The sequence below is a fragment of the Streptomyces roseolilacinus genome, from assembly GCF_014649335.1.
GTDB lineage: Bacteria > Actinomycetota > Actinomycetes > Streptomycetales > Streptomycetaceae > Streptomyces > Streptomyces roseolilacinus.
Genome location: NZ_BMSV01000001.1, coordinates 854,593 through 910,839, shown reverse-complemented (window position 1 = coordinate 910,839; position 56,247 = coordinate 854,593). Strand labels below are relative to the sequence as shown.

The 56,247-nt window shown below is 72.6% G+C and carries 54 protein-coding genes and 2 pseudogenes (1 of these 56 only partly in view); 33 read left to right on the top strand and 23 right to left on the bottom strand.

Translation table 11 applies throughout. From position 1 onward, the window contains the following. Positions 1–97: 97 nt before the first annotated feature. From IE106_RS04185 to IE106_RS04170, 4 genes are all read right to left on the bottom strand, one after another. A complete protein-coding gene (locus IE106_RS04185) occupies positions 98–814 on the bottom strand; it encodes a hypothetical protein (protein ID WP_189529836.1) in 717 nt (238 codons plus the stop codon). Then, complete coding sequence (locus tag IE106_RS04180) at positions 811–1,347, bottom strand: SigE family RNA polymerase sigma factor (protein WP_189529835.1); 537 nt, start codon at positions 1,345–1,347, stop codon at positions 811–813. Before IE106_RS04180 ends, IE106_RS04185 begins: the two co-directional genes overlap by 4 nt. Positions 1,348–1,472: 125 nt before the next feature. Beyond that, a complete protein-coding gene (locus IE106_RS04175; protein ID WP_189529834.1) occupies positions 1,473–2,063 on the bottom strand; it encodes a hypothetical protein in 591 nt (196 codons plus the stop codon). Between the two features lie 117 nt (positions 2,064–2,180). Further along, positions 2,181–2,717 (bottom strand): SRPBCC family protein, encoded by a 537-nt coding sequence (locus tag IE106_RS04170; protein WP_189529833.1) that lies wholly within the window; start codon positions 2,715–2,717, stop codon positions 2,181–2,183. Positions 2,718–2,916: 199 nt separating this feature from the next. Between IE106_RS04170 and IE106_RS04165 the strand changes: the two genes are divergently transcribed. After that, positions 2,917–3,186, top strand: coding sequence for a DUF1876 domain-containing protein (locus IE106_RS04165; protein WP_189529832.1), 270 nt, complete (start codon positions 2,917–2,919; stop codon positions 3,184–3,186). 148 nt (positions 3,187–3,334) lie between these two features. Here IE106_RS04165 and IE106_RS04160 read toward each other — a convergent pair whose 3' ends face one another. Beyond that, positions 3,335–4,075, bottom strand: a complete 741-nt coding sequence (locus IE106_RS04160) for a DUF4232 domain-containing protein (RefSeq protein ID WP_189529831.1) — start codon at positions 4,073–4,075, stop codon at positions 3,335–3,337. A 309-nt stretch (positions 4,076–4,384) separates the two neighbouring features. Between IE106_RS04160 and IE106_RS04155 the strand changes: the two genes are divergently transcribed. Next, positions 4,385–6,016: a transcriptional regulator gene (locus IE106_RS04155; RefSeq protein WP_189529830.1), complete on the top strand. Its 1,632-nt coding sequence runs from the start codon at positions 4,385–4,387 to the stop codon at positions 6,014–6,016. Positions 6,017–6,094: 78 nt separating this feature from the next. Here IE106_RS04155 and argS read toward each other — a convergent pair whose 3' ends face one another. Then, complete coding sequence (gene argS / locus IE106_RS04150; protein ID WP_189529829.1) at positions 6,095–7,882, bottom strand: arginine--tRNA ligase; 1,788 nt, start codon at positions 7,880–7,882, stop codon at positions 6,095–6,097. A gap of 249 nt (positions 7,883–8,131) precedes the next feature. Between argS and lysS the strand changes: the two genes are divergently transcribed. Further along, positions 8,132–9,886 carry a lysine--tRNA ligase gene (gene lysS / locus IE106_RS04145; RefSeq protein ID WP_189529828.1) on the top strand — a complete coding sequence of 585 codons (1,755 nt, stop codon included), beginning with the start codon at positions 8,132–8,134 and terminating at the stop codon, positions 9,884–9,886. Between the two features lie 266 nt (positions 9,887–10,152). Here the strand turns inward: lysS and IE106_RS04140 are convergent, their stop codons facing one another. The 3 genes from IE106_RS04140 to IE106_RS04130 all read right to left on the bottom strand — a co-directional run bounded on the left by IE106_RS04140 (position 10,153) and on the right by IE106_RS04130 (position 13,629). Further along, a complete protein-coding gene (locus IE106_RS04140; protein ID WP_189529827.1) occupies positions 10,153–11,691 on the bottom strand; it encodes a DUF2637 domain-containing protein in 1,539 nt (512 codons plus the stop codon). A 113-nt stretch (positions 11,692–11,804) separates the two neighbouring features. Further along, positions 11,805–12,542: a DUF3558 family protein gene (locus IE106_RS04135; protein WP_189529826.1), complete on the bottom strand. Its 738-nt coding sequence runs from the start codon at positions 12,540–12,542 to the stop codon at positions 11,805–11,807. A 169-nt stretch (positions 12,543–12,711) separates the two neighbouring features. After that, positions 12,712–13,629 carry a DUF3558 domain-containing protein gene (locus tag IE106_RS04130; RefSeq protein ID WP_189529825.1) on the bottom strand — a complete coding sequence of 306 codons (918 nt, stop codon included), beginning with the start codon at positions 13,627–13,629 and terminating at the stop codon, positions 12,712–12,714. A 171-nt stretch (positions 13,630–13,800) separates the two neighbouring features. Between IE106_RS04130 and IE106_RS04125 the strand changes: the two genes are divergently transcribed. Continuing rightward, complete coding sequence (locus IE106_RS04125) at positions 13,801–14,994, top strand: RtcB family protein (RefSeq protein ID WP_189529824.1); 1,194 nt, start codon at positions 13,801–13,803, stop codon at positions 14,992–14,994. A 27-nt stretch (positions 14,995–15,021) separates the two neighbouring features. Here IE106_RS04125 and IE106_RS04120 read toward each other — a convergent pair whose 3' ends face one another. Then, positions 15,022–15,786 (bottom strand): SDR family NAD(P)-dependent oxidoreductase, encoded by a 765-nt coding sequence (locus IE106_RS04120; RefSeq protein ID WP_189529823.1) that lies wholly within the window; start codon positions 15,784–15,786, stop codon positions 15,022–15,024. A gap of 370 nt (positions 15,787–16,156) precedes the next feature. Between IE106_RS04120 and IE106_RS04115 the strand changes: the two genes are divergently transcribed. Then, positions 16,157–16,888: an AAA family ATPase gene (locus tag IE106_RS04115; RefSeq protein ID WP_189529822.1), complete on the top strand. Its 732-nt coding sequence runs from the start codon at positions 16,157–16,159 to the stop codon at positions 16,886–16,888. Between the two features lie 46 nt (positions 16,889–16,934). On the opposite strand, the gene IE106_RS04110 is transcribed toward IE106_RS04115, so the two are convergent. Then, the gene (locus IE106_RS04110; RefSeq protein ID WP_189529821.1) at positions 16,935–18,395 is read right to left on the bottom strand and encodes an FAD-dependent oxidoreductase; all 1,461 of its coding nucleotides are present in this window, start codon (positions 18,393–18,395) and stop codon (positions 16,935–16,937) included. 128 nt (positions 18,396–18,523) lie between these two features. Here IE106_RS04110 and IE106_RS04105 point away from each other — a divergent pair, with 128 nt between their 5' ends. Continuing rightward, the gene (locus IE106_RS04105; RefSeq protein WP_189529820.1) at positions 18,524–19,123 is read left to right on the top strand and encodes a TetR/AcrR family transcriptional regulator; all 600 of its coding nucleotides are present in this window, start codon (positions 18,524–18,526) and stop codon (positions 19,121–19,123) included. Positions 19,124–19,147: 24 nt separating this feature from the next. Here IE106_RS04105 and IE106_RS04100 read toward each other — a convergent pair whose 3' ends face one another. The 3 genes from IE106_RS04100 to IE106_RS04090 form a co-directional block, all read right to left on the bottom strand. Then, positions 19,148–19,882: a Mut7-C RNAse domain-containing protein gene (locus IE106_RS04100; RefSeq protein ID WP_189529819.1), complete on the bottom strand. Its 735-nt coding sequence runs from the start codon at positions 19,880–19,882 to the stop codon at positions 19,148–19,150. A gap of 265 nt (positions 19,883–20,147) precedes the next feature. Next, on the bottom strand, positions 20,148–20,897 hold the full coding sequence (locus IE106_RS04095) for a phosphodiesterase (protein ID WP_189529818.1): 750 nt from the start codon (positions 20,895–20,897) through the stop codon (positions 20,148–20,150). Between the two features lie 529 nt (positions 20,898–21,426). Beyond that, complete coding sequence (locus IE106_RS04090; protein WP_189529817.1) at positions 21,427–22,059, bottom strand: hypothetical protein; 633 nt, start codon at positions 22,057–22,059, stop codon at positions 21,427–21,429. Between the two features lie 435 nt (positions 22,060–22,494). Here IE106_RS04090 and hemL point away from each other — a divergent pair, with 435 nt between their 5' ends. From hemL to IE106_RS04050, 8 genes are all read left to right on the top strand, one after another. Further along, positions 22,495–23,811 carry a glutamate-1-semialdehyde 2,1-aminomutase gene (gene hemL, locus IE106_RS04085; RefSeq protein ID WP_189529816.1) on the top strand — a complete coding sequence of 439 codons (1,317 nt, stop codon included), beginning with the start codon at positions 22,495–22,497 and terminating at the stop codon, positions 23,809–23,811. Beyond that, positions 23,808–24,497, top strand: a complete 690-nt coding sequence (locus IE106_RS04080) for a histidine phosphatase family protein (RefSeq protein ID WP_189529815.1) — start codon at positions 23,808–23,810, stop codon at positions 24,495–24,497. Before hemL ends, IE106_RS04080 begins: the two co-directional genes overlap by 4 nt. 155 nt (positions 24,498–24,652) lie before the next feature. Next, positions 24,653–25,912 carry a polysaccharide deacetylase family protein gene (locus tag IE106_RS04075; RefSeq protein WP_189529814.1) on the top strand — a complete coding sequence of 420 codons (1,260 nt, stop codon included), beginning with the start codon at positions 24,653–24,655 and terminating at the stop codon, positions 25,910–25,912. A 77-nt stretch (positions 25,913–25,989) separates the two neighbouring features. Then, the gene (locus IE106_RS04070; protein ID WP_189529813.1) at positions 25,990–26,604 is read left to right on the top strand and encodes a TlpA family protein disulfide reductase; all 615 of its coding nucleotides are present in this window, start codon (positions 25,990–25,992) and stop codon (positions 26,602–26,604) included. Between the two features lie 3 nt (positions 26,605–26,607). Continuing rightward, the gene (locus IE106_RS04065; protein ID WP_189529812.1) at positions 26,608–27,345 is read left to right on the top strand and encodes a cytochrome c biogenesis CcdA family protein; all 738 of its coding nucleotides are present in this window, start codon (positions 26,608–26,610) and stop codon (positions 27,343–27,345) included. 7 nt (positions 27,346–27,352) lie between these two features. Beyond that, positions 27,353–29,164, top strand: a complete 1,812-nt coding sequence (gene resB / locus IE106_RS04060; RefSeq protein WP_189529811.1) for a cytochrome c biogenesis protein ResB — start codon at positions 27,353–27,355, stop codon at positions 29,162–29,164. Next, on the top strand, positions 29,161–30,249 hold the full coding sequence (gene ccsB / locus IE106_RS04055) for a c-type cytochrome biogenesis protein CcsB (protein ID WP_189529810.1): 1,089 nt from the start codon (positions 29,161–29,163) through the stop codon (positions 30,247–30,249). The genes resB and ccsB overlap by 4 nt, the downstream gene beginning before the upstream one ends. Before the next feature lie 105 nt (positions 30,250–30,354). Beyond that, complete coding sequence (locus IE106_RS04050; RefSeq protein WP_189529809.1) at positions 30,355–30,789, top strand: SRPBCC family protein; 435 nt, start codon at positions 30,355–30,357, stop codon at positions 30,787–30,789. A gap of 99 nt (positions 30,790–30,888) precedes the next feature. On the opposite strand, the gene IE106_RS04045 is transcribed toward IE106_RS04050, so the two are convergent. From IE106_RS04045 to IE106_RS04035, 3 genes are all read right to left on the bottom strand, one after another. Next, complete coding sequence (locus IE106_RS04045) at positions 30,889–32,439, bottom strand: type 1 periplasmic-binding domain-containing protein (protein WP_189529808.1); 1,551 nt, start codon at positions 32,437–32,439, stop codon at positions 30,889–30,891. A 5-nt stretch (positions 32,440–32,444) separates the two neighbouring features. Beyond that, complete coding sequence (locus IE106_RS04040) at positions 32,445–34,577, bottom strand: hypothetical protein (RefSeq protein WP_189529807.1); 2,133 nt, start codon at positions 34,575–34,577, stop codon at positions 32,445–32,447. Positions 34,578–34,721: 144 nt separating this feature from the next. After that, the gene (locus IE106_RS04035) at positions 34,722–35,135 is read right to left on the bottom strand and encodes a PLD nuclease N-terminal domain-containing protein (RefSeq protein WP_189529806.1); all 414 of its coding nucleotides are present in this window, start codon (positions 35,133–35,135) and stop codon (positions 34,722–34,724) included. Positions 35,136–35,349: 214 nt separating this feature from the next. On the opposite strand from IE106_RS04035, the gene IE106_RS04030 reads away from it, so the two are divergent. From IE106_RS04030 to IE106_RS04010, 5 genes are all read left to right on the top strand, one after another. Then, entirely contained in the window at positions 35,350–36,801 is a 1,452-nt protein-coding gene (locus IE106_RS04030) for a menaquinone biosynthesis decarboxylase (protein ID WP_189529805.1), read from the top strand. Beyond that, complete coding sequence (locus IE106_RS04025) at positions 36,798–37,292, top strand: hypothetical protein (RefSeq protein WP_189529804.1); 495 nt, start codon at positions 36,798–36,800, stop codon at positions 37,290–37,292. Before IE106_RS04030 ends, IE106_RS04025 begins: the two co-directional genes overlap by 4 nt. Continuing rightward, positions 37,289–38,209 (top strand): menaquinone biosynthesis prenyltransferase MqnP, encoded by a 921-nt coding sequence (gene mqnP / locus IE106_RS04020; RefSeq protein ID WP_189529803.1) that lies wholly within the window; start codon positions 37,289–37,291, stop codon positions 38,207–38,209. The genes IE106_RS04025 and mqnP overlap by 4 nt, the downstream gene beginning before the upstream one ends. Positions 38,210–38,252: 43 nt before the next feature. After that, positions 38,253–38,813: a Uma2 family endonuclease gene (locus IE106_RS04015; protein WP_189529802.1), complete on the top strand. Its 561-nt coding sequence runs from the start codon at positions 38,253–38,255 to the stop codon at positions 38,811–38,813. A 142-nt stretch (positions 38,814–38,955) separates the two neighbouring features. Then, positions 38,956–39,636, top strand: a complete 681-nt coding sequence (locus IE106_RS04010) for a UbiX family flavin prenyltransferase (RefSeq protein WP_189529801.1) — start codon at positions 38,956–38,958, stop codon at positions 39,634–39,636. A 19-nt stretch (positions 39,637–39,655) separates the two neighbouring features. Here the strand turns inward: IE106_RS04010 and IE106_RS04005 are convergent, their stop codons facing one another. Beyond that, positions 39,656–39,814, bottom strand: a complete 159-nt coding sequence (locus tag IE106_RS04005) for a hypothetical protein (protein ID WP_189529800.1) — start codon at positions 39,812–39,814, stop codon at positions 39,656–39,658. Positions 39,815–39,928: 114 nt separating this feature from the next. Here IE106_RS04005 and IE106_RS04000 point away from each other — a divergent pair, with 114 nt between their 5' ends. The 7 genes from IE106_RS04000 to IE106_RS03970 all read left to right on the top strand — a co-directional run bounded on the left by IE106_RS04000 (position 39,929) and on the right by IE106_RS03970 (position 47,445). Further along, on the top strand, positions 39,929–40,384 hold the full coding sequence (locus IE106_RS04000) for an Lrp/AsnC family transcriptional regulator (RefSeq protein WP_189529799.1): 456 nt from the start codon (positions 39,929–39,931) through the stop codon (positions 40,382–40,384). A 108-nt stretch (positions 40,385–40,492) separates the two neighbouring features. After that, on the top strand, positions 40,493–41,656 hold the full coding sequence (gene mqnE / locus IE106_RS03995) for an aminofutalosine synthase MqnE (RefSeq protein WP_189529798.1): 1,164 nt from the start codon (positions 40,493–40,495) through the stop codon (positions 41,654–41,656). A gap of 156 nt (positions 41,657–41,812) precedes the next feature. Beyond that, positions 41,813–42,337: a GNAT family N-acetyltransferase gene (locus IE106_RS03990; protein WP_189529797.1), complete on the top strand. Its 525-nt coding sequence runs from the start codon at positions 41,813–41,815 to the stop codon at positions 42,335–42,337. A gap of 71 nt (positions 42,338–42,408) precedes the next feature. After that, the gene (locus IE106_RS03985) at positions 42,409–42,702 is read left to right on the top strand and encodes a DUF4229 domain-containing protein (RefSeq protein WP_268255277.1); all 294 of its coding nucleotides are present in this window, start codon (positions 42,409–42,411) and stop codon (positions 42,700–42,702) included. Between the two features lie 378 nt (positions 42,703–43,080). Next, positions 43,081–44,403: a dicarboxylate/amino acid:cation symporter gene (locus tag IE106_RS03980; protein ID WP_189529796.1), complete on the top strand. Its 1,323-nt coding sequence runs from the start codon at positions 43,081–43,083 to the stop codon at positions 44,401–44,403. A 418-nt stretch (positions 44,404–44,821) separates the two neighbouring features. Then, positions 44,822–45,421, top strand: coding sequence for a TetR/AcrR family transcriptional regulator (locus IE106_RS03975; protein WP_189530001.1), 600 nt, complete (start codon positions 44,822–44,824; stop codon positions 45,419–45,421). Between the two features lie 146 nt (positions 45,422–45,567). Further along, positions 45,568–47,445: an AMP-dependent synthetase/ligase gene (locus IE106_RS03970; protein WP_189529795.1), complete on the top strand. Its 1,878-nt coding sequence runs from the start codon at positions 45,568–45,570 to the stop codon at positions 47,443–47,445. Positions 47,446–47,561: 116 nt separating this feature from the next. On the opposite strand, the gene IE106_RS03965 is transcribed toward IE106_RS03970, so the two are convergent. Continuing rightward, positions 47,562–48,284, bottom strand: coding sequence for a GntR family transcriptional regulator (locus IE106_RS03965; RefSeq protein ID WP_189529794.1), 723 nt, complete (start codon positions 48,282–48,284; stop codon positions 47,562–47,564). 156 nt (positions 48,285–48,440) lie between these two features. Between IE106_RS03965 and IE106_RS03960 the strand changes: the two genes are divergently transcribed. The 4 genes from IE106_RS03960 (at position 48,441) to IE106_RS30125 (ending at position 51,108) form a co-directional block, all read left to right on the top strand. After that, complete coding sequence (locus IE106_RS03960; protein ID WP_189529793.1) at positions 48,441–48,638, top strand: hypothetical protein; 198 nt, start codon at positions 48,441–48,443, stop codon at positions 48,636–48,638. Continuing rightward, complete coding sequence (locus IE106_RS31085; protein WP_444545526.1) at positions 48,635–48,865, top strand: DUF7848 domain-containing protein; 231 nt, start codon at positions 48,635–48,637, stop codon at positions 48,863–48,865. The genes IE106_RS03960 and IE106_RS31085 overlap by 4 nt, the downstream gene beginning before the upstream one ends. A gap of 268 nt (positions 48,866–49,133) precedes the next feature. Further along, positions 49,134–50,810: a polymorphic toxin-type HINT domain-containing protein gene (locus tag IE106_RS03955; RefSeq protein ID WP_189529792.1), complete on the top strand. Its 1,677-nt coding sequence runs from the start codon at positions 49,134–49,136 to the stop codon at positions 50,808–50,810. Beyond that, positions 50,758–51,108, top strand: coding sequence for a DUF7674 family protein (locus IE106_RS30125; protein ID WP_229839973.1), 351 nt, complete (start codon positions 50,758–50,760; stop codon positions 51,106–51,108). The genes IE106_RS03955 and IE106_RS30125 overlap by 53 nt, the downstream gene beginning before the upstream one ends. A 148-nt stretch (positions 51,109–51,256) precedes the next feature. Here IE106_RS30125 and IE106_RS30120 read toward each other — a convergent pair. After that, positions 51,257–51,941 (bottom strand): annotated as a pseudogene (locus IE106_RS30120) (site-specific integrase); the annotation flags it as partial. Positions 51,942–52,454: 513 nt separating this feature from the next. On the opposite strand from IE106_RS30120, the gene IE106_RS03945 reads away from it, so the two are divergent. Next, the gene (locus IE106_RS03945) at positions 52,455–53,576 is read left to right on the top strand and encodes a helix-turn-helix domain-containing protein (RefSeq protein WP_229839971.1); all 1,122 of its coding nucleotides are present in this window, start codon (positions 52,455–52,457) and stop codon (positions 53,574–53,576) included. A gap of 116 nt (positions 53,577–53,692) precedes the next feature. Continuing rightward, positions 53,693–53,779: pseudogene (locus IE106_RS30905) on the top strand (Uma2 family endonuclease); the annotation flags it as partial. A 6-nt stretch (positions 53,780–53,785) separates the two neighbouring features. Here the strand turns inward: IE106_RS30905 and IE106_RS03935 are convergent. Next, positions 53,786–54,193 carry a DnaJ family domain-containing protein gene (locus tag IE106_RS03935; RefSeq protein ID WP_189529790.1) on the bottom strand — a complete coding sequence of 136 codons (408 nt, stop codon included), beginning with the start codon at positions 54,191–54,193 and terminating at the stop codon, positions 53,786–53,788. A gap of 131 nt (positions 54,194–54,324) precedes the next feature. Continuing rightward, on the bottom strand, positions 54,325–54,528 hold the full coding sequence (locus IE106_RS03930; protein ID WP_003967102.1) for a cold-shock protein: 204 nt from the start codon (positions 54,526–54,528) through the stop codon (positions 54,325–54,327). Between the two features lie 282 nt (positions 54,529–54,810). On the opposite strand from IE106_RS03930, the gene IE106_RS03925 reads away from it, so the two are divergent. Continuing rightward, positions 54,811–55,671 (top strand): menaquinone biosynthetic enzyme MqnA/MqnD family protein, encoded by an 861-nt coding sequence (locus tag IE106_RS03925; RefSeq protein WP_189529789.1) that lies wholly within the window; start codon positions 54,811–54,813, stop codon positions 55,669–55,671. Between the two features lies 1 nt (position 55,672). Here IE106_RS03925 and IE106_RS03920 read toward each other — a convergent pair whose 3' ends face one another. Then, positions 55,673–56,247: the 3' portion of an alpha/beta hydrolase gene (locus IE106_RS03920; protein ID WP_189529788.1), read on the bottom strand. 490 nt of this gene lie beyond the right edge of the window; only the last 575 of its 1,065 coding nucleotides appear in the window; its start codon lies beyond the right edge, outside the window — the gene reads right to left on this strand; its stop codon occupies positions 55,673–55,675.

The following is a 56,247-nucleotide window of genomic DNA, read 5'->3' as shown; positions in this document are numbered from 1 at the left end:
GCCGACGGTCCGGGCGGCGGCGGTCCGCCCTGCCGGTCGGTCCACCGGAGGGTCGGCCCCTGAGGGACGGCGCGTTCCTCCGGGCGGCCTAGACGGCCTAGAGCGGCGGGTGCTCGGCGAGGAGGCGGCCCGCCGCGTCGTAGAGGGCCAGTCTCTCGCCGCCGCCGCCGCCGTCGGACCGGCCGGGCGGGGTGGTGGCGTACCAGACGCCCCAGTCGGGCTCGCCGGGGAGCTCCAGGAGCGTCGCGGTGGTCTTCCGGCCGGTGGCGTCGGTGAGTTCGATGCGGGCGGCGTCCTCGGTGCCGTAGTAGAGGCCGGAGTGGAAGACGGCGTTCCGGTCGCCTTCCGACTGGTGGCTGACGCCGGGCCGGGACCGGTCGACGTTGCCGTCGACGACGCTGCGGAAGTTCTCGAACCCCTCGGAGTCCGCCCAGCGCTTGCCGTCCTCGGTGAGCCAGACCTTCCGGCCGCCCCCGACGTCCACGCGCTCGCCCGGCGCGACGATCCTCGGCGGCTTCGCGGACGGGGACGCGGACGGCGACGGGGTCGGCGGCCGGACCGGGCTCGGCGGCGTCGCCACGGACGGGGGACCGGCGGGTGCCAGGGCGTGGACCAGGGCGAGCGTCATCGCCGTCACCGTGAGCGCGCAGCACGTCGCCAGGGCCGTCGTGCGGCGGCGGCGCCGGGTGCGGCCCGCCCGCTCGATGGCCGCCAGGGGGACCGGGGCGGGTGTGACGTCGTGGGCCGCGTCGGCGAACGCCGTGCGGAGCTCTCGAGCGGTCGCCTCGGCTTCCGTCGGGGATTCGGGGGTCATCGCTGGGCTCCGGGGGAGGCGTGGAGGCGGGGGGCGAGTACGGGATGGGTGCGCAGCGCCTCCAGTCCGCGCCGGGCGTGGGTCTTGACCGTGCCGAGCGAGCAGTTCAGCACCTCCGCGATGTCCTGCTCGTTCAGGTCCTCCCAGTACCGCAGCACCATCACGGCGCGCTGGCGGGGGGACAGGTCGGCGAGCGCCGCCATGAGGGCGGTGCGCTGGTCGATCGTGTCCGCGTGGCCCGCGTGGGCGTGGCGGGCGGAGTCCGGCAGTAACGGCGTCAGCAGGTGCACGACGCGTTTCCTGCGGAGGCGGCTGAGGTTGTTGTTGACCAGGGCCCGGCGCACGTACACGTCGACCTCGTCGCGGGGGACCTTCGGCCAGCGCGCGTACACCTTCACCAAGGTGGTCTGGACCAGGTCCTCCGCCTCGTGGTAGTCGCCGGTGAGGAGCCGGGCGGTGCGCACCAGACGGGGCCAGGCCGCCGTGGCGAAGGCGGCGAAGTCGGTGGCCTCGGAGTCGGACTCGTGCGGCACGGTGCGGAACCTCGCGTTCGTACGGCGGTGGGGCGGGGGTGGTGGCGGTGGGTGCCGCGGGGTGCTGTGGGGGTGCTGCGGCAGGGCCCGCCCCGTGCCGGGCCCTGCCACAGGTCGGGGACGGGTCAGAAGTCCCAGGCGGGCAGCTCGGCGAGGAGCCGGCCCGCGCGGTCGTACAGGGCCACGCCCGGGCCGCCCGGGTGCGTCGAGGGGGGCGTGTGCACGTACCAGGCGCCCCAGCCGGGCCTGCCGGGCAGCTCGACGAGGGACGCGGGGGTCCGCGTGCCGTCGGCGGCGACCAGCTCGACGCGGGCGGCCTTCTTGGTGCCGTAGTACACGCCGGAGTGGAACACGCCGGCCGGGCCGCCCTCCGACTGGTGGCTGACGCCGGGCCGGGACCGGTCGATGTTGCCGTCGACGACGCTGCGGAAGTTCTCGAACCCGTCGGGGTCCGACCAGTGCTTGCCGTCGGGGGTCAGCCACAGCGCGTAGCCGCGGCCGGCGTCGACGCGCTCACCGGCCTCGACGACGCGTATGCCCGACGCCTGCGACTGCTTCTGCGGGGCGGTGGCGGGGGCCGTGGTGGCGGTGACGGCCGTCGTGGTGGCGCCCGCCGCGGTGGTGCTCCGCTCGGTGGCGGCGTACGCCCCCGTCGGCACGCTCACCAGCACGGCGGCCGCGGCGGCGACCGCCGCGTACTTCTTCGTCCGGGTCATGGATGCGGATCTCCTCGGGAACTGCGGGTGGACTCGACGGAGGGGCGCCTCTCCACCCGTACAAACCCCGCGCGCGGTGGACCCGGATGACACCGCGGCGGAAAAAGGTCCCCGGGATCAGGCGGCCGGCTGCTGGGCCAGGGACCTGATGCCGTGGAGCGTGGCGTTCATGTTCGCGCGCAGCTCGTCGAGGCGGGCCGCCACGACGGCCTCCTCGTGGTCGGGGGCGCGGTCGATGGCGAGGCTGACGCCGGAGCGGGCCGGGCCGAGGCGGACGGTGTGGCGCAGGAGGGTCGCGCCGCCGGGGGCGGGGGACAGGTCGAAACGCCAGGTCGCCAGGGGGTGGCCGGGGTCGGGGGCGCCGCCGCCGAAGCGGTCGTCCGGGTCGGTGACGGCCCAGGCGAAGACGCGCGGCTCGACGAGCTCGACGACGTGGGAGTGGGTGCGCCAGGTACCGAGGAGGGGGTGGGTGTTGCGGCCCTCGAAACGGGCGCCGGGGACCGGCGCGGTGGCGCCGTCGAGCCAGGTGGCGCGCTGGAGTTCGGGGCTCAGGCGGGCGGGGAGGCCGATGTCCGTCACCAGCTCCCAGACACGGGCCGGGGGTGCGGCGATGTGCGTCTCGGTGGTCGCGGTCGGGCCGTCTGCGTAGCGCATGGGGGGATCGTAGGACGGCCCGGCGAGCGGGATACCGCCTTCACGACCGGGGTGGCCGAGGTCACCCGGGGGTGGTCGTGGGGGTGTGGGGACGGGCGTGGTGGGCGGGGCGGGGCGTGCTGCGGGGCGGGGGCGGTCCGGAGGGGCGAGGTGCGGTCGGGCGGAGCACCCTGGAAGGGAGGTACTGGAGGTGTTCCGTATGCACACGCTAGTCGGATGGCACGTCGACATGGAGTTCCAGGAGGACGGCAACCGGACCAAGGCCGCCGCGCTCGTGCGGCTCGGGGACGGGACCGAGGTGCGGGGGCACGGGCAGGCCCAGCGCCACCCGACCGACTCCGGGCAGCTGCGGGTCGGTGAGGAGATCGCGGGTGCGCGCGCGCTGATGGACATCGGCACGCAGCTGCTCCAGAAGGCCCACGTCGAGATCGACGAGGCGAAGGGGAAGCCGTCGCGTCCGTTGATCTGAACCCCGGTCCCGGCCCCGGTCCTGACTCCGGGGCCGGGTGCCCGCGCCGGGGCCGGGTGCCCGGGCGCGGGTGTGAGGGGGCGGCGTCGTGGGACGCCGCCCCCTCGGACGGTGCTGACCGTGCGGTGTGCCGCGTCCGCGGGTCCGCTCAGTAGGTGAGGGCGTCCTCCCTCGTGCTCTGCCAGTACGACACGGCCGCGTCGTCCGTCTTGTACGTGTCGGCCGGGAGCTTCACCACGGCGGGCGAGCCGACCGAGCCGGAGGCGTCGCGCGAGGCGAACAGGACGGCGAGCCGCTGGGTGACGCGGCCGTTGGCCTCCTCCGGCGCGCGCTCGCCGCTCAGCACGACCGAGGCGTAGGCGGACTCGCCGGGGGCCAGGGTGACCACGGCCTGCGGCTTGCTGCCCTCGATGATCTGCGCGGCCGCCTGCTCGTCGTCGAAGCGGAGCAGCGGGGCGGCGTACGCCAGGCACGTGCGGGAGCCGGTGTTGGTGGCGGTGATCAGCAGGTGGTTGATCGGGCGGGGCGGCTGGACGGCGGTCACCCGGGTGTTGTCGCCGGTGCAGGGGGCGAAGGAAGCGGGGTCCGCGGAGCCGCCCTTGCCGGCGGGGGCGGCGGGCTTGGCCTGGTCGCCGGTGCCGCTTCCGTCCTTGCCGGTGCCGGTGCCGGTGCCGGTGCTCGTGCCGTTGCCGCCCTTCGCGCCTGCGGGGGAGGCGGAGTTCGCGGGGGCGGGGGCGTCGGCGGCCGGGCTGCTCGGCGCGGCGGACGGCAGGGCGGAGGGGGCGGCGCCGAGGTCGGAGCCGTCGCCGTTCTGGCAGGCGGTGAGCGAGAGCGCGGCCAGGAGGGCGGTCGCGGCGGCGGCGGTGGTGCGGGTGCGGAAGGTTCGCATGACGGTTCGTACTCCCCGTTGGTGGTTGCTCAGTGACGGTTGATCAGTGCGATGAGGATCGCGGTGCAGACGATCAGGACGCCGACGGCGCAGGCGTCGACGAGATCGAGGCGGTGGTGGGACCGCATCGGTGCTCCTGTCTCCGTGGTGCTGGACACACCGTGCCCGGCGGCGTGATTCGCAGGCAATCGGCACGGGACAATGAGGAACGCTGGAACGCTGGAACGGCTCTGACCTGCAGCGTCGTTGGGTGCCTGGAACGCGTGCCTGGAACGGTGCGGTGAAGGGGGAGGCTGGGTGGAGGCCGGGATGGAAGACTTCGCGGAGGCGTTGCGGGGGCTCAAGGAGCGCTCCGGACTCAGTTACGGCGCGCTCGCCAAGCGGGCGCACATGAGTACGTCGACGCTGCACCGCTACTGCAACGGTGACGCCGTGCCGACGGAGTTCGCCCCCGTGGAGCGGCTCGCGCGGCTGTGCGGGGCGTCCCGCGACGAGATGGTGGCGCTGCACCGGCGCTGGATCGTCGCCGACGAGGCCCGGCGCCGTGCCCGGACGGCCCCGCCGGAGGCGGCGGCACCCGGCCGGCCGGAGGACGCCGTCGGTTCGGGACGTCCGCCGGCGGGGGAGCGGTCGTCGGCGGGGGAGCGGCTGACGGTGATGGGGTCCGCGGGGGGCGGCTCCTCTGCCGAACCGGCCGGGCAGGGTGAGTCGGTCGGGTCGGCCGGGCAGGGTGAGTCCGTCGGGTCGGCCGGGCAGGGTGAGTCGGTCGGGTCGGCCGGGCAAGGCGATGACGTCGGGTCGGCCGGGCAAGGTGAGGCGGACGGGGCGGTCCACCCGGCCGCGTCGGCCGCGCCTGCCGGCTCCGCCGGTCCCGTCGGTCCCATCGGTCGGCCGGATGGGGTGGCGCCGGCCGGACCGGAGCCCGCGCCCGGCGCGGACACGGCCGCCGCCTCCGACCCCGTGGCCGTCATCGCGTCCCCGCCCGTGCGGCCGTCCGGCGCCCGGATCCGGCGGCGGCGCGTCCGCCTCGCCGCCGCCGCGGCGGCCGTCGTCGCCCTGACCGCCTCCGCCGCGCTCGCCCTGACGATGGACTCCCGCGCACCCAAGAGCTCCGTCGACGCGAGCGGCGAGTGGCACACCACGCCGGCCCGGCCCCTCGTCCCCGCCGGCCCCAGCAGCACGACCGCCTCCGCGACGCCGACGCCCTCCGCCCCGACCGGCACCCCCAGCCCCTCCGCCACCGCGTCCCCGACCACCACCGCCGCGCCGTCCGGGACCGAGAGCCCGCGCAGCGCGGCGCCGGAGCGGCGCCGGAGCGGCGTACCGCTGACCGTCGACGTGCGCCCGTACGTCTGGCGCGACCCGTGCAGCCAGGTGTACATGGTGGACAGGCCGCCCACCCGGGTCCCCCCGCCGCCCTCGGAGCAGGGCGCGCGCGGCTGGGCCGCCCCCCTGGGCGGGGTGCCCGGCGGGGACGTGTTGATGGAGCTGTCCGTGCAGGCCACGGGCGACGAGACGGTGGTGCTGCACGCGCTGCACGTACGGATGGTGGAGAAGGACGCGCCGCTGCCCTGGAACGCGTACACGATGGGTGTGGGCTGCGGCGGTGAGATGAGGCCCATGGGCCTCGACGTCAACCTGGACGCGGCGCAGCCGCGCGCCGTGCCCGTCGCGGGGCTGCAGGGCGACAGGGAGATCCCGGCGAGCGACTTCCCGTACAAGGTGTCCGCGGACGACCCCCAGATGCTGCGGGTCACGGCGCACACCACCGGGCACTCCGTGCGCTGGTACCTGGAGCTGGAGTGGAGCAGCGAGGGGCGGCGGGGGACGCTGCGCCTCGACGATCGCGGCCGGCCCTTCGCGACGAGCGCGACCACGGGGCGGCCCACCTTCGACTACCCGCTGGGCAGCGGCGGGTGGATCCCGCACGTCAGCGGGTGAGGGCCGGCGAACGGCCCGCCCGGTCGCCGCGCCACGTGGGCGCGGCGACCGGGGGCGAGCGTCAGAGGCGCTCGGGCGTCAGAGGCGCTCGGGCGTCCGGATGCCCAGCAGCGCCATGCCCTGGCGCAGCGTGCGCGCGGTCAGGTCGCACAGGAACAGGCGGTTCTCCACCTGCTCCGGCGTGGGCGCCTTGAGGACCGGGCACTCCGCGTAGAACGTCGTGTACAGCGACGCCAGCTGGTACAGGTACGCGGCCAGCCGGTGCGGCTCGTACGACGCGGCCACCTCGGTGAGCGTCTCCCCGAAGCGGTCCAGGTGCAGGCCCAGCGCGCGCTCCGCCGGGGCCAGCTCCAGCTCCGGGTGCGCGACCGGCTCGGCGTCGCCGGACTTGCGGACGATCGACCGGATACGCGCGTACGCGTACTGGAGGTACACCGACGTGTCGCCGTTCAGCGACACCATCTGGTCCAGGTCGAACTTGTAGTCGCGGGACGCGGACGTCGACAGGTCCGCGTACTTGATCGCGCCGATGCCGACCTGGGTGCCGCGCTCGGCGATCTCCTCCTCGGTGAGGCGCTCGGCCTCGGGCAGGCCCTCGGACTTCTCCCGGACGACCGCGGAGGCGCGCTCGATCGCCTCGTCCAGCAGGTCCACGAGCCGGACCGTCTCGCCCTCACGGGTCTTGAACGGCTTGCCGTCCTTGCCGAGGACCGTGCCGAACGCCAGCTGGACGGCCTTGACACCGTCGCCCAGCCAGCCCGCCCGGCGCGCCGTCTCGAAGACCATCTTGAAGTGCAGCGACTGCCGCGCGTCCACCACGTACAGCAGGGTGTCCGCGCCCAGCTTCTGCACGCGGTCGCGGATCGCGGACAGGTCCGTCGCCGCGTACCCGTAACCGCCGTTCGACTTGCGGACGATCAGCGGGACCGGCTTGCCGTCCGGGCCCTTCACGTCGTCGAAGAACACGCACAGCGCGCCCTCCGAGCGGACCGCGACGCCCGACTCCTCCAGGAGGCGGCACGTCTCGTCCAGCATGTCGTTGTAACCCGACTCGCCGACCACGTCCGGGTCGCGGACCTCCATGTCCAGCTTGTCGAAGACCGAGTAGAAGTAGATCTTCGACTCGTCGACGAAGCGCTGCCACAGCCGGATCGTCTCCGGGTCGCCGGACTGGAGCAGGACGACCCGGTCGCGGGCCCGCGCCTTGAACTCCTCGTCGGAGTCGAACAGCGCGCGCGACGCCTTGTACAGCCGGTTCAGGTTCGACATGGCCTCCTCGCCGGAGGCCTGCGTGTCGCCCGTGTCCGCCTTGTGGTCCAGCTCGTGCGGGTGCTCGATGAGGTACTGGATGAGCATGCCGAACTGGGTGCCCCAGTCGCCGATGTGGTGGCGGCGGACCACCTTCTCGCCCGCGAACTCCAGGATCTGCACCATCGCGTCGCCGATGACGGCGGACCGCAGGTGGCCGACGTGCATCTCCTTCGCCACGTTCGGCTGGGCGTAGTCGACGACCGTCGTGCCCGGCTCCTGCGCGTACGGCACGCCGAGGCGGTCGTCGGCGGCGCGGGCCGCCAGCGTGTCGACGATCGCCCGGTCGCTGACCGTGATGTTGAGGAAGCCGGGGCCGGAGACCTCGACCTCCTTCAGCACGTCGTCCGCCGGGAGCGCCTCGACGACCTTCGTCGCCAGCTCGCGCGGGTTGCCCTTGAGCTTCTTCGCGAGCGCCAGGATGCCGTTGGCCTGGAAGTCGGCCCGGTCGCTTCGTCGCAGCAGCGGGTCGGCGGAGCCGGCCTCCGGCAGGGCTGCCGAGAGGGCGTCCGCGAGGCGCTGCTGCACGGTCGAAGCGAGAGAAGGGACCGAGGCCATGAGCTTCCGTTCCTGTTTCGGGGGCTTGGGGTTCTGTGCCGTGTCGGTGTCGTGCTATTCCGGTTGTCAAGTGTCCCACGGCCGAGCAACCTCTTTCCCACGGCTTGCCCCCCCTGTGGACGACGGCGGACCGAGGACGACCCGCGCCTGTGGACAACCTCCGGTCCGGTTGTCCCGTCTGGGAGAATGGCCGAGGGGCGACGCCGCCCCGAGACCGACCCTCCGAAACCCGCAGAGAAAACCAAGGACGTGCCGATCGTGGCTCAGAGCAGCACCGAGACCGACTGGGTCTCCCGTTTCGCGGACGAGGTCATCGCCGAGTCGGAGCGACGTGCGCCTGGCAAACCGGTCGTCGTCGCCTCCGGCCTCTCCCCGTCCGGCCCCATCCACCTCGGCAACCTCCGCGAGGTCATGACCCCGCACCTGGTGGCCGACGAGGTCCGCCGCCGCGGGCACGAGGTCCGGCACCTGATCTCCTGGGACGACTACGACCGCTACCGCAAGGTCCCGGCCGGCGTCCCCGGGGTCGACGACTCCTGGGCCGAGCACATCGGCAAGCCCCTGACGTCCGTCCCGGCCCCGGCGGGCTCCCCGCACGCGAACTGGGCGGAGCACTTCAAGGCCGCCATGGTCGCGTCGCTCGCCGAGCTGGGCGTCGAGTTCGACGGCATCAGCCAGACGGAGCAGTACACGGGCGGCGCCTACCGCGCGCAGATCCTGCACGCGATGCGGAACCGTGCCCGGATCGACGCGATCCTCGACCGGTACCGGACGAAGGACAAGGCCACCGGCCAGCCCAAGGGCAAGGCGCAGCAGAAGCAGCAGAAGCCGGTCGACGAGGCCGAGCTGGAGGCCGCCGAGGGCTCCGGCGCGGCCAGCGAGGACGACGGCTCGGGCGGCGCCGGCGGGTACTACCCGTACAAGCCGTACTGCGGCCGCTGCGAGCGCGACCTCACGACCGTCACGTCGTACGACGACGAGACGACCGAGATGGCGTACGGCTGCGTGTGCGGCTTCTCCGAGACCGTGCGGCTGGAGGAGTTCGACCGCGGCAAGCTGGTCTGGAAGGTCGACTGGCCGATGCGCTGGGCGTACGAGGGCGTGATCTTCGAGCCCAGCGGCGTCGACCACTCGTCGCCCGGCTCGTCCTTCGTGGTCGGCGGGCAGATCGTCCGCGAGGTCTTCGACGGCGTCCAGCCGATCGGCCCGATGTACGCCTTCGTCGGCATCTCCGGCATGGCGAAGATGTCGTCCTCCAAGGGCGGCGTGCCCACGCCGGCGGACGCGCTGAAGATCATGGAGGCGCCGCTGCTGCGCTGGCTGTACGCGCGCCGCAAGCCGAACCAGGCCTTCAAGATCGCGTTCGACCAGGAGATCCAGCGGCTCTACGACGAGTGGGACAAGCTGGAGGCCAAGGTCGCGGACGGCACGGTGCTGCCGGCCGACGCCGCCGCGCACTCGCGCGCCGTGCGCACGGCCGCCGGCGAGCTGCCGCGCACGCCGCGCCCGATGCCGTACCGGACGCTCGCCTCGGTCGTGGACGTCACGGCCGGGCACGACGAGCAGACCCTGCGCATCCTCAGCGAGCTGGACCCGGCGAACCCGCTGTCCTCGCTCGACGAGGTGCGGCCGCGACTGGACCGCGCGGAGAACTGGATCACCACGCAGGTCCCGGCCGAGGCCCGCACCATCGTGCGTGACGAGCCGGACACGGAGCTGCTGGGCTCCCTCGACGAGGAGGGCCGCGAGTCGTTGCGGCTCCTCCTGGAGGGTCTGGACAGCCACTGGTCGCTGGACGGCCTGACGACGCTCGTCTACGGCGTCCCGAAGGTCATGGCCGGCTTGGAGCCGGAGGCGAAGCCGACGCCGGAGCTGAAGGTCGCCCAGCGCGACTTCTTCGTCCTCCTGTACCGCCTCCTCGTCAGCCGGGACACGGGTCCCCGCCTCCCGACGCTGCTCCTGGCGGTCGGCGCGGACCGCGTCCGCAAGCTGCTGGGCGCGTGACACCCGGGGCGGGCCGCCCCGGGTGACGGACGAAGGGCTCCACCCCGCGCGGGTGGGGCCCTTCGTCGATGCCGCGCCGTTCGGATGGTGCGGGGTCGCGTCCCGGGGACGACGAGGCGGGTGAGGCGGGGTGTGACTGGCGGGGTGGGTGCGGTGGGGTGGGGCCGGCGCGGTGGGTGCGGTGGATGACCGGTCCGGGTGCGGGGCGCGGGCGGAGGACGCCCGGTTTCGGGCGCCGGGGCGGAGGGCGGCACCCGGCCTCCGGGTCAGGCGATGTGCTCGGCTTCCAGCTCGGCCTGGTACCGGGTGATGAAGTCCGGGAGCAGCCGGCGGAGCAGGGGCACGGCGCGGGGGTGCTGGAGGCCGTAGGCGTTCGTGAGGTGGAGGGCCAGGGCGTCGGCGCTCGGCGGGTTGCCGTTCTCCCCGACGTACCCCTGGAACGCCTCGTACGCCGCGCGGACGTACTCGTCCTCCTCCGCCTCCGGGACGCGGTCGGCTTCCTCGGCGTGTGCCGCCGGGTCGTACGAGCCGGCGTAGGCGGTGTCCTGGGGCAGCGTGGGCGCGGAGAACCAGGGGCTGACGTGGTTGGCCGGGGCGGTGTGGTGCGGCTCGGGCTGCGGGGCGTGCGGCTGGGGCGCGGGCTCCGGCTGCTGCTCCTGCGGCTGGAGGTGCTCCTGAGTCTGCGGATACTCCTGGGGCTGGAGGTGCTCCTGGGGCTGCGGATACTCCTGGGGCTGGAGGTGCTCCTGCGTCTGCGGGTGGGGCTGGGGGCGCGGTGCCGGCTCGGGCTGCGGGTGGGGGGTGGGGCCGGGGTGCGGCTGCGGCTGGGCCTGCTGTCCGCCCGGTGCCGGGGTCTGGGCCTCGGTCGGGGCGGCGGTCCGAGTTGGGGCCTGGGCTTCGGCCGGGGCGGGGGCGGCGGTCTGGGCGGTGGTCCCGTCCGGTGCGGGCTGCGCCGCCCGGGCCTGCTGTGGCGCGGGGGCCGCCTGCTGCGGTGCCTGCTGTACGGGCGCCGCGGGCCGGGGCTCGGCGGACGCCGCCTGGGGCAGTTCCGCCACCGGGGCGGCCGCCAGCGGGGCGGGGGTCTCCTGGGCCACCGGGTTCGGGGGCAGCAGCATCGGTTCGACGCCCGCCGCCGCCAGGCCCGCCGGGGCGGTCTCCGCGAGCGGCACGCCGTACTTCGCGAGGCGCAGCGGCATCAGTGCCTCCACCGGTGCCTTGCGCCGCCACCCGCGTCCGAACCGGGCCTGGAGGCGCGCCTGGTAGATCAGCCGGTCCTGCTCCAGCTTGATCACCTGCTCGTACGACCGCAGCTCCCACAGCTTCATCCGCCGCCACAGCCGGAACGTCGGCACGGGCGACAGCAGCCACCGGGTGAGCCGCACGCCCTCCATGTGCTTGTCGGCGGTGATGTCCGCGATCCGGCCCACCGCGTGCCGGGCCGCCTCGACGGCCACGACGAACAGCATCGGGATGACGGCGTGCATCCCCACACCGAGCGGATCCGGCCATGCCGCGGCGCCGTTGAAGGCGATCGTCGCGGCGGTCAGCAGCCACGCCGTCTGCCGCAGCAGCGGGAAGGGGATCCGGAGCCAGGTCAGCAGGAGGTCGAGGGCCAGCAGTACGCAGATGCCCGCGTCGATGCCGATCGGGAAGACCAGGGAAAAGTCGCCGAAACCTTTCTTCTCGGCCAGTTCCCGCACTGCCGCATACGAGCCCGCGAAGCCGATCGCAGCGATGATCACGGCACCGGCGACGACGACACCGATCAAAACGCGGTGCATCCGTGTCAGTTGCATCGCGGCCACCCGCGGTCCCCTCCCTGGTCAGCATGCGCTTTCGCGGGCACAGCCTGGCACACGTGTGCGGGACCCGGCTGCCCGGGGGCGGCCGGATCCCGTCGTTCGGTCGCTGCCGGGGGCTACTTGTTGGCGGCGGCCACGGCGGCGACGGCGTCCTTGACGGCCTTCACCGTGCCCTCCATCAACTCGCCCGCGGCCGGGGCCTCGGCGCCCGCGTAACCGGTGCCGTTGTAGGAGACGGTGATCACCACGTTCTCCGTGCGGACCACGATCACGCCGTAGCGGAAGGTCTCGCCGGTCTTCTTCAGGGAGTAGCTGACGGCGCGGGCCTCGTTGCCGATGCCCGGCGCGGACGAGGTCCGCACGTCGATGGCGCCCTCGGCCGCCTTCGCCTCGGCGACCTTGTCCGTGTACTTGTCCTGCGCGCGCTTCTCGCCGCCGCCGAGCGTCGGGTCCGAGTCGAAGCGCAGCAGCGAGACGTCCAGCCAGCGGTAGTCGGAGCCCTTGACGCCCTTGTCCTCCAGGCCGTTCCACGAGCAGCTGCCGCGGCTGGTCATGTCGGAGGACTTGCCGGGCGTACCGGACTTCGTCTTCACCTCCGGCACGAGGTCCTCGACCGTCTTCGCGGTGACGGCCTTGCAGGCGTCCGGCAGCTTGGCGAACTTCGCCGGGGCGACGCTCGGCGCGGGCGCCGCCGTCGTGGCGGGCGCGGCCGAGGCCCCGCCCGCCGCCGACGCGGAGGGCGACGGGGACGCGCCGGAGCCGGGGTCGTCCGACGAGCAGCCGGCGGCGACGAGCATCACCGGGACGGCGGCGCAGGCGAGTATGCGGGTGAGACGCGGGGCTGATCGGTGCATGGTTCCTTCAGTCGCTCTGTCGCTTGTCGTACGAGTCGCTCGTACCGGCCTGTCATACGGGTCCGGGCGATCCGGCCCGGCCACGGTAGCCCGTCCGGGCGCCCGGACGGGGGCCGTCGGGGTACTCCGGCACGCGTCGGGGCGCGGTGCGCGAGCCTCCGGGGCCCGGCTACTCGTCGAACCGCTCGGCCAGACGGTCCGCCAGCCGGCGCGCCTTTTCCTGCAGTTCCTCACTGTCCGGAACCTCCCCGACACGCGTGGGCTGGGCCGCGTACCGCACGGTCACGATCACGTTCGATGTGCGGAACACCACGCTGACGACGCGCTGCTGGGTGACCGATCCGGCCGGGGTGAGGACGTCGTCGAGGAACGCCACGTCCCCCAGGTCGGTCAGCGTCCGGGACTCCAGGCCCTCGGGCGGTGTGGAGGCCGTGGGAGTGGGGGTGGGGGTGCCGGGGGAGACGGTCTGCGCCTGCTGCCCGCCGGGGACGAGGGCGGTGCCGGCCGTTCCGGGGGCGGCGGCGGGCTTGGATGCGCCGGTCAGGGGAGCGGCGGGGGCGGCGGGCTTGGACGCGCCGGTCAGGGGAGCGGCGGGCGCGCCGGTGCTCGGGGCCGCGGTGGTGGGGGGCGAGGCGGGGGCCAGGCCGGCGGCGGACTCCTTGGTCGTGTACACCTCCTGCGCCCGCGTCTCGTCGCTGACGGACGGGTCGTAGGAGACCACGCGCTCGAAGTCGAGGGAGAGGTGGTGGGTGGCGTCCGGGCCGTCCGCCTTCCAGGCGCAGCCGACGCGGCGGTCCGTGTCGTACGTGACGGCGGCGGTGCCGCGCAGGACGCGGTCGCGCTGCTCGACCGGCAGGGCGGTGACGGAGGGGAGCATGTCCTGCAGGGTGGCGAGGGGGACGGAGCCGCAGGGTTCGAAGAGGGTGCGGTAGCGGCCGGGCTGGGCGATGGTGCCGGCGGTGGTGCCGGTCTTGGCGTCGGTTCCGGAACTGTCTGTTCCGGAGTCGGAACTGCACCCGGCGAGGGCGGTCGCACTGACCGCCGCGAGGAGTGCGGCCAGACCGGATGCGTACGCCCTTCGCTGCACGGTTCCGGGCTCCCTTCCCTGCGGTCACGGTGAAAACAGCTTGCCGGTGGTCGGCGGCCGGTGAACACAATGTGTATCGCACGCGCGCCGTTACTGCCGGTCTGCTGTCATTTATGTCAGTTCTGGCATCGGATTTTGCGCTTTCTGGCTTTTCAGGGGGATCGAGGAAGTATGTCGTACGTCGAGGTTCCGGGTGCGAAGGTGCCCATTCGGATGTGGACGGACCCTGCCGCGGTGGAGGACGTCGCCCTCCAGCAGCTGCGGAACACCGCGACCCTGCCGTGGATCAAGGGGCTCGCCGTGATGCCGGACGTCCACTACGGCAAGGGCGCCACGGTCGGGTCCGTCATCGCCATGCACGGCGCGGTCTGCCCGGCGGCGGTCGGTGTGGACATCGGCTGCGGCATGTCGGCCGTCAGGACGTCGCTCACCGCGAACGACCTGCCGGGCGACCTCTCCGGGCTGCGGTCGCGGATCGAGCAGGCCATCCCGGTGGGCCGGGGGATGCACGACGAGATGGTCGACCCCGGGCGGCTCGAGGGCCTCGCGGCGACCGGGTGGGACGACCTGTGGGCGCGGTTCGACGGCATCGCGGAAGCGGTCAAGTTCCGTCAGGAACGGGCCACGAAGCAGATGGGAACGCTCGGAAGCGGTAACCACTTCGTCGAGGTCTGCCTGGATTCGACCGGATCGGTGTGGCTGATGCTGCACTCCGGGTCGCGGAACATCGGCAAGGAACTGGCCGAGCACCACATCGGCGTCGCCCGGAAGCTGCCGCACAACCAGGACCTGATCGACCGGGACCTCGCGGTGTTCGTCGCCGACACGCCGGAGATGGCCGCGTACCGCAACGACCTGTTCTGGGCGCAGGAATACGCCAAGCACAACCGCACGGTCATGATGGCGCTCCTGAAGGACGTGGTCCGCAAGGAGTTCAAGAAGGCCAGGGTGACCTTCGAGCGGGAGATCTCCTGCCACCACAACTACGTGGCGGAGGAGCGGTACGACGGCATGGACCTGCTCGTCACCCGGAAGGGCGCGATCCGTGCCGGGAGCGGCGAGTACGGCATCATCCCCGGTTCCATGGGGACCGGCTCCTACATCGTGAAGGGCCTCGGGAACGAGAAGTCCTTCAACTCCGCCTCGCACGGCGCCGGTCGGCGGATGAGCCGGAACGCCGCCAAGCGCCGGTTCTCCACGCGGGACCTGGAGGAGCAGACGCGGGGCGTGGAGTGCCGCAAGGACTCCGGCGTCGTCGACGAGATCCCCGGCGCGTACAAGCCGATCGAGAAGGTCATTGACCAGCAGCGGGACCTGGTGGAGGTCGTGGCGAAGCTGAAGCAGGTCGTCTGCGTGAAGGGCTGAGCCGGCCCGCCGGCCCGGCCCCGCGCGTCAGCCCTCCCGGTGCACCTTGTGGTTCGACGCCTGGGCGCGGGGCCGGACGACCAGCAGGTCGATGTTGACGTGCGGCGGCCGCGTCACGGCCCAGGTGATCGTGTCGGCCACGTCGTCGGCCGACAGCGGGTCGGGCACCCCCTCGTAGACCTTCGCCGCCCGCTCCGTGTCGCCGCGGAACCGGGTCGTGGCGAACTCCTCCGTCTTCACCATGCCGGGCGCCACCTCGATGACCCGGACCGGGGTGCCGACGATCTCCAGGCGCAGCGTCTCGGCGAGGACCCGGGCGCCGTGCTTGGCGGCGACGTAGCCCGCGCCGCCCTCGTACGTGGCGTGGCCGGCCGTGGAGGAGACCACGACGACCGTGCCGGCGCCGCTCCCGGTGAGCGCGGGCAGCAGGGCCTGCGTCATGTGGAGCGTGCCGATGACGTTCACCTCGTACATGCGGCGCCAGTCCTCGGGGTCGCCGCTCGCCACCGGGTCGGCGCCGAGCGCGCCGCCGGCGTTGTTGACCAGGACGTCGCAGCGGTCCAGGGAGGCCGCGAAGGCGTCGACGGCCGGGCGGTCGGTGACGTCGAGGGCGTACGCCGTGGCCTGGTGGCCGGCTTCGGCCAGCTCGGCGGCGAGGGCCTCGATACGGTCCTTGCGGCGCGCGGTGAGCACGACGCGGTGGCCGGCCGCGGCCAGGTGGCGCGCGGTCGCGGCCCCGATGCCGCTGCTGGCTCCGGTGACGACGGCGACGGGCAGGGCGGCGGCGGTCATGGTCTGCGTGCTCCTCGGGCCGGTGAGCGGTACGCCGCCAGCATAGGCGCGCCCCGGTGCCCGTGTGGGGTGTACATGATCATTGGCCGGGGCGGTCGTGGGCCGGTGGCGCGGGTCCCGCGTGGCCGGCCTCGGACGAGGGAGGGGAAAGCGGCACCTTCCGGACATGAGGACGAGGCGCGGGGGTGCTGGGGCGGTGCCCGTCGCGACGGTGGTGGACACGGCGTGGAACGGCGGTGCGGCCGACCGGAGCCCGGGTGGCGGCGGGCACCGCGTGCTCGTCCTGGAGACCGGCGACCCCTGTGTGTTCTGGCCGATTCCCACCCCCGCCCGGTTGATCCGGGAAGCCCCGGACGGTGAGACTCGGCTCGTGATCATCGAACGTGCGTACGCTCATGTGGCCTCCTGCGATGACGGCGAGTGGCCCTGGTCGGTGCCGTGTGTGCGGGCCCTGACGGGGGACGGGCTGCGCTTCACCGCGCCGGTGACCTTCCTCGTGGGCGAGAACGGGTCGGGCAAGTCGACGCTGGTGGAGGCGCTGGCGGAGGGGTTCGGCCTGGATTCCTGGGGCGGTTCGCACGACTGGCGGTACGCCACCGACCGGGGCCGGTCGGTGCTGGGGGAGCGGGTCCGGTTCGACGCGGCGTCACCGCGCGGGCGGCGGATGATGAGGAGCCGGGCGGCCCGCAAGGGCTTCTTCCTGCGGGCCGAGACGGCGCTCGACGCACTGGACCGGGAGGGTTTCGCCCCGGAGACGGTGAGCCACGGTGAGGGCTTCCTCGCGGCGTTCCGCGGGAAGTTCCTGCAGCCGGGGCTGTACGTGATGGACGAGCCCGAGGCCGCGCTGTCGTTCACCTCCTGCCTCGAACTGCTCGGGCACATCGACCGGTTGGTGCGGCAAGGCGGCCAGGTGGTGTGCGCGACGCACTCGCCGCTGCTGACCGCCCTGCCGGGAGCCGACATCGTCGAGGTGGGCGACCACGGGCTGCGCCGGGTCCCCTGGGGCGAACTGGCGCTGGTCGACCACTGGCGGCGGTACCTGGCCGATCCGCAGGCGTACCTGCGGCACGTCCTCGACCGGTCCGAGGCCCCGGGCTCGTGACGGGCGGCACGGGCCGGGGGCGCCCGGTCCCCGGCCGGGGCGGCGCTCAGTCCCGGGCCCAGGCTATGTACCCGTCGGGGCGGACCAGCAGGGCGCCGCGACGGGCGGGGTTCGCCCAGGTGGCCCGCACGACCCCGCCGGGCGCGGTGGAGATCTCCAGGGCGGCCGGGTGCGCGCCCCGGGGAGCGACCAGGACGAAGGAGCCCGCGCGCAACAACTCGTACAGACGGCCCTCGGCGAGGGAGAGGTCCGGGGCGCGCCGTCCGGCGAGGCGGTGCGCGCCGCGCCCGGCGGGGTAGGAGACGCCGATCCCGCTGAGCGTCCCCGTCACCTTGGCGGAGAGCGGCCGCACCGTGGTGACGAGGCGGACGGCGGCGGCGCGGGCGGCGCGCCGGAGCGGGGTGCGGGCCATGGCGAGGCGGATGATCGTCCCGCTGCCGCGGAGGACGGCCGTGCCGACCGGGTGCCGCTCGGCGTGGTAGCTGTCGAGGAGCGCCTCGGGATCCCGGGTGTCGCCGCGCAGGACGGCGGCGAGCTTCCAGGAGAGGTTCGCGGCGTCCTGGAGGCCGGTGTTCATGCCCTGGCCGCCGGCGGGGGAGTGGACGTGCGCGGCGTCGCCGGCGAGCAGGACGCGGCCCGCGCGGTAGGCGGGCACCTGTCGTTCGTCGCTGTGGAAGCGGGAGATCCAGCGGGCGTCGTGCATCCCGAAGTCCGAGCCGAGGGCGCGGCGGGCGATGCCGCGGAGCTCGTCGAGGTCGACGGGGGCGCCGTCCGGGACCTGGCGGCGCCGGTCCCAGCCCATGACGCGGTACCAGCCGTCACCGAACGGGGCGGTGAACGCGAACGCGTCGCCCTTGCCGTCGGCGGCCAGCACGTCCTCGGGCGGATCCGTCAGGCGGACGTCCGCCAGGACGAGCGAGCGGACCACGGGGCGGCCGGGGAACGGCAGGCCGAGCTGGTCGCGGACCGTGCTGCGGACGCCGTCCGCGCCGACCAGGTAGCGGGCGCGGAGCCGGACGGCCGCGCCGCCGCCTGTCGAGGGGGCGAGTTCGGCGGTGACGCCTTCGGTGTCCTGTCGCAGGGCGCGCAGCACCGTGTCGTGGCGGAACTCCACGCCGGCGGCGCGGGCGCGGCGCTCCAGCAGGCGCTCCACTTCGTACTGCGGGGTGACGAGCAGGTAGGGGAAGCGGGAGCGCAGTCGCGAGAGGTCCAGCGACAGCCTGCCGAACAGGCGCAGCCGGGTGAGGGTCGTGCCCGTCCCCACCAGCTCGTCCGCCAGGCCGCGGGCGTCGAGGAGCTCCAGGGTCCGGGCGTGGACGCCGAAGGCGCGGGTGAGGTTGCCGGTCGCGTGGGAGCGGCGCTCGACGAGCGTGACGCGGAGCCCGGCCGCCGCGAGGTCGCCCGCGAGCAGCATCCCGGTGGGGCCCGCGCCCACGACGACGACGTCCGCGTCGGTGTGCGTGCGGGTGTCGGTGCCCGGTTCGCCGGTCATGCCGATGCTGGTCATGCCTGCCTCCTCTGGCCGACCCGTGAGGGCCAACGGCCGTGGGCCAACGAATGTTGGTCAACGCTTGTTGGCGAATGTAGGACCGAAGGGGCTGGCGTGTCAACACTTGTTGGCCTACAGTCGTTGGCATGAAGCACGAAGCCGTCGCCGACACCCCCGCGGACCCCGCCCACGCCCCGCGCCGCTCGGACGCCACCCGCGCCGCGATCCTCGAAGCGGCCCGGGAGCGGTTCGCCGCGGACGGCTACGAGCGCGCCACCATCCGGGCGATCGCCCGCGACGCGGGCATCGACCCGTCGATGGTCATGCGCTACTACGGCAACAAGGAGGGCCTGTTCACCGCGGCCTCCGAGATAGACCTGCGGATACCGCGCCTGGGCGCCGTGCCGGCCCGGCACGTCGGCGCCGTCCTCGTCACGCACTTCCTCGACCGCTGGGAGGCCGACGACGTCCTGACGGGCATGCTCCGCGTCGGCGTCACCAACGAGGCGGGCGCCGAGCGGATGCGGGAGATCTTCAAGGCCCAGCTCGGGCCGGTGGTGGCGGGGGTCTGTCCCGATCCGGCGGACGCCCCGCGCCGCGCCGCGCTCGTCGCGTCGCAGATCCTCGGCATGGCGCTCGCCCGGTACGTGCTGCGGTTCCCGCCGGCGGCCACGATGTCGCGCGACGAGCTGATCGCCTGGCTCGCCCCGACGATCCAGCGGTACCTGACCGCGAAGCAGCCGTAGCGGCCCGGCCGTGACGGCGGGGCGTCAGGCCGTCGCGCCGCCGAACTCGCGCAGGGCCGTGCGGACGATGTCGTCCAGGCGGGAGTGGTGGGCGCCGCGCCAGTACACGCGGTCGCAGGCCGTGCAGCGGGCGAAGACGTCGTACGTGCGCCGGGTGCCGTGCTCCAGGCGCTCGCGCACCTCGTCCTTGTCCGCCTCGGTCAGCACGCCGTTGCAGGCCGTGCAGCGGGTCCACGGGGCGAGGCGCGGGGCGAAGCGCTCCAGCACGTCGCGCAGCTGCTCGTCCGGCTGGTGGCTGTAGACGTACGCGCCCGCCCACAGCTCCCGGCGGCGCAGCAGCCCCCGGTCGCGCGAGAGCATCACCCGCCGCTCCCGGGCCGACTGCGCGGCCAGCGCGGCGTCGCCGATGTCCTCGCTCTCGTACGCCGCGTCCACGCCCAGCAGCCGCAGCCGCCGCGCGAGCGTGCCCAGGTGGACGTCGAGCAGGAACCGGAGCGGCGCCCCCGGCACCTCCTGCGGGCGCCGCACACCCCGCACCTCGACCTCCTCGCCGGCGGTCGGCACGTGCGCGGTGGGGACCGGTTCGCCGGACACCAGCAGGGCGCCCACCTCGGTGAGCGGCACGCCGAGCGACTCGACGACGTGCCCGAGCGTCGACGCGCCGTCCGTCACCAGGGCCGTACGGCCGGCGCGCCGGGGCGCCGGCACGAACAGGTCGAGTTCGGGCGCGAAGCTGATGTGGATCTCCGGTCCGTTCACGCGGTCAGGATGCCATCGGGCGGCCCGCCCCAGCCAGGTCATTTCCCGACCGGTACCGAGGCCCGTGCCGGTGCCGAGGCCCGTGCCGTCCACGGTCGCCGGCCCGTGCCGCCGGGACCCGTGCCGCCGGGACCCGTGCCGCCCACGGCCGTCGTCCCGGTCCGTGTCGTCCACGACCGCCGGCCCCCGTCGTCCGGCCCGCCGCGGCCGCCGGCCCGCTCCGGACCGGCACGGCTCCGGCCCGCGTCCTCCGGCGCCCCCGCTCCTACGCCACCGCCCTGAAGTGGGACGCCACCCGGCCGTCCTCGTCCACCACGTGGAAGGCCACCCCCGGGGGCGCCGCGCGGTCGGTGAACCCCTCGCCGGCCTCCCACGGCATCCGTACCGTCGACACGACGCCCGGGGCCACCACCAGCGGACGACCGGCGAACGTGGTGACGGCCGGGGTGTGGGCGTGGCCCGTGAAGAGAGCCGGGACGTTCGGGCGGCCGGTCAGCAGGCGGGCCAGGTCGTCGGCGTTCAGGAGGTTCATCCCGTCCACCACCGGGTGGTGCAGCGCGGCCGGCGGATGGTGGAAGGCCGGCAGGGCGGGCGTACCGCCCAGGTCGTCCAGGGTCCGCTCCAGCCAGCCGAGCGTCTCCGCGTCGAACCGGCCCGCGTCCTCGCCCGGGATCGTCGAGTCGCACATCAGCAGGGCGTGGCCCGCCACGTGGTGCACCCGGTTCACCGCCGCGCCGGGGTCGCCGGACCCGTCCTCACCCAGCAGGACCTTCCGGTAGGCCGCCCGGTCGTCGTGGTTGCCGGGGCAGGTGTACGCGGGTGCCCGCAGCTCCGCCAGCACCTCCGCGGCCAGCGCGTACTCCTCGGGCGCCCCGTGGTCCGCGATGTCGCCGGTGACCAGCACCGCGTCGGGCTGCCGGGACAAGCCGCCCAGGTACCGGACGACGCGGACGGCGCGCTCCGTCGCGCGCTCGGTTCCGTCGAGGTGCAGATCGCTGATGTGGGCCAGCAGCACGGGATCCCCCTTGGACGTGCCTAATGGTAAGAGGACTCTAAACCATTAGATCCGGCTCGTGCGGTCCGATGTCACCCGACATGGCCGACGCCCTGGTCGACGCTCGGCGCCAGGCGTCCGGGGGAGTGGTCGGAGAGGCGGCCGTCCTGCGGTTCGAAGCCCGTCCAGCGGATGCGCGGCTCCCCGCGGGTTCGTCACCCACCTCTCGGATTCGCGGCCCGTCGCCCGATCAGGGCCCGCTTCACGGCACGAAGCCCACCCCGGGGCATGCCACCCGAGGCATGCCATCCCACGGCGGGAAGCCCACCCCGAGGCGCCGCCTGGCACGGGCGGCAGGCGTGGGGGAACGACGGACGCGCGGGCGCCGACCCGTCGGCCCTGCACGCCGACGCCGACGCCGACCCGTCGGCCCTGCACGCCGACGCCGACGCCGACCCGTCGCCACCGCCCGTCACACGTCGGCGCCGACCCGTCCACACCCCACGCGACGGCACCGCCGCGTCGCCCCGCGCCCGCGGCGCGGCGGCCGTCAGGGCCAGACGAGGCAGTACGGCTGGTGGCCGGCCTCGTGGAGCCGTACCGAGAAGTCCTGCCACTCGTGCAGCAGCTGGTAGACGTCGAACGCGTCGCGCGGCCCGCCCCGGTCCGGGACCGTCGACCAGATGAAGGCGGCGGCGCCCACGGACTCCTCGCCGACGCCGCGCAGCGGGTCGACGACCGTCATCGGCAGCTTCACCACCGCGTAGTCGGGGTGCAGCACCACCAGTTCCAGCGGCGGCACCTTGTGCAGGGGCATGCCCTGGAGGCCGGTCAGCACCATGGCGGCTATGGTCTCCGGCTTGATCTTGGTGAACATCCCGCCCATGCCCAGCTCGTCACCGCCGAGCTCCTCCGGCCGCATCGAGATCGGCACGCGCGCGGCCGTGGCGCCGTTGGGCGCGCCGAAGTACTTGTAGGTCACCCCCATGCGGCCACCCCTGCTCCCCAGGGGATCGGTCCCCAGGGGCTCGCTTCTCGCGGGGCCCTCCCGCTGAGGGCCATCATCCCGCCGTACGGGCTCCCGCGGGGCGGGATCGTCCCGCTGTCGCCGGTGCCTCCCCCGCCGGGCACGCTCGGGGCCCAGATCGCCGGTCCCCTCGCCCAGTCCGCCACCGCGATGCATATCTCCACCCGACTGCTTGCAGGGCGACACGGCCCCCGCCGCGCAACCCGATCATCGTGTCAGTGACCTCCCCCGCGGACGAGTGGTGAAACACCTGTCCGCAAGAACGTCCCGGCCTCTGACACCATGGTTTCCGTGAGCTCTCCCTATGACGCCCCAGTTTCGCAGACGCGGAGGGCCGATGCCTTGCCGGAAACAAGGTCCGGAAACTCCGTGATCTCTCAGCTTCGCCCGAGCGGGGGAACGTCCTTGTGAAACAAGATCGTGAGGGAAGGCATCGCGCCGAAGCAAGGCCGACCGGCCGATTGTCGTGAAACCGGATGCCGTGAAAGGGAACACGGCTCGCCCCACCTCTGCGGGACCGTCCCGCCGCTCCTTCGGCGGTGGCGCCCGCACCAGCCGTCCGCCCACTCGTTCTCGCAGGTCAGGACCCACGTGTCGTACTCATACGAAGCCCCAGTCTCACAGTCGCTCTTCGACCGCGCCTCCCAGGTGACGCCCGGCGGCGTGAACTCCCCCGTCCGGGCCTTCCGCGCCGTGGGCGGCACGCCCCGCTTCATGGTGTCCGGTACGGGGCCGTACCTCACCGACGCGGACGGGCGCGAGTACGTCGACCTCGTCTGCTCCTGGGGGCCGATGATCCTCGGCCACTCCCACCCCGAGGTGATCGCCGCCGTGCAGGCGGCCGTCGCGCGCGGCACCTCCTTCGGCACGCCGGGTGAGGGCGAGGTCGCGCTCGCGGAGGAGATCGTGGCGCGGGTCGCCCCGGTCGAGCAGGTGCGGCTCGTCTCCAGCGGCACCGAGGCGACCATGTCGGCGATCCGCCTGGCCCGCGGCTTCACCGGCCGCAGCAAGGTGATCAAGTTCGCGGGCTGCTACCACGGCCACGTGGACGCGCTGCTGGCCGCCGCCGGGTCCGGCGTGGCCACCTTCGGGCTGCCCGACACCCCCGGTGTCACGGGCGCGCAGGCCGGCGACACGATCGTGCTGCCCTACAACGACCTGGAGGCCGTCCAGGAGGCGTTCCACCGCCACCCGGGCGAGATCGCCTGCGTGATCACCGAGGCGTCCCCCGGCAACATGGGCGTCGTCCCGCCCCGCCCCGGCTTCAACCAGGGCCTCAAGGACGCCTGCGCCAAGAACGGCGCGCTGTACGTCTCCGACGAGGTCATGACCGGTTTCCGCACGTCCAAGGCGGGCTGGTACGGCGTGGACGGCGTCACGCCCGACCTGATGACCTTCGGCAAGGTCATGGGCGGCGGCTTCCCGGCCGCGGCCTTCGGCGGCCGCGCCGACGTCATGGCGCACCTCGCGCCGGCCGGCCCCGTCTACCAGGCGGGCACGCTCTCCGGCAATCCCGTCGCCACCGCCGCGGGCCTCGCGCAGCTGCGGCTGCTCGACGACGCCGCGTACGAGAAGGTCGACGCGGTCTCGCGGGAGATCCAGGGCCTGGTGACGGACGCGCTGGCCAAGGAGGGCGTGGCGCACCGGCTGCAGAACGCCTCCAACATGTTCTCGGTCTTCTTCACCGACCGCGAGGTCCGCGACTACGAGGACGCCAAGCGGCAGGAGTCCTTCCGCTTCACCGCGTTCTTCCACTCGATGCTGGCGCAGGGCGTCTACCTGCCGCCGTCCGCCTTCGAGTCGTGGTTCGTGTCGACGGCCCACGACGAGCGCGCCGTCGAGCGGATCGCCGCCGCGCTGCCCGCCGCCGCCCGTGCCGCGGCGGAGGCCACGGAGGGCGCGGCATGACGGGCGTGCGGTCGGAGGACGTGACCGTCGTCCACCTGATGCGCCACGGCGAGGTGCACAACCCGGACGGCATCCTGTACGGCCGCCGCGCCGGGTACCACCTGTCGGAGCTGGGCCGCCGGATGGCCGACCGGGTCGCCGAGCACCTGGCCGGGCGGGACGTCGCGTACGTCGTGGCGTCCCCGCTGGAGCGGGCGCAGGAGACGGCGGAGCCGATCGCGAGGACGCACGACCTGAGCCTCGCCACGGACGAGCGGCTGATCGAGGCGGCCAACGTCTTCGAGGGCAAGACCTTCGGCGTCGGCGACGGCGCGCTCCGCAAGCCGGGCAACTGGCGGCACCTGACCAACCCGTTCCGGCCGTCGTGGGGCGAGCCCTACGTCGAGCAGGTGGTGCGGATGATGGGCGCGCTCGGCGCGGCGCGCGACGCGGCCCGCGGGCGCGAGGCGGTGTGCGTCAGCCACCAACTGCCCATCTGGATAGTGCGGAGCTTCGTCGAGCAGCGCCGGCTGTGGCACGACCCGCGGCGCCGGCAGTGCACGCTGGCGTCGCTGACGACGTTCACGTACCAGGGCGACAGGATCGTCTCGGTCGGCTACAGCGAACCGGCCCGCGATCTCGTTCCGGCGCACCTGCTCGCGGGTGCCAAACCGGTGAAGGGAAAGTCGAAGGCATTCGGCGCCTGACGCTCCCGAGTCGATGATCCCGGCGTCGGAGTAACCGTTTCGTCACTCAGACGATCATGTGATTATCGGCGGAACCCCGCTTCCCCTTTCCGCATCTCCCGGAGTGCCGGGCCGGAACGCGCCCGGCGCACCCGAGAGCGGAATGGGGGAGCGGTATGCGCGCGGTCAGTCGAAGGGGTTTGCTGGGAGCGGGAGTCGGCGCCGCGGCCGCCCTCGGGACGGGCGGCTGCGGCGCCCTCGGGGGCGACCGCGGAGACGGCGCCCGCCCCCCGGGGGCCGGCGACGGGAACCCGCCGGGCGGTGGACCCGGGGACGGCGGGGGCGGCGGTACGCGGCAGGGGCGCCCCCTCGGCGACGGCTCCACCGCCGACACGGGGAAGCAGCCCCACCAGCCCGCCCGCCCCGCCCCCCTGGAACCGGGCCAGACCCCGCCGCAGTTCGTGGTCTTCTCCTGGGACGGCGCCGGAGAGGTCGGAAACGGCCTCTTCCCCCGCTTTCTCGACCTCGCCAGGGACCACGGCGCGGCGATGACGTTCTTCCTCTCCGGGATCTACCTCCTCCCCGAATCGAAGAAGACCCTCTACCGCCCGCCGCGCAACCGCCCCGGCGCCTCCGACATCGGTTACCTCACCGACGCGCACATCAGGGAGACCCTGGAAAACGTCGGGCGGGCCTGGCTCGACGGCCACGAGATAGGCACCCACTTCAACGGCCATTTCTGCGGCGGCCCCGGATCCGTCGGGAACTGGACCCCCGACGACTGGCGCGAGGAAATCGACCAGGCGGTGAAATTCGTCACCGAATGGAAGACCCACACCGGCTGGACCGACCTCGACCCGCTCCCCTTCGACTACCGCAGGGAACTGGTCGGCGGCCGCACCCCCTGCCTCCTGGGCCGCGACGGCCTGCTGCCCACCGCCGGCAGGCTCGGCTGGCGCTACGACGCCTCGTCGCCCGGCGGCCTCCAGGTCTGGCCCGACAAGCGGGAGGGCCTGTGGGACCTGCCGCTCCAGGCCGTACCGTTCCCCGGCCACTCCTTCGAGGTCCTGTCGATGGACTACAACCTCCTCGCCAACCAGTCGAAGAACTCCACCCAGGGCGTTCCCTCGCGGTACCCCGGCTGGAGGAAGCAGGCCACCGAGGCGTATCTGGCCGGATTCACACGCGCGTACGAAACGAATCGGGCGCCCTTCTTCATCGGCAACCACTTCGAGCAGTGGAACGGCGGAATCTACATGGACGCCGTCGAAGAGGCGCTCAAAGGAATGGCCGGAAAGAAGGACGTGCGCCTCGTCTCCTTCCGGCAGCTCGTCGACTGGCTCGACGCGCAGGACCCCAAGATCCTGGAGAAGCTCCGCTCCCTGGGGGTGGGAGAATCCCCGACCGGCGGCTGGAACGCCTTCCTTCGGGCTTAACCCGACTTCACAAGGGGCTTTACGGGCACCCAGGGGGCCGGGCAAGATCCGGAAAACGGCCATGCGAAACTTTTCACATGAGCCACAGCCGTGCCCACCGAGGCCTCCTGCTCACCGCCGGCGCCCTGGCGGCCGCGCTCGCGCTGACCGCGTGCAGCGGCAGCCCCAAGGGCACGTCCGGCGGGGGCGGCAACACGAACTTCGTCACCAACATCGGCGGCATCGCGACCATCGCCAAGGGCGAGCGCCCCGCGCTCAACGAGCTCGCGGGCGAGACGCTCGACGGCGGCCGGCTCGACGTCGCCGACCTCAAGGGCAAGGTCGTCGTCCTCAACCTGTGGGGCGACTGGTGCAACCCCTGCCGCGCCGAGGCGCCGCACTTCGTGAAGGTCGCCGGTGAGCTGAAGCCCCGGGGCGTCGAGTTCGTCGGCATCAACACCCGCAGCGACAAGCTCGAATCGATCAAGTTCGAGAAGGACTTCAAGGTCCCGTACCCGAGCCTCTACGACCGGTACGGCAAGCTCGTCCTCAACGGCTTCCCCAAGGGGGCGGTCCAGCCGCAGGCCATCCCCTCGACCCTCGTCCTCGACCGTGACGGGAAGATCGCCGCGCGCGCCCTGAAGGCGCTCTCCGAGAAGGAGCTGCGCTCGATGATCGAGCCGGTGCTCGCCGAGAAGGCCGGCGGGCAGTAGCCCATGAACGAGACGGTCTTCAGCGGGGCCCTCCTGCTGGCCCTGCCCGTCGCCGTCCTCGGCGGCCTGGTCTCCTTCTTCTCCCCCTGCGTGCTGCCCCTCGTCCCCGGCTACCTCTCGTACGTGACCGGGGTCACCGGCACCGACCTGGCCGAGGCGCGGCGCGGCCGGATGGTGCTCGGCGCCGGCCTGTTCGTCCTCGGCTTCTCCGCCGTCTTCGTCTCCGGCGGCGCCCTGTTCGGCTACTCGGGCCAGACGCTCCTGGAGTACCGCGAGGTCCTGGGCAGGGTCCTCGGCGTGGTCATGATCCTCATGGGCCTCTTCTTCATGGGGCTCATGCCGTGGCTCACCCAACGCGAGTTCCGGTTCCACAAGCGGCCGGCCGCCGGCCTCGTCGGCGCGCCGGTCATCGGCGTGCTCTTCGGGATCGGCTGGACGCCGTGCGTCGGCCCGACGCTCACCGCCGTCAACGCGCTCGCGCTCAGCGAGGCCAGCGCCGGGCGCGGCGCGCTGCTCACCCTCGCGTACTGCCTCGGGCTCGGCGTGCCGTTCATCGTCGCCGCCGTGGCCTTCCGCAAGGCGCTCGGCGCGTTCGGCTGGGTCAAGCGGCACTATGCCTGGGTGATGCGGATCGGTGGCGGCATGATGATTCTGACCGGCCTGCTCCTGCTGACCGGCGCGTGGGACGCGCTCGTGCAGGAGATGCAGAGCTGGTCCAGCAGTTTCCAGGTGGGGATCTGAGGTCACCATGAGCAACACCGAACAGACCGGGCAGGCCGGGCGGTCCGAGGAAGCCGGGCGGGCCGCGGCGGACGAGCAGTCCCTCGGCGCCGCCGGCGAGCGGCTTTCGACCGCCCCGGACCAGGACCCCGAGCCCGCGTCCGCCGGACTGCCCGCCCTCGGCTTCGTCGGCTGGATCCGCTGGTTCTGGCGGCAGCTGACCTCCATGCGGGTCGCGCTGATCCTGCTGTTCCTGCTCTCCCTCGGCGCGATCCCCGGCTCCCTCATCCCGCAGAACGGCGTGGACGAGACGAAGGTCGCCGCCTTCAAGAAGTCCCACGAGACGCTCGCGCCGATCTACGAGAAGCTCCAGCTGTTCGACGTCTACAGCTCGGTGTGGTTCTCCGCGATCTACATCCTGCTGTTCGTCTCCCTCATCGGCTGCATCGTCCCGCGCACCGGGCAGTTCGTCGGCCAGCTGCGCAGCCGCCCGCCGGCCGCGCCCAAGCGGCTCACGCGCCTCCCCGCGTACACGACCTGGCGCACCGGGGCCACGCCCGAGCAGGCCCGCGAGGCGGCCCTGAGACTGCTGCGGAAGAACCGCTTCCGGGCGCACGCGGCGGGTGACGCGGTCGCCGCGGAGAAGGGCTACCTCCGCGAGGCCGGCAACCTCGTCTTCCACATCGCACTGATCGTGATGCTCGTCGCCTTCGCCGCCGGGCAGCTGTTCCGGTCCGAGGGCGGCAAGCTGATCGTCGAGGGCGACGGCTTCGCCAACACGCTCAGCCAGTACGACGACTTCCGGTCCGGCTCGCTGTTCTCCCTGGACGACCTCAGCCACTTCAGCTTCGAACTGAAGCGGTTCACCGGTACGTACGAGGCGACCGGCCCGCAGCGCGGCACGCCCCGCACCTTCGAGGCAGGCATCACGTACTCCGAGGACGGCGGCCCCGACAAGGAGGCCGTGGTCCGGGTCAACGAGCCGCTGGAGGTCGACGGCGCCAAGGTCTACCTGATCGAGCACGGGTACGCCCCCGTCGTCACCGTCCGGGACGGCAAGGGCGAGATCGTCCGGCGGAGCCCGGTACCGCTGCTGCCGCTCGACGCCAACGTCACCTCGCAGGGCGTCGTCAAGGTGAAGGACGGCTACCGCGACAAGAACGGCAAGCGGGACCAGCTGGGCATCCCGCTGTTCTTCGTGCCGACCTTCGCCGGCGAGGGGCAGGGCCAGATGTTCTCCGTGTTCCCCGCGCTCGTGGACCCGCGGCTGAGCGTCTCCGCGTACCACGGCGACCTGCGCGCCGACTCGGGCGTGCCGCAGAACGTGTACCAGCTGGACACCAGCAAGATGAAGCCGTTCAAGGACGCGAACGGCGAGATCCTGAAGAAGCAGCTCAAGCCCGGCGAGACCTTCACGCTGCCGGACGGGGCCGGCTCGATCACCTTCGAGAGGGAGGTCAAGGAGTGGGCCAGCTTCCAGATCAGCCAGCAGCCCGGCAACGGCTGGGCGCTGGCCGGCGCCGTCGCCGCGATCCTGGGCCTCGTCGGCTCGCTGTTCATCCAGCGGCGCCGCGTCTGGGTCCGGGCCGTCGAGGGTGAGGACGGCGTGACCGTCCTGGAGATGGCGGGGCTGGGGCGGAGCGAGTCCGCGAAGCTCCCCGAGGAGCTGGCCGAGCTGGCGGCCGCCCTCCACTCCGTCGCGCCCACCGCACCGCCCGCGCCCGCGGACGACGCACCGGCGAACGACGCCGAGAACCGTGACGCCGCCGGCCACGACCCCGTGGACGACGGCGCCGAACCCGCCGAAGAGGCTGTTCCCGCCGAAGGGGCATCGCAGTGATCATCGCCGCCGCCAACGAGAACCTGGCGCACATCAGCAACGTCCTCGTCTACTCGGCCATGGCCGTGTACACGCTGGCGTTCCTCGCGCACATCGCCGAGTGGGTGCTCGGCAGCCGCAGCAAGGTCGGCCGCACCGCCGCCGCCCTCACCGTCCCCGCCGGCGGCGCGGCCGCCGCGCCCGCCGTCCAGGTGCGCGGCAAGCAGGCCGCCGGCACCGCCGTGCTCGACGAGCCCACGATCGTCACGCGCGGCGCCGCCGGGGCGCGGAACGTCCCGGACGGCCCCGGCGCGGCCGCCGGCGACGAGAAGGGCGACCTGTACGGGCGCGTCGCCGTGTCGCTCACCACGCTGGCGTTCCTGCTGGAGGCCGGCGGCGTCGTCTCCCGCGCCCTGTCCGTGCAGCGGGCGCCGTGGGGCAACATGTACGAGTTCTCGCTGACGTTCTCCACCGTCGCGGCCGGCGCGTATCTCGCCTTCCTCCTCGCCGGGAAGAACGTCCGCTGGCTCGGCCTGCCCCTGGTCACCACCGTCCTCCTCGACCTGGGCCTCGCCACGACCTGGCTCTACACCGAGAGCGACCAGCTCGTCCCCGCCCTCGACTCGTACTGGCTGTGGATCCACGTCTCCACCGCGATCTTCTGCGGCGCGGTCTTCTACATCGGCGCCGTGACCACGCTGCTGTACCTGCTGCGCGACGGGTACGAGGCCAAGGTGGCGCGCGGCGAGACGCCGGGCGCGTTCACCCGGTCGGTCATGGAGCGGCTGCCCGCCGCCGCGACGTTCGACAAGTTCGCGTACCGCGTCAACGCCGCCGTCTTCCCGCTGTGGACGTTCACGATCATCGCGGGCGCCATCTGGGCCGGCGACGCGTGGGGCCGCTACTGGGGCTGGGACGCCAAGGAGGTCTGGTCCTTCATCACCTGGGTCGCCTACGCCGCGTACCTGCACGCCCGCGCGACGGTCGGCTGGAAGGGCCGCAAGGCGTCGTACATCGCGCTCATCGCCTTCGCCTGCTGGCTGTTCAACTACTACGGCGTGAACCTCTTCGTGAACAGCCTGCACTCGTACGCGGGCGTCGAGTGACCCCTCCGCGGCGGTAGCGGCCGCGGCCACCGGCCACGGTCGCCGGCCGTGGTCGCGGCCGTGGGAGCGGTGGCGGGGGCCGCGTCACCGCGCGACGCTGGAGGCATGGACAGGGACGCACTCCCGGCCGCCGGGACCCCCGGTGACCGGCACGTCCTGCGGTTCACGGTCCCCCTCGGCCGCCCCGAGGAGGACGTGTGGCCGGCCGTCGCGGACCGCGGCGGGCTGGCCTCCTGGCTGGCCGCCGTCGACGTGCTGGAGCCCCGCCTCGGCGGGGCGGTCGTCCTGCGCGGCCTCGACGAGCCCGGCGGGCCCGCCGTGTCCGGGACGGTCACCGCGTGGGACGTGGAGCGGGTCGCCGAGTACTCCCTGCGGGGCGACGCGGGGCGGCTCCGCTTCCACCTGGAGCCCGGCGAGCACGGGGACCGGGACGCCACCGTGCTGCGCGTCACGCACACCTTCGAGGGCCCCGACCACCTGCGCCGCGCCCGTCTCGCCGCCTGGCCGGCCCGCTTCCACCACCTGGCCACCGCGCTGTAGACCCGCCCCGACCGGCCCGCACCGCACCCGACCGGCCCGCACCGCACCCGGCCGGGAGCCCCGCGCCCGGCCACGGGCCCCGACCCACGGGTGCCCGGCCTACGGGCGCCGCGGCGGCAGGCAGTCCGCAGCGGGCGGCTCGCCCTCCGGCCACGCCATGGCCACGAACCGGGGCGCGCCCCGCGTCAGCTGCACCACCGGCACCGCCTTGTTGTGCGGGTTGCCGTGGTTGTCCAGGCAGATCCAGCCGCTCGCCCCCGGCACCTTCAGGGACCCCTTCACCTGCGGCCACTGCCGTGCCACGTCCGCGAGCGGCGGGACGTGGTCGCCCGGGGGCGTCGCCTCCCGGACGGCCCGCACGGCCGTCGCCATCGCGTCGTACGCGATGATCGTCTGCCCGTCCGCGAGCGCGGTCCGCCCGATCGGTCCCGCCGGCGCCTTCGCCACCGTGCCCAGCGTCCGGACGAACTCCTCGTACGCCGCCGTCGAGCCGCCCGTCTCCGGCGGCCGGTACCCGGGCCGCGCCCGCCACGCGTCCGGGTGCGCCAGCGCCGCGTAGCGGACCGTCAGCCCCGTGTCGAGCGCCGACCGGTCCAGCTGCGGGTCCCCGCCCAGGTACGAGGCCTCGTCGCCGGTCAGCACCGTGATCCGGAGGTCCTGGCAGCCGCGTGCGCCCAGCGCGTTGATGAACTGCCGCAGCTGCGTGTGCCGCCCGGCGAAGAACACCGTCCTCGCGCCCGCGTCGCACACCAGGTGGGTGATCCGCCGGAAGGTGTTGGCCGTCGTGCCCTCGGCGTTGGGGTCGGCGTCGGACGTGAACAGCTGCGACTCGTGCGGGGAGCGGGCCAGCAGGCGGGAGAAGGCGTTCTTCAGGGTGTCCGTGTAGTGGTCGCCGGTCCGCGTGTCGTGCACGAGCAGTGCCTTCGCGGCGTCCACCCGGCCGAAGTGGGCGAGGGCGCGCGCCTCGTCGCCGTTGGTGGGGGAGACCCGGGCGAGGCCGGGGAAGCGGAGGGCGCCGGGTCCGTTGGCGATGTCGTCGGCGGTGATCGTGGTGCCCACGACGGCGATGCCCGCCCGGGTCAGCTCCCCCACCGCCCTGCTCACGGGGCCGCTGCTGGTCGCGATGCCGGACACGGCCCGCAGCCGGTGCGGGGCGCCCGTCATGGTCTTCAGCTGGTCGACGGCCGTCTTCCAGTGGACGTTGTCCTTGCCGGTGTTGGCGAGGAGCAGCCGTATCTTCGGGACCTCGTTGTTCTGCCGGTTGGCCCGGTACTGCTGCGCGAACGCGCCCTGCAGCTCGTTGAGGACCTTCTCGCGGAGCCCCGGGCTCGTCGACGTCAGCGGCAGCAGCAGGGCGACCGTCGCGTACCGGCCGTCCTCCAGCGTGGCGTTCTCCCGCCCGATGGCGTCGGCGACCTGCTTCAGCTGTTCCCGGCCGAAGGCGTAGCCGTTCCCGGCGGTGGCGACGCCGACGCACTCGTCGCTGCCCGCCGGGCGGGACACGCCCGGCGCGCACGACCGGTCCTCGGGCGTGGTGACGCGCTGTACGACGGTGACGGTCCCCCAGACGAGCAGGGCGAGCGCCACCGCACTGGTGACGATCTTCTGGCGGACGGTGTAGAAGACGCGGTACCGGAAGGGGTTCTGCATGGTCGTCAGGCTCCGTCCTGGCTGCCCGGCGGCGACGACGGCGCACGCCAGGCCCGTATGTCCCTCGGCCAGTGGGTGGCCGCGTCCCACAGCGGGAGGCTGCCGGTGAGGTGGCGGCCGGACAGCTCGCGCAGCTCGTGCGCCATCCGCGCGACCACGTCGTCGTCGGGCAGTGCCAGCGGGTCGGTGAGCAGCCAGACCGCGTGCAGCAGCCGCCGTACCGACTGGTGCAGGGCCGTCGTCCCCTCGTCGAGCCCGGCCAGCTCCCCGACGGCGCCCGGGTCCCGTCCGAGCGCCACCGCGCGGCGCGGATCGTCGCCGAAGCGGTGCGGATCGCGCGGGAACGGCGCGGAGGTGACGAACAGCAGCCGGTCCAGCCAGCCGTTCACGTCCGGGCCGGCGAACGTCTCCCGCAGCGCGGTCACCGCGCCGTCCGTGCGGCCCAGCGCCAGCTCCTGGCGCAGCCGGTAGGGGGCGGGGCGCGGGCCGTAGTGGGCGAGCAGCGTCTCGTGGACGGCCCGCCACGCCGCGTACGCGGGGGCGTCGCCGTCGTGGAAGCGGAGCCGGTGCAGGAGGAGGACGCGCAGCAGCGGGTCGGTGACGAAGTACGAGGGCGCGGCGCCCGCGCGCCCCCCGGCCCCGGCCGCCTCCGCCCCGTCGGGCCGCGCCGTCCCCGCCGCCCAGCCGTCCGCCCGCAGCGCGTCCCGCAGCCGCAGCGCCACGTCGCCCTCCACGGACGCGGCCCGCAGCCGGGTGCGGGCCAGCGCCCGCGCCGACTCCTCGTCGTGCGCCGCCGCCAGCACGGTCAGCGCGGCCGCCTCCTCGGGGCGCAGCGCCGGCAGCAGCAGGTCCAGCAGCGTCTCGGCGACCGGCACGGCGGGGGAGTCCTCCCGCACCTCGACCGCCAGGTCCAGCAGCGCGCCCGGGGTGAGGGCGCCCCGGTCCCTCTCCGGCGTCCCGCCGACGACCTGTGCCAGCAGCGCCACGCCCAGCGGCCGCCCGCCGGTCAGCCGCAGGACGCCGCCGGGCAGTTCGGGGGGCGTGCGGCCGGCCGGGTCGTGCCGGTCGAACAGGCTCCGCGTCTGTGCGGCGCTCAGCGGCGTCAGCTCCACGGCGAGGACGCCCGACGTGACGTCCGTGCCGCGGGGGCAGGGCGCCCGGTGCGCGACCTCCGGTAACCTCAGCCGCGCCGCGCGGCGCAGTCCCTCGTGGTCCCGGTCGCGGGACGACGCGATGACGACGACCTGGTCGCGGCGGCCCCCCGCGCGGTCCCTGAGGACCGGCTCGACGAGGCGGCGGCCCAGCGGCAGGTGGGCGTTGTCCAGCAGGATCACCGGGCGGCCGCGCCGCGTGCCGAGCCGGGTCAGGCCGACGTACGCCCGGCGCAGGTCCTCGACGAGCGCGCCGACGAGGAAGCCCTCCGCGTCCGCGCGGCGGCCGCCGCCCTGCGAGAAGTCCACGGCGATCTGGCGCAGGCCGAGCTTGCCGTTGCCGCCGGCGCTGCGGTAGTCGCCGTACCAGCCCTCCGAGCGGCGCTGGTACCGGCCGAAGACGTCCTCCAGGAGGGTCTCCGCCGTCGCCTCCGCGAGGAGCCCGGCCAGCGGCGCCGCGCCGTCCGCGACCGTCGCGGCGAGCTTCGCGAGGACCTTGCCGACCCAGGTGGAGGCCGCGCCGCGCGACTCGTCGACCGTCGACAGGACCGGGCCGAGGCGCTGGAGGTCGCGGCGGGCCCGCTCGTCGTCCTCCTGCGACCAGCTGATGCTCGCGACGGCGGCGAGGCCCAGCGCGAGGCGCGGGAACTCCACGGGCTTCGCCGACAGCACGCGCGGCGACAGCTGCACGGCCAGCTCGGCGAGGGCGCCGGTGACCGGGGACCAGCCGGGGCCGTGCTCGGCGGGCTCCTCGACGTGCGCGCAGTCGAGGAGGGCGAGCGGGGTGCCGCGGCGGTAGGCGTTGCGTATCTGCTTGAGCAGCGCGGTCTTGCCCATGCCGCGGCCGCCGGTGAAGACGGTGACGGGCGGGTCGTCGCCGTGCTCGTAGCGGACGCCGGCGAAGGCGTGGGGCGTCAGGCCGATCAGGCGCGCGGCGAGGCCGGACGGTTCCAGGACCGCCTCACGGCCGTACAGCTCCCTGTCCACACCCGCCACCCCCGCGCAGCGTCAGCGCCACAAGACACGTCCTGTCACACCTTCACGCGCAGGATAGCCTTCGGTGGCCGCAGTGTCGCGGAGAGTTTTCGAACTGGTGCCTCGCCGACCCGCGTCGGGGTGCGGCGGCGGCCGTCAGGGCCGCTTGGGGCCCTCGTCGCCCTTGCCGGTGCCGTCGTCGTCCCGCTCGCGGCGCTTCAGCTCCTCCTCGCGGCGGCGGAGGTCGGCCTCCCAGTCCTTGAGGAGGGACTCGTCCTTCTCGTTCTCCTCGCGGAGGGACTTCAGGAACTCGGGGTTGTCGTCGGGCGCCACCCACTCGGTGCGGTGGCTGCGGCGCCACTCGCCGGGCGTGCGGCCGCCGGCCGGGGCGCGCCGCGCCTTGCCCGCGGCGAGCCAGACGACGGGGCCGACGATCCAGAACAGCAGGATGATGAAGACCCACGCCACCTTGGGCAGGTGCCTGGCCTCGTCCTCGGGGGTGTTCAGGCAGTCGATGAACGCGTAGATCGTCAGTGCGATCGGCAGGATGTACATCAGCGCCCTGAGCATGTGGGACAGCCCCCTGATTCCGCTGGCGGGCCGCGCGCGGCAAGCCCCGATGACGTACCCAGGGTATCGGTTGCCCCGGCTTCCCTCCCGTGCGCGCTCCGCCGGCCCGCCTCCTCCCCGGGCCCGCCGGGCGCACGGCCCCCGCGGGCCGGGCCGCCGGGGAAACGCACGGGCCGGGCGCGGGGAGCGGGAGGGGCTCCGGGATACTGGGACCATGGCTTACGACGATCTCCGCTCCCTGCTCCGGGCACTGGAGCGAGAAGGCGACCTCAAGCGCATCAAAGCCGAAGTCGACCCACACCTGGAGATCGGGGAGATCGTCGACCGGGTCCAGAAGGCCGGCGGGCCCGCGCTGCTGTTCGAGAACGTCAAGGGCTCCTCGATGCCCCTGGCGATGAACGTCTACGGCACCGACCGCCGCCTCCTCAAGGCCCTCGGCCTCTCCTCGTACGAGGAGATCAGCGGCAAGATCGGCGGGCTGCTCAAGCCCGAGCTGCCGAGCGGGTTCGTCGGTGTCCGCGAGGCGTTCGGGAAGCTCGGCGCGATGACCCACGTGCCGCCGCGCAAGGTCAAGGAGGCGCCCGTCCAGGAGGTCGTCCTGCGGGGCGAGGACGTGGACCTCGACCTGCTGCCCGCGCTGTTCACCTGGCCCAAGGACGGGGGCTCGTTCTTCAACCTGGGCCTCACCCACACCAAGCACCCCGAGACCGGCGTGCGCAACCTCGGCCTCTACCGCCTCCAGCGCCACGACCGCCGCACCATCGGCATGCACTGGCAGATCCACAAGGACAGCCGCAACCACTACCAGGTCGCCGCCCGCCGCGGCGAGCGCCTGCCCGTCGCCATCGCGTTCGGCACCCCGCCCGCCGTGACGTACGCGTCGACGGCGCCGCTGCCGGAGGACATCGACGAGTACCTGTTCGCCGGCTTCCTCCAGGGCAAGCGCATCGAGATGGTCGACTGCAAGACGGTCCCGCTCCAGGTCCCGGCGCACGCCGAGGTGGTCCTGGAGGGCTGGCTGGAGCCGGGCAGGACGCTGCCGGAGGGCCCGTTCGGCGACCACACGGGCTTCTACACGCCGCAGGAGGAGTTCCCGGCGCTCACCATCGACTGCGTCACGATGCGCCGCCGCCCGCTGCTCCAGTCGATCGTCGTCGGCCGCCCGCCGACCGAGGACGGGCCGCTGGGCCGTGCGACGGAGCGTTTCTTCCTGCCCCTGCTCAAGATCATCGTCCCGGACATCGTCGACTACCACCTGCCGGAGTCGGGCGGCTTCCACAACTGCGCGATCATCTCGATCGACAAGAAGTACCCGAAGCACGCCCAGAAGGTCATGCACGCCGTCTGGGGCGCGCACATGATGTCGCTGACCAAGCTCGTCGTGATCGTCGACGCCGACTGCGACGTCCACGACCTCCACGAGGTCTCCTGGCGGGCGCTGGGCAACGTCGACTACTCCCGCGACCTCACCGTCGTCGAGGGCCCCGTCGACCACCTCGACCACTCCTCGTACCAGAAGTTCTGGGGCGGCAAGGCCGGCATCGACGCCACCCGCAAGTGGCCCGAGGAGGGCTACGTCCGGGACGGCGGCTGGCCCGAGATGATCGAGTCCGACCCGTCGGTCGCCGCGAAGGTGACGCGGCGCTGGAAGGAGTACGGACTGTGAGCCCCGTACCCGTGGGCGGCCCGGCCCTCTTCGTCGGCACCGACACCGCCTACGTGGCCCTCGTGCGCCCCGAGCTCGACCCGGCCGACCCGGGTGTCCGGCACGCCGCCGAGCAGGCGGGCGTGGACCCCGAGGAGTTCGCGGGCGCCGGTGACGTCTGGGCGGTCATGGTCGAGGACGACGGCGAGGGCGACGGGTTCGAGCTGCCCGGCGTGCGGGACGCCGAGCCGGCCGACTTCGCCGAGCGGCTGCGCGCCGAGCTCGCCGCCGCGTCCGCGCCCGGCGCCGCGCCCGGGCCGTTCACGGTCGACGGCGGCGCCGTGCTGCGCCTGCACGCCCGTCCGGCCGGCGAGGGGGCTTACGCCTTCACGGCCCACGTCACCCCGCCCGACGACGGCACCTCGGAGCCGCGCACGGTGGAGACGGGCCCGGTGCCCACCGCCGAGCTGCTGGCCGACCTCGACGCGTTCCTGGGGAGCCTCGCCTCATGACGGCCACCGACGGCGCCGCGGGCCCGGTCCCCGCACGGCGGCCGACCGGGAGGGTGAAGGTCTTCCTGCGCCTGGTGATGATCGAGCACTCGGTCTTCGCGCTGCCCTTCGCGTACATCGCCTCCCTCACGGCGATGTTCCTGCACGGCGGGAGCGTCGACTGGTGGACGCTGCTCCTCGTCACCGTCGCCATGGTCGGGCTGCGCACCTTCGCCATGGCGTGCAACCGGATCATCGACCGGGAGATCGACGCCCGCAACCCGCGCACCGCGGGCCGGGAGCTGGTCACCGGCGCGATGTCCGTGCGGTCCGCGTGGGCCGGCGCGCTCGCCGCCCTCGCCGTCTTCCTGGGCGCGGCGGCGCTGCTGAACCCGCTGTGCCTGGCGCTCGCCCCCGTCGCGGTCGTCCCGATGGTGGTCTACCCGTACGGCAAGCGGTTCACGAACTTCCCGCACGCGATCCTCGGCCTGGCACAGGCCATGGGCCCGGTCGGCGCGTGGCTCGCGGTCACCGGGGCGTGGTCGTGGGACGCCGTGGTGCTGGGTCTCGCCGTCGGCGTGTGGATCGGCGGCTTCGACCTGATCTTCGCGTGCCAGGACGTGAACGCCGACCGGGCGCACGGCGTCATGTCCGTACCGGCCCGCTTCGGCATCCCGGCCGCGCTGTACGGGGCGCGGGGCTCGCACGTCGTCACGATGGGGCTCCTGATCTGGTACGCGCTGCTGACCGGCGCGGGGCCGTGGTTCTGGGCCGGGCTGGTGATCGTCGCGGGCGCGTTCCTGTACGAGCACGCGATCGTGCGGCCGGGCGACCTGTCCCGCCTGAACCGGGCGTTCTTCACGGTCAACGGCTTCATCGGCATTGCCCTGTTCGGGTGTGCCCTGATCGATCTCGCGGTGCGCGGTCTGACCGTCTGAGTACCGTCTGGCCTACCATCGGGGGCAGGACAGGGAGGCTGACGTGACCACCTCGCAGACCGAACACCTGCACTCGCGGCTCAGCCGGTTCGAGGACATGTTCCCCGGCTATCGGACCGAGATCGTCGAGGGCAACATCATGATGAGTCCTGTTCGGGCCTTCCACGCGAAGACGATTCGCCTCCTGTGGAACCTCCTGGAGCCGCAGCTGGCACCCCACTGGCAGTGCGTCAGCGACGTGGCGTTCCCCTTCAGCGCGGACTTCGAGTTCTGTCCCGATCTCGCGGTGATCCCCGCCGAGGAGGAGGCGCGCAACCTCAGCGCCTACTCGCCCGACCTGATCGAGCTGGCCGTCGAGGTCGTCTCGCCGAGCAGCGTGCGCAACGACTACGAGGTGAAGGACCGGCAGTACGCGGCCCGCGGCATCGCCCACTACCTGATCCTCGACCCGTGCAAGGGCCTGCTGTCCACCCGCTGGAACCCCGGGCCCGAGGGCTACCGGGGCCGGGACGTCCTCCCGTACGGCGGCAAGGCCGTCGTCGACACCGGCGTCGGCCGCCTCACGATCGACACCAGCGGCCTGCCCGTCGACCCGGCGGCCTGACCCCCGGCGCCCCGCCCCGCCTCCGTCCCTCCCCCTCCGCCCTCCGTCCGGCCCCGGTCCGGGCGCGCCCGCCGGCCGTCCCGGGGGCCGGAGCGGGCCCGCGCGCGGTGGCCGGTGGGGGCGGGCGGATAGGCTCGGCGGCGTGGAGCCGGTAGAGGAGCAGCGTCGTCGTCCGTGGGTCGTCGGAGTGTCCGGGGCGTCCGGGACGCCGTACGCGGCAGCCGTGTTGCGCGGACTGCTCGCGGCGGGGGAGAGCGTCGACCTGGTGGTGTCCCGCGCGTCGCGGCTGACGCTGCTGGACGAGACCGGGATCTCCTTCCGGGACGCGCACTGGCGCGAGGACCTGGAGGAGTGGCTGTCGCGCGGCGCGGACGGCAAGCCGCGGACGTTCGACGTGGACGTGGCTCGGGCCGACCTGCGCCACTGGGCGGCGGGCGACCTCGCCGCGGGGCCGTCGTCGGGGTCGTACCCGGCGAAGGGGATGCTGATCGTGCCCGCGTCCACGGCCTGTGTGGCCGGGGTGGCGCTGGGCCTGTCGAAGGACCTGCTGCAGAGGTCGGCGAGCGTGGTGCTGAAGGAGCGCCGCCCGCTGGTCGTGGCCGTGCGGGAGACCCCGCTGAACGGGCAGACGCTCCGGCACCTGGTGGCGCTGGACGAGGCGGGCGCCGTGGTGCTGCCCGCCTCTCCGGCGTTCTACGCGGGGGCGACGCACATCCAGGACCTGGTGGACTTCGTCGCCGGGCGGGTGCTGGACGCGGCAGGGGTGCCGCACCGGCTGTACCGCCGCTGGAAGGGAGAGCTCGGTGGCTCCCGGAAGGACTGACGGCCCGGCGTCGCCGGGGTCAGCGCTTCTTCGTACGGATCGTCGTGGTGCGCCGCTCGCCGACCGCCTCCCGGCGGGCCGCGGCGGCTGCCTTGCGGACACGCGAGCGATGGGCCTGCTCCTGCATGGAACGCATGTGGGCGTAGGCCATCTCGATCGTGTACACGGTGACTGTCATCTCCTGAGGATCGTCGTTGATCGTTCGAGTGAATCACAGGTAAACCGCCCCTGTGTGCCTTAGATTCTACACCTGTACTTGCTGGATTGCTGATTAATGGAAGGCTTCAGGTATATGGACGCCGTGGATAGGCAGCTCATCCAGGCTCTGCGGGAGAACGGCAGGGCCTCGTACGCCGAGCTCGGTCGCCTCGTGGGCCTCTCCGGGCCCTCCGTCACCGACCGCATCAACCGCCTGGAGGCGGCCGGCGTCATCACCGGCTACCGCGCCACCGTCGACTCCGCCTCCCTGGGCCTCGGCGTGACGGCGCTGATCGGCATCTCCCTGTCCGACGCCGTCGACCACGAGGACGTGGCGCGCCGGCTGAAGGATCTGCCGGAGATCGAGGACTGCTGGTTCATCGCCGGGGACGACTCGTACATGCTCAAGGTGCGGGCCAGCGACGTGGACGGCCTGGAGAAGATCATCCGCCGGCTGTCCGGGACCAAGGGCGTGTCCCGCACCCGCACCACGATCGTGCTCTCCACCAAGTGGGAGAACCGCGTCGGGGAGCTCCCGGAGCAGGCGTGACCCCTTAGCGGCCGGTGGGTGCCTGCGCCCCGGGGGCGGGGGAGTACGGTGGGTGGGCCCGTCGGGGCGCAGGTGACGTTGGGTCGAGGCAGTGGGAGGCGGAGCCGTATGGACACGGGGCTCAAGCGCGAGCTGGAGGAGAAGGTCCGGTCCGGGGAACGGCTGACCCGCGAGGACGGCATCGCCCTGTACGAGTCGGACGACCTCGCCTGGCTCGGCGGCCTCGCCCACGAGGTGCGCACGCGCAAGAACGGCGACGTGGTGCACTTCAACGTCAACCGGCACCTCAACATGACCAACGTGTGCACGGCGTCGTGCGCGTACTGCTCGTTCCAGCGGAAGCCGGGCGAGAAGGACGCGTACACCATGCGCATCGAGGAGGCCGTCCGCCTCGCCAAGGCGATGGAGTCGGAGAACCTGACGGAACTCCACATCGTCAACGGGCTCCACCCCAACCTGCCGTGGCGCTACTACCCGCGTTCGCTGAGCGAGCTGAAGAAGGCCCTGCCGAACGTCTCCCTGAAGGCGTTCACGGCGACGGAGATCCACCACTTCGAGAAGATCTCCGGAATGCCCGCCTCCGAGATCCTCGACGAGCTCATCGACGCCGGACTGGAGTCGCTGACCGGCGGCGGCGCGGAGATCTTCGACTGGGAGGTCCGCCGGCACATCGTCGACCACGACACCCACTGGGAGGACTGGTCGCGCATCCACCGGCTGGCGCACGCGAAGGGCCTGAAGACCCCCTGCACCATGCTGTACGGGCACGTCGAGGAGCCCCGCCACCGCGTCGACCACGTGCTGCGCCTGCGCGAACTGCAGGACGAGACCGGCGGCTTCCAGGTCTTCATCCCGCTGCGCTACCAGCACGACTTCGTCGACATGAAGGACGGCAAGGTCCGCAACCGCCTCCAGGCGCGGACCACGATGGCCACGGGCGCGGAGGCCCTGAAGACCTTCGCGGTCTCGCGGCTGCTGTTCGACAACGTCCCGCACGTCAAGGTCTTCTGGGTGATGCACGGCCTCCAGACCGCGCAGCTCGCCCTCCAGCACGGCGCCGACGACATGGACGGCTCGGTCGTCGAGTACAAGATCACCCACGATGCCGACAACTACGGCACGCCGAACAAGCTCACGCGGGACGACCTGCTGGAGCTGATCCGCGACGCCGGCTTCCGCCCGGTGGAGCGCAACACCCGGTACGAGGTCATCCGCGAGTACCCCGGCCCGGACACCTCCCGCCGGGAGGCCCCCCAGCCCATGCGCTTCTGACCGGGGCGGCGCCCCCGCCCCGTGCGGGAGCGCGCCGAGCGGCTCGTCCCGGCGGCCCCCGCGCGCCGGGGGCGCGGCGAGAAGACGCAGGCCGGGACGGGCGCCGACCCGGGGTCGGCGCCCCCGTCCCCGGCCCGGTTGCCTATCGTCGGGGGCATGGCGCTCAACTTCGTACTGGACCCGCCCGTCGACCGGCACCTGCGCGACGGCGTCCTCGCCCTGTGGACGGACGTCACCAACGCCGGCGGCGCCGTCGGCTTCGTACCGCCCGTGACCCCCGAGGACGTCCGCCCGCAGTGGGTCCAGCACCTGGCCGCGATGGACGAGGGCCGCATGCGGCTCCTCGCCGGGTACGACGAGGACGGCGCGGTCGCCGCCACCGCGTTCGTCACCCTCAACACCCACCGCCTCATGTCCCACTGGGTGTGGCTCTACACGGTCATGGTCCACCCCCGCCTCCACGGCACGGGCCAGGGCCGCGCCCTGCTCGCGGCCTGCGAGGACGCCGTGCGCGGCATGGAGGGCATGGAGGCGATCCGCCTCACCTGCCGCGGCGGCCTGGGCCTGGAACGGTTCTACGCCTCGTGCGGGTACAAGGAGGTCGGCCGCGTCCCGGACGCCATCCGGGTCGGCGAGGGAGAGTACCGGGACGACGTCTTCATGCTCCTCCCCCTGAACTGATCCATTCCGCCCGTGCTTCACTAGTCGGGCAGAACCGCGGTACGGAGTACGGAGAAGGAAGAAGGCCCATCGTGACCGCCACCACCAGGTCCAGCGCCACCCTCAAGTACACGCTCATGCGCCTCGGCGTCTTCGCCGGCTGCTTCGTCGTCCTCTACGCGCTGGTGTACTTCGGCCTCATCCCGCGCGGTCTCGGTGACTCCAACGCGCTGTGGGTGCTGCTGCTCTCCATCGTCGTGTCCGCGCCGCTCAGCTTCGTCCTGCTGCGCCGGCAGCGCGACGCGATGTCCGAGCAGATCGTCGAGAAGGTCGGCAGCGCCAAGGCGCGGCTGGAGGCCAACCGCACGCAGGAGGACGGCGTATAAGGTTCGTCACACCGCGCGACCCACCGCCGCCACCCCGGGCCGGAACGAACGTTCCTGTCCGGGGTGTTGTCATTCCCAGGCCCCGGGCCTAGCCTCCCTGTCAAAGAATGGCTTTGGGGTCCTCAAAGTTCAGGTGTTAACGTTTCCCACATGAAGACCGCAGTGCGCCACCGCCACACGACCGCGAGCGTCCCGCTCGTGGCGCGCCTGCACGTCGATCTGTGCCTCTGCGCGTCCGCGGCCTGTCGCCGCGAGGTCTGAGCCCACCCGCTCGCTCCGCCCGCCGGCCACGCGGCCGCGCCGCCCCCGTGCGCGGGCGCCGCACCTCGCCGCATCCCCTCCGTTCCGTACTCCCTCACGCCCCTCTGGAGTGTGTCCGTGTCCGCGCCCGCATCCGCGCCCGCACCCGCGTCCCCGCGCCGCATACCCAAGGTCCCCTTCTGGGCCCAGATCGTCGCCGGCCTCGTCCTCGGCGTGATCCTCGGCTGGATCACCCGCAGCTACGACGTCCAGTGGCTCCACACCACCCTCGACAAGGTGGGCCACATCTTCGTCCAGCTGCTGAAGCTGGCCGTCGCCCCGCTGGTCTTCTTCGCGATCCTGGTGTCCATCACCAACCTGCGGAAGGTCAACAACGCCGCCCGGCTGGCCTCCCGCACGCTCCTCTGGTTCATGATCACGTCGCTGATCGCGGTCGTCATCGGCCTCGTCCTCGGCCTGCTCACCGACCCCGGCGCGGGCACCGGCCTGACCCCGAAGGACGGCCAGAAGCCGGAGAACTCCGGGTCCTGGCTGGACTTCCTCACCGGCATCGTCCCGACGGACGTGATCACGCCCTTCACCGAGCTGAACGTCCTGCAGATCGTCTTCATGGCCGCCGTCGCCGGCATCGCCGCCTTCCAGCTCGGCGAGAAGGCCCAGCCGATCCTCACGTTCGCCGAGTCGGTCCTGGAGCTGCTCCAGAAGGCCCTGTGGTGGGTCATCCGCCTCGCCCCGATCGGCACCGTCGGCCTCATCGGCTACGCGATCGCCGAGTACGGCTGGCACCTGATCGGCAAGTACGCCACCTTCACCGCCGACGTCTACATCGGCTGCGCGCTCGTGATGTTCGGCGTGTACCCGCTGCTGCTGGCGACGGTCGCCAAGGTCAACCCGCTGCAGTTCTTCAAGGGCGCCTGGCCCGCGATCCAGCTGGCCTTCGTCTCCCGCTCCTCCGTCGGCACCATGCCCGTCACGGTCAAGGTCACCGAGCGGCTCGGCGTGCCGAAGGAGTACACCTCCTTCGCCGTCCCGTTCGGCGCCACCACGAAGATGGACGGCTGCGCCGCGATCTACCCGGCCCTCGCCGCGATCTTCATCGCGCAGATCTTCGACGTGCAGCTGGGCGTCAAGGAGTACCTGCTCATCGCGCTCGTCTCGGTGATCGGCTCGGCCGCCACGGCCGGCCTGACCGGTGCGACGGTCATGCTGACGCTGACCCTCTCCACGCTGGGCCTGCCCCTGGAGGGCGTCGGCCTGCTCATGGCGATCGACCCGGTCCTCGACATGATGCGCACGGCCACGAACGTCGCCGGGCAGGCGCTCGTCCCGGTGATCGTCGCCGCGCGGGAGAAGATCCTCGACCTCGACGCGTACAACTCGGCGTCGGCCTCCCCGGTCGACGGGTACGAGACGCGTGAGGCGTCCCCGGTCGCGGCCTGACGCCCCGCCGCCCCTCCCCGCAGCCCCTCCGTGCCCCCCGCCGAACTCCGGCGGGGGGCACGGGTGTTCGACGGCGGGTCGCGGGCCCGTAGTCTTACGGGCTGCCGAGTACGAGGGAGGCGGGGCGCGCTTGAACGACACGGGTGACGGCACGGGGGGCACACACGGCGGGCCGGCCGGGGTTCCCGCGGCACGCGGGGGCTCCGGTACGGGCGAGACCGTCGGTACGGACAAGGCCGCCGGTACGGACAAGGCCGCCGGTACGGACAAGGCCGCCGGTACGGACGAGGCCGCCGGTACGGACGGAGCCGCCTGTACAGACGAGGCCGCCCGTACGGGCGCGGTCGTCGAGGCCGGCGCGCCCGCCGGCGCCGTGACGCGGGGGCGGCGGCTGCCGCGGGCGACGCGGGAGCGGCAGATGCTCGACGCCGCCGTGCGGGTCTTCGGGCGGCGCGGGTACCGGGCGGCGTCCGTGGAGGAGATCGCCGAACTCGCGGGCGTGTCCAAGCCGCTGGTGTACCTCTACCTGAACTCCAAGGAGGACCTCTTCACCGCCTGCGTCCGCCGCGAGGCCGCCGCCCTGACGGCAGCGGTCCGGGCCGGGGCGGCCGCCCCGGCGCCCGGTACCCCCGTCGAGCGCAGGCTGCGGGCGGGCCTCACCGCGTTCTTCGCGCACACCGCCGACAACCCGGACGGCTGGGCGGTGCTGCACCGCCAGGCCCGTACCAACGGCGAGCCGTTCGCGGCGGAGGTGGCGGCGCTGCGGGAGGAGATCGTCGGCTTCGTCACCTCCCTGATCGTCACCACGGCCCGCGAGGCCCACCAGGACCCGGAGCTCACCGAACGCGACGTGGCGGGCCTCGCGCACGCCCTCGTCGGCGCGGCGGAGTCGCTCGCCGACTGGGCCGGCGGCGCGCCCGACGTGACCGCCCGCGAGGCGGCGGAGACGCTGATGCGCTTCGCCTGGTCGGGCCTCGGCGCCCTGGTGCGGGGTGAGGGCCGGCGGCCCCGGGGCTGAACGGCGCGGTACGGGACGGTGACCGGAGCATTGCCGGGGACCGCGGGGCGCCGCTAATTTACCCACAAGTAAGTTGACGTGAGCGTCAGCAGCAGGCCCCCGCCCCCACCCACAGCACAACGGCCCACCCACGCAAGGAGCCGCACGTGACAGTGGAACCGGTCCCCCCGCAGCGCGTCCACGTCGGCGGCGTGGTCCGCGAGGTCTCCGTACCCGCCCTCGTCCCGCCCGTGACGAGCGGCTCGCTCGCCGACATCCCCTTCGACAACGCCCGCGAGGACCCCACCGCCCCGGTCCTCGCCCGCAAGGACCGCGACGGCGCCTGGCGGGACGTCACGGCCGCCGCCTTCGCCGCCGAGGTCCTGGCCGTCGCCAAGGGCCTGGTCGCCCACGGGCTGCGGCCCGGCGACCGGCTCGCCATCATGGCCCGCACGACGTACGAGTGGACCCTCCTCGACTTCGCCGCCTGGGCCGCCGGCCTGGTCACCGTCCCCCTCTACCCGACGTCCTCCGCCTACCAGACCCGCTGGATCCTCCACGACTCGGGCGCGGCGGCGTGCGTCGTCGAGGACAAGGACCAGGCCCGCCTCGTCAGCACGGAGCGCCGCGGACTGCCCGGCCTCGCCCACCTCTGGGCCCTCGACACGGGCGCCCTCGGCACCCTGCGGCAGGCCGGGGCGGACGTCCCCGACGAGGTGGTCACCGTCCGCCGGGCGGGCCGGTCCCCCGACTCGCTCGCCACCCTCGTCTACACCTCCGGCACCACGGGCCGCCCCAAGGGCTGCGCCCTGACCCACGGCAACTTCTTCGCCGAGGTCGACAACGCCGTGGAGCTCCTGCACCCCGTCTTCAGGTCCGTCAGCAAGGACCCGGCGTCGACGCTCCTCTTCCTCCCCCTCTCCCACGTCCTGGGCAGGATGGTCGCGATCGGCTGCCTGCGGGCGCGGGTCCGCCTGGCGCACGCCCCGTCGATCGCGACGGAGGACCTGCTGGCCGACCTGGCCTCCTTCCGCCCGACGTTCCTGGTGGCGATCCCGTACGTCCTGGAGAAGGTCTACAACACGGCGCGGGCGACCGCCGAGGGCATGGGCCGCGCCGCCTCCTTCGACCGGGCGGCGGCGGTCGCCCGGCGGTACGGGGAGGCGGTGGAGGCCGCGGAACACGGCGCCGGGCGCGGCCCGTCGTACGCCCTGCGCGCCGCCCGCTCCCTCTACGACCCGCTGGTCTACCGCCGCATCCGGGCCGCGCTCGGCGGCCGGGTCCGGTACGCGATCTGCGGCGGATCACCGCTGGGCCGCCGCCTGGCCGCGTTCTACGAGGGCGCGGGCGTCTCGGTGTTCGAGGGGTACGGCCTGACGGAGACGACCGCGGCGTCCACGGTGACGCCCCCGCAGCGCCCCCGCCTCGGCACCGTCGGCTGGCCCCTCCCCGGCACCTCGGTCCGCATCGCGGCGGACGGCGAGGTCCTGCTGCGCGGCGGCCACGTCTTCACCGGCTACTGGGACGCCGAGGCCGCCGCCCCGGTCCCCGCCTCCCCGGACGGCTGGTTCCCCACCGGCGACCTGGGCGCCCTGGACGAGGACGGCTACCTCACCCTCACCGGCCGCAAGAAGGACCTCCTCATCACCACGGGCGGCAAGAACATCGCCCCGGCCCCCCTGGAGGACTGCCTCCGCGCCCACCCCCTGGTCGACCAGTGCCTCGTCCTCGGCGACGGCCGCCCGTACGTCACGGCGCTGATCACCCTCGACGGGGAGGGCCTGGAGCACTGGCGCCGCATCCACAAGAAACAGGACGTCCCCCTCCCGGCCCTGGTCCGGGACGAGGCCCTCCTGGCCGCCCTCCAGCGCGCCGTGGACGACGCCAACCTCCTGGTCTCCCGCCCGGAGTCGATCCGCCGCTTCCGCGTCCTCGCCACCTCCTTCACGGAACGGGCCGGCCACCTGACCCCGTCCCTGAAGCTCCGCCGCGCGGCCATCACCCGCGACTTCGCGGCCGAGATCGAGGAGCTGTACCGGAACTGACCGCAGGCACGCGAACGCCCCCGCCCGGCGGACGGGGGCGTTCGCGCGGCGGGTCAGCCGACGGCGGTGTGCCCGGAGGCCGCGGGTGGCTTTCGAGGGCGCTCCACGTCGACCGGTCAGGGCTGGTACTCGTAGCCGATGGTGAACCGGGGCGGCAGGCACCACTCCCCGTACTCGATGACCCCTTCCGCGTCCGACCACCGGTGGGCGCCGGCCAGGATCGGGGAGCCGACCGGCAGTCCCAGCGCGCTCGCCTCCCGGGCGTCGGCGGGGCGGGCGTGCATGTCGTCGCGGGCGTGGGTGATCGTGCGCCCGGTGGCTTCCAGGACCCGGGCGGACAGCCCGTGGTTGCGGCCGGGGGCGGTGTTCAGCAGGTCCGGTACGAGGGCGGCGAACGGGGCCGGGTACCAGGTGACCGCGAACACGGTCCGGGTCTTGCCCCGTCCGGCCAGCCACTCGCGCCGGACCACCTGGTCCCCGGCTTCCAGGTCGAAGATCTCCGCCACGTACAGCGGCGGGACGATCAACTCGGCCGCCGTGACCCGGCTCGTCTCGCCCTCGGCCAGGAACGACTTCACCCGTTGGACCCGGGCCAAGCGGTCCCGCGCCGACAGCGTCCAGCGAGGGTCGTCGGCGACGTAGGTGCCGCGCGGCGTGGTGCGGATGAAGTTCTCCACCTGGAGGGCCTGCAAGGCGCGGGAGACGGTGGCGGCCGCGGCCTGCCACTGCCCGGCGATCTCCCGGTTGGTCGGCAGCTTGGCGCCTGGTTCGAGCTCTCCCGACAGGATGCGTTCCCGGAAGTGGTCCGCGATCTTCGTGAACGTCTTGGGACTGGGCATGGGGCAGGCCCCTCCATCGAGTTGACGTATCGTCAGCGGGGGCACCCTAGTGCACTGCGAACCGTAGCGGGAGTGCTTCGGCCACTCGAATACTGAACTAGAGCACCGGCCTGTCAAGGGGTCGGTCATGTGACGTTCGAGAGGTGGCGATGTGCAGTGACGGAGCCGACCAGGTACTCGACCCCGCCGGTCGAACTCCCGTTGCGCTTGGAGCCGGACCCGGCACCCGTTGAGGGCTGTGCGGGGTGCGCGGAGCTGGCCAACGTACGCGATCGAGCCCGCATGGTCGGTGACATGACCACCGTCAGCGACTGCAACGTCCACATGCGACGCCACCCGGAGGGCCACCAGTGAGCCCCCGCGCCGTCTACCGGCACGTCACCCACACCATCCGCCGTGCACCCGAAGGCGGAATCACCTACGAGGCGTTCTGCGCCGCGCCCGGCTGCGGAGCCGAATTTGGCCCCCACGTAGAGCAGGAAGCCGCACAGAACTGGGCACTCCGCCACACCGGACGTGTCGGCCACGACCTCTTCAGGCGCGTCTTCACCGACCACGCCAAGGTCACCCGAGCCGAGTAGAACCACCACCGCCGGCCGGAACAGGACCCACAACCCGCAGGCCATCGCACCCGGCCAGCAGCCCAGCCGAACGCTCGGCCACCGTCACGGCGTACCACCGAAGCGGAATGCGCCCAAACTTTCCCTACGGCTTCAAGGCGGCCCGCTCTCGGCTCCGCCACTGCGGGGCGGCCAGGCCGTGGACGCCCGCCGCTACTACAGCAGCCCCGGCGCCCCGACCACGGTCCGCACGACCGGCGGCAAGACGACGGGCCACAAGCTCACCGTCATGCTGTCGGACCACCACAGCACGGCGACGACGGCAGTGGACCTGACCGACACCCAGCCGGTCACCCACCGCCGCTTCGACCCGTACGGCAACCCCCGCGGCACCGAACCGACTTCTTGGGTCGACCGCCACACATTCCTGGGGGTCGGCATCGACGACCCCACCACGGGGCTCACCCACATCGGCGCCCGCGAATACGACCCTGTGACGGGCCGTTTCATCTCGGTCGACCCGATCATGGACATCGCGGACCCGCTCCAGATGAACGGGTACACCTATGCGAACGGCAACCCGATCACGTACTCGGACCCCACTGGACTGATCATCGCCGAATGCGGCAGGCAGGAACTCTCCTGCCGCGACGGAGGGAAGAAGGTAGTGGGGCTGGGCTCCAGAGATCCCGGTCCAGGGTCATCCCCATCTGCGATTGCGGTAGGCGACACGACGGTTACCGTCCAGGTGGTCGGTGAAACCATCGCAGTCGAAGGTACTTATGTTCCGACCCACGAGGAGCTCGTAGATCAGTATTCGTGGGCGAAGTCCAGTCACTCTTACAGCTACGACCTGAAATTGTGGACCCGTGACAAGTGCACGGGTGGCGCTGGTTCGCACAATGAGGACTTTTGCCGTGCGGCTTCAAAGATGGGCTGGATGGGGGACACGAGCGTTGAGGTCGACCTTCTCGAAATCATCGGTGCCCGAGATGTGATCGACTGTGCGGGCGGTGCAGGAGCCGCCTGCAAGCGGGCTGCTACGGATGCCGCACTCGGTGCGGCGACAGGCGGAACGGCGAAACTGGGGAAAATTGCCTTCAAGGTGCTCAAGACCGCACTGAAGAAGGGGGACAGTGTCCCGGTTCAGTGCCTCATATCTTCTGCCAAGCGGGACAGTTTCCCCGCGGGAACCATGGTGCAGCTTGCTGACGGCACACAGAAACCCATCGAGGAAGTCGAAGTAGGTGACCTGGTACTTGCTACGGATCCCCAGACCGGCGCAACGAGGGCCGAGCGCGTAACGGCGGCCATCTTCACGACTTCGGACAAGACCTACGTCGACATAGCCGTCGCCACGAACGCCGGCGTCGAGGTTCTGACCGCGACCGATCACCACCCCTTCTGGTCCGAGTCCGGCCGAAGCTGGGTCGATGCAGGTGAACTCCGTCCAGGAACGACTCTGCGCACGGACGATGGTGTTGAGGCCGCCGTCAAGTCGGTGAGGGTCTACAGCAAGGATCAGGACACCTGCAACCTGACGGTGGCCGACCTCCATACGTACTATGTGCTGGCAGGCGCCACGTCGGTCTTGGTTCACAACAGCAATGGCTGCATCCTGCCAACGCCAAGCGTCTCTGATCCCAAGCTTCAGAACTTGGTTAACGATCTTTATAAGGGGACGACCAATCCGGCCCGAACTGGAGATGGTACGACGATGTCGGCGATTCGCGATGAGCTCAGCTCAGGTCAACTCGTGCACGGTCGTAACCACGTAGCCAAGGGAAATCAGTACGCTAGGGCGCTGAATAAGTGGATAGGAAGGAATCATAGAAACGGCGACCCGCACGACTTGATCGTGGCGAGAAGCCTACTTGCCGACCTCAAGTCGGCCCTCGCAGGAATTGATGGAGATGAACGAAGAGCAGTTCTTTCATGGCCTCCTCCAGGACTTTCCGCAGCTTGAGGGCTTGCATGCCGAGCATGTGGAGTTCTATGAAGAGTTCCTCTCCCACGTTTTCCTCGCAGACGTCGTCCGATGGGCGGTAAGTTTGTTCAGCGAGGCTGGCCAAGGTTCGACTGGGGAGGCCATCGGGCTTCGGTTGATCAACTTCATCGAGGATGCGTACGTGCATGGCGATTGTGCAGTCAGGGAATTGATCAGGGTTTCGTTCGTTGAAAATCTGCCTTACTCTGGTCAAGGGGGTTTCCGTATTCACGAACACCTGACAGGGAATCTCCGCAGGATATTTGGGGAGCGTTAATCCCTGCGAATATTGCGTCGCTAGACGTGGTTCTGCAGATCGATTTCATCGCACTCAATTCAGCTGGCCTCAGCGAAGAGATGAAGCCCCGCCAGGTGCGTCCTGGCGGGGCTTCTACGTGGGGTGACGACAGTAGTTGACGGCAACGTCAGCGGACGAGGGCGGCGCAGGGTGGTCTCGTCGCCGTCGGAGCTGACCGTCTTGGTGGTCTCCTGGCCGCCGAGCGCGGTGCTGAGGGTGTCGATGGCGTCGCGCTGGAGGCGGAGTCTGGCGTGAGCGTAGACGGTGGCGGTGACGCCGATGTGGGCGTGGCCGAAGAGTTCCTTGATGATGAGTTCGACGCCTTGTTCCAAGAGCAGGGTGGCGGAGGTCGTGGAAGCGGATGCAGCGGAGCCCGGCCCGGTGGAGGAAGCCGCGGAAGCCGTGTGTGAGGTTGGTCGGGCCGAGAGGCCGACCGGTCGGCGTGGTGAAGACGAGCCACTGTCGCTCCAAGCCGACCTGGCCTGTCCCCGCTCCCTGCCCTGCCGTCCTCTGTGCTCCTTGAGGGAGTGGAGGCACTCGGTAGGGAGGGCGATGCGGCTTTCGGGTGCCCGGGTCTTGGCGGGCAGGTGGGTGAGGTCGCCGGTTCGGGTGCGCTGGAGTGAGCGGCGGATTGTTGCGGTGCCGGTGGTGAGGTCGAGGTCTTCCCAGTGGAGGCCGAGGCGATCGCCCTTGCGGAGTTCGGTGTGGAGACCAGCGCGGAGGGCGAGTTTGTACAGGGCGTGGAGCCGGTCGGCGCGGGCCGTGTCGAGGAACTGACGGAGTCGGCGGGGATGCGGCGAGCGCGGCCGAGGGTGCAGGTTGGTCTGCGTCATCGTGACGTGTGCGGCGGCGGTACGGGCGGACTCGTTCCGGGGTGGGGCAGGGGCGGGTGGTGGGGCGTCGGGTGGGGGCTCCGGGCGGGAGCGTGGGGACGGCCGCGGTGACCGGGTCGCGGTGGGCCGTGACTCGGTGGGGTGCGTCGTGGTGGGCCGCGAGGTGTTGTCTCAAAGGACGCAGGGAAGTGAGGAACCCTCCTCCCCACCCCACCCTCGTCACCCGTCACTCACACGGGTGGAATGTGCAACTGGGTTGATTTTTGGGCGGGTTGGCAGGCATATGCTCGCGTCAACCGATGGCCTGACAGACGTCGGCCCCCGGCCGGGAGTAGCGTTCCCGATCGAGGGCCTGACCACCAGGAAGAAGAAGGCTTCCCGATGGGTGCTCAGCACTTTAGCGCTCCTTCGCGCACCGATGGCGCCGTTTCCGCAACGACCCCCCGATACGGTGTCGTTCACGTCAATACACGGCACACCAGCCACTTCACCGTGGTAGGCAACCACCTCGCCCAGCACCGGCGGCTGAGCCTGCTCGCGATGGGTCTCGCCCTCCACATCCAGTCGCTGCCCGACGGGGCGCGCATCGGCATCCGGTTCCTCGCGGCCCGCTTCCCCGAGAGCGAGAAGCGCATCGCCGACGCCCTGCGGGAGCTGGAGGCCGCCGGGTACCTGGAGCGGCGACGGGAACGGCTCGACTGCGGGAGGGTCGTCACCCGCACGGTGTTCCACAACCAGCCGAAGGGCGGTGGCGCCGCCCCGAGGACCCGGGTGACGCAGGCCGCGCCGAAGGGCGAGCCGCCGGCCGCCGGGTCCCGGCCCCTGGAGATCCAGCCCGTGCGCGGGGGCACGGAGACCACGCCGGGGGGTGTCGGGCCCGCGTCACCGGTCGCGGAGGCCCTGTCCGGAGGCGTCGAGCCCGCGCCGCCGGTCGCAGAGCCCGCGCCGCCGGTCGCGGAGCAGTTCACACCACCGGCCGCGGAGCCCGTGCCCTCGGCCGTCGGGGTCCAGCCCCGGCCCGCTGCGGCTCAGGCCGCGTCCCCGGCCTCGGTACCCCGGTCGCCGGCCGCCCCGTCCCGGCCCGGGGGTACGGAACCCCGGCCCGGGGGCGCGGCGCCCCGGGCCGTCGAAGCCCCGGGTCCGGTCATCCCCGAGCCCCGGGCCGAGTCCCGGCCGCTCCCCGTCCCGCGGGGCGGTGACCCCGACCGCCTCCGGACGGCCGCCGATCTCCTCGCCGGGCTGCGGCGCGACGACCCGCGTCTCGTCCTGTCCGAGGCCGAGGTCCGGCGCCTCGCCCCCGCCGTGGCCGCCTGGCTGGAGCGGAACGCCGGGCCCGCGTCCGTACGCGCCGCCCTCACCGCCGGACTCCCCGACCCGCTCACCCACCCGGCGGGGCTGGTCGCCCACCGCCTCACCGCCCTGCTCCCGCCGCCCCTCCCGGAGGCTCCGGCGGGCCCGCGGCCCGATCCGCTGCAGACCTGTGAGCGCTGCGACCGCGCCTTCCGGGCCCCGGAGCCAGGGTGCTGCAGGGACTGCCGCCCGCCGGCGTCCCCGCACGAGGGAGGTGATCCCCCGTCGCCTCCGTCCCTCCCCGACAAGGAGCGAGCGCCATGACCACCACCCCGGACGACGCACGACGTGACGCGTTCCCCCACCAGGCGATGCGCGACGTCGTCGAGCAGGCGCGGGACAGCGTTCCGGGCAAGCTGGATCACCGGAGAAGGGATCGTGCACGACACAAGGACTTCGTCCACGGCGAGGACGTCACCATCGCGGAGTGGACCGTCTCCACCCGCGACCTGCCCCGGTACCGGTAGGGGCCGTCAGGGCCGCTCGTCGCGTGAGGCGCGCCAGTCGCGCAGGAGGTCCTCCACGTCGAAGGGGGTCAGGTTCAGCGGGGGGCCCGGGGGCGGGCGGCGGACGGCGGCGGCGATCTTCTCGTTGATCTCCGCCACGATGCGGCGCACCTGGGTCTCGGAGGCCGCGCGGCCCACCGCCTCCAGGGCGTCCTCGGCCTCCTTGCGCAGGGCGAGGGTCGGGGGCAGGGCGGACAGGCCCTCGCGGTTCATCTTGCCCTTGACCCACCACAGCTCGTCGTACGGCGCCGTGTCGTCGGGGAGGGGCTTGCCGAGGCCGGAGAGGTGCGCGAAGTCACCCCGCTCGGTCGCCTCGCGGATCTGCTTGTCGACCCATGACTCGAAGGTGATCCCGGGGGGTTTGCGTTCGGTCATGTGTCCAGGGTAGGCCGGGAGCACCGGGATTTCCGTGGAAACAAAGGCAGAGGTCCGCCTTCCGCACCGAAATGCGGAAGGCGGACCCCTTGGGTACTGCTAAGTCGTGCGCGATCGCCGACCCTGCCCAATCAGGCCGGGGTGACGTTCTCCGCCTGCGGACCCTTCGGGCCCTGCGTGACGTCGAAGTTCACGACCTGGTTCTCCTCGAGGGAGCGGAAGCCAGACGCGTTGATCGCGGAGTAGTGGACGAAGACATCCGGGCCGCCGCCGTCCTGGGCGATGAAGCCAAAGCCCTTTTCAGCGTTGAACCACTTGACGGTTCCGGTAGCCATAAGCCCTCCTTGGGCCAAAGGGTTGCCCTGCTCCAGAACCTGCAAACAAGTCTGAAAACTACAAAAGCCTGCGGGTCACATGCTCCGCAGGCTCTGTACTGCAAGGGAAACCAAACTGCAACTTGCGTCGAGCGTAGCACGCGTTCTCCGCGGATGGGTAGAGGCGAAGATCACCTCATTGTGAGGTCACCCGGAGGTTTGAACGCGCGGGAACGGGGTCCGCGCGGTGCGGCCGTCCACCCGGTGAGACGTCCCTGGCGGGGCGGGGTCTAGCCTCACGACGTGGACACATCTCGGCGGACCCGGCCGCGCGTCGGGCACATCCAGTTCCTGAACTGCCTGCCCCTCTACTGGGGGCTCGCGCGCACCGGCACGCTGCTCGACCTGGAGCTGACCAAGGACACCCCGGAGCGGCTCAGCGAGCAGATCGTGGACGGCACCCTCGACATCGGGCCGGTCACCCTCGTGGAGTACCTGCGCCACACCGACCGGCTGGTCGCCTTCCCCGACCTGGCCGTCGGCTGCGACGGACCCGTCATGTCCTGCGTGATCGTCTCCCAGCTGCCCCTGGACCGGCTGGACGGGGCCCGGGTCGCGCTCGGCTCCACCTCCCGCACCTCCGTGCGCCTCGCGCAGCTGCTGCTCGCCGAGCGGTACGGCGTCGCCCCCGACTACTACACCTGCCCGCCCGACCTGGGGCTGATGATGCAGGAGGCGGAGGCGGCCGTCCTCATCGGCGACGCCGCGCTGCGGGCCTCCCTGCACGACGCGCCGCGCCTCGGCCTTCAGGTCCACGACCTGGGGCGGATGTGGAAGGAGTGGACCGGGCTGCCGTTCGTCTTCGCCGTGTGGGCCGTGCGGCGCGACTACCTGGAGCGGGAGCCCGCCGTCGTGCGGAAGGTCCACGAGGCGTTCCTCGCGTCGCGCGACCTGTCGCTGGAGGAGGTCGCCAAGGTCGCCGAGCAGGCCGCCCGCTGGGAGGCGTTCGACGCGGAGCTGCTGGAGCGGTACTTCACCACCCTCGACTTCCGCTTCGGCCCCGACCAGCTCGCCGGCGTGCGGGAGTTCGCCCGCAGGACCGGCCCGACGACCGGGTTCCCCGCCGACGTGCGGGTCGACCTGCTCGGCGGCGGGGAGGACTGAGTCACGGGGACGGGACGGGGGCGAGCATGTGCTCGCTGATCCACTGGATCGAGCCGTCCCCCATGCCCCGCACGTACGTCCGCGCGTTGTGGCCGCCGTCCTGGATGACCTCCAGGCGGGTCTTCACCGGGCCCTTGCCGTAGTTCCTGATGAAGGAGCGGAGGTTGCCCAGACCGGACTCCCTCGTGCCGATCTGGAACGCGAGGTACACGTCCCTGTCCGGGGCGGACGGCCGGGCCGAGAGGGCCTTGGCCAGTTTTTCGGGGTCGTTGGCGGCCTTCTCCGCCTCGTGCCCCGCCCACAGCGGCGAGTCCGGCACGGTGTCCGGGCCCGACGCGATCACCGCCTTGAACTTGTCGGGGTGCTTCAGCACCGACTTCAGGCCGACGAACGCGCCCGACGACGAGCCCATGAACGCCCAGCCGTCACGCGAGGCGAACGTACGGAAATTCGCCCTGACGAAATCGGGGACGTCCTCCGTCATCCAGGTGCCCATCTTCTCCCGGCCGGGGATGTCGCTGCCGTCGTAGTAGTACTCGTCGTCCGGGTTGAGAACGGGCATCACGACGATGAACG

Coding starts and splice junctions, on each gene's coding strand:
- IE106_RS03935 (WP_189529790.1), bottom strand. CDS start 54,193: ATGACCGAACGCAAACCCCCCGGGATCACCTTCGAGTCATGGGTCGAC.
- IE106_RS04175 (WP_189529834.1), bottom strand. CDS start 2,063: ATGACCCGGACGAAGAAGTACGCGGCGGTCGCCGCCGCGGCCGCCGTG.
- resB (WP_189529811.1), top strand. CDS start 27,353: ATGAGCAACACCGAACAGACCGGGCAGGCCGGGCGGTCCGAGGAAGCC.
- IE106_RS04045 (WP_189529808.1), bottom strand. CDS start 32,439: ATGCAGAACCCCTTCCGGTACCGCGTCTTCTACACCGTCCGCCAGAAG.
- IE106_RS04000 (WP_189529799.1), top strand. CDS start 39,929: ATGGACGCCGTGGATAGGCAGCTCATCCAGGCTCTGCGGGAGAACGGC.
- IE106_RS04135 (WP_189529826.1), bottom strand. CDS start 12,542: ATGCACCGATCAGCCCCGCGTCTCACCCGCATACTCGCCTGCGCCGCC.
- IE106_RS30125 (WP_229839973.1), top strand. CDS start 50,758: ATGAACGAAGAGCAGTTCTTTCATGGCCTCCTCCAGGACTTTCCGCAG.
- IE106_RS03955 (WP_189529792.1), top strand. CDS start 49,134: ATGCTGTCGGACCACCACAGCACGGCGACGACGGCAGTGGACCTGACC.
- IE106_RS04165 (WP_189529832.1), top strand. CDS start 2,917: ATGCACACGCTAGTCGGATGGCACGTCGACATGGAGTTCCAGGAGGAC.
- IE106_RS04105 (WP_189529820.1), top strand. CDS start 18,524: ATGAAGCACGAAGCCGTCGCCGACACCCCCGCGGACCCCGCCCACGCC.
- IE106_RS04120 (WP_189529823.1), bottom strand. CDS start 15,786: ATGACCGCCGCCGCCCTGCCCGTCGCCGTCGTCACCGGAGCCAGCAGC.
- IE106_RS04155 (WP_189529830.1), top strand. CDS start 4,385: ATGGAAGACTTCGCGGAGGCGTTGCGGGGGCTCAAGGAGCGCTCCGGA.
- IE106_RS04035 (WP_189529806.1), bottom strand. CDS start 35,135: ATGCTCAGGGCGCTGATGTACATCCTGCCGATCGCACTGACGATCTAC.
- IE106_RS04070 (WP_189529813.1), top strand. CDS start 25,990: ATGAGCCACAGCCGTGCCCACCGAGGCCTCCTGCTCACCGCCGGCGCC.
- IE106_RS03965 (WP_189529794.1), bottom strand. CDS start 48,284: ATGCCCAGTCCCAAGACGTTCACGAAGATCGCGGACCACTTCCGGGAA.
- IE106_RS03990 (WP_189529797.1), top strand. CDS start 41,813: ATGGCGCTCAACTTCGTACTGGACCCGCCCGTCGACCGGCACCTGCGC.
- IE106_RS03975 (WP_189530001.1), top strand. CDS start 44,822: ATGCTCGACGCCGCCGTGCGGGTCTTCGGGCGGCGCGGGTACCGGGCG.
- IE106_RS04030 (WP_189529805.1), top strand. CDS start 35,350: ATGGCTTACGACGATCTCCGCTCCCTGCTCCGGGCACTGGAGCGAGAA.
- IE106_RS04160 (WP_189529831.1), bottom strand. CDS start 4,075: ATGCGAACCTTCCGCACCCGCACCACCGCCGCCGCCGCGACCGCCCTC.
- mqnE (WP_189529798.1), top strand. CDS start 40,493: ATGGACACGGGGCTCAAGCGCGAGCTGGAGGAGAAGGTCCGGTCCGGG.
- IE106_RS04065 (WP_189529812.1), top strand. CDS start 26,608: ATGAACGAGACGGTCTTCAGCGGGGCCCTCCTGCTGGCCCTGCCCGTC.
- IE106_RS04125 (WP_189529824.1), top strand. CDS start 13,801: ATGTCGTACGTCGAGGTTCCGGGTGCGAAGGTGCCCATTCGGATGTGG.
- IE106_RS04110 (WP_189529821.1), bottom strand. CDS start 18,395: ATGACCAGCATCGGCATGACCGGCGAACCGGGCACCGACACCCGCACG.
- IE106_RS04185 (WP_189529836.1), bottom strand. CDS start 814: ATGACCCCCGAATCCCCGACGGAAGCCGAGGCGACCGCTCGAGAGCTC.
- mqnP (WP_189529803.1), top strand. CDS start 37,289: ATGACGGCCACCGACGGCGCCGCGGGCCCGGTCCCCGCACGGCGGCCG.
- IE106_RS04075 (WP_189529814.1), top strand. CDS start 24,653: ATGCGCGCGGTCAGTCGAAGGGGTTTGCTGGGAGCGGGAGTCGGCGCC.
- IE106_RS03930 (WP_003967102.1), bottom strand. CDS start 54,528: ATGGCTACCGGAACCGTCAAGTGGTTCAACGCTGAAAAGGGCTTTGGC.
- IE106_RS04050 (WP_189529809.1), top strand. CDS start 30,355: ATGGACAGGGACGCACTCCCGGCCGCCGGGACCCCCGGTGACCGGCAC.
- IE106_RS04005 (WP_189529800.1), bottom strand. CDS start 39,814: ATGACAGTCACCGTGTACACGATCGAGATGGCCTACGCCCACATGCGT.
- argS (WP_189529829.1), bottom strand. CDS start 7,882: ATGGCCTCGGTCCCTTCTCTCGCTTCGACCGTGCAGCAGCGCCTCGCG.
- IE106_RS04080 (WP_189529815.1), top strand. CDS start 23,808: ATGACGGGCGTGCGGTCGGAGGACGTGACCGTCGTCCACCTGATGCGC.
- IE106_RS04170 (WP_189529833.1), bottom strand. CDS start 2,717: ATGCGCTACGCAGACGGCCCGACCGCGACCACCGAGACGCACATCGCC.
- IE106_RS04090 (WP_189529817.1), bottom strand. CDS start 22,059: ATGCATCGCGGTGGCGGACTGGGCGAGGGGACCGGCGATCTGGGCCCC.